Source organism: Kosakonia sp. S42, assembly GCF_016624785.1.
GTDB lineage: Bacteria > Pseudomonadota > Gammaproteobacteria > Enterobacterales > Enterobacteriaceae > Kosakonia > Kosakonia cowanii.
The window spans coordinates 1-41163 of sequence record NZ_JACVTW010000032.1 but is presented as its reverse complement, the minus strand read 5'-3'; the positions used below and the strand labels follow the sequence as shown (position 1 = coordinate 41163).

Annotated in this window: 42 protein-coding genes and 1 riboswitch; of the genes, 21 read left to right on the top strand and 21 right to left on the bottom strand. The window is 58.1% G+C overall.

Features of this window, described 5'->3' with window-relative positions:
* Positions 1–210 precede the first annotated feature (210 nt).
* From IAE50_RS22065 to moaA, 7 genes are all read right to left on the bottom strand, one after another.
* Complete coding sequence (locus IAE50_RS22065; RefSeq protein WP_200581302.1) at positions 211–921, bottom strand: US12 family protein; 711 nt, start codon at positions 919–921, stop codon at positions 211–213.
* 61 nt (positions 922–982) lie between these two features.
* Entirely contained in the window at positions 983–1690 is a 708-nt protein-coding gene (locus tag IAE50_RS22060; RefSeq protein WP_200581301.1) for a Bax inhibitor-1/YccA family protein, read from the bottom strand.
* A gap of 64 nt (positions 1691–1754) precedes the next feature.
* Positions 1755–2207, bottom strand: a complete 453-nt coding sequence (gene moaE, locus IAE50_RS22055) for a molybdopterin synthase catalytic subunit MoaE (RefSeq protein WP_054803702.1) — start codon at positions 2205–2207, stop codon at positions 1755–1757.
* A 1-nt stretch (position 2208) separates the two neighbouring features.
* A complete protein-coding gene (moaD, locus tag IAE50_RS22050; RefSeq protein WP_200581300.1) occupies positions 2209–2454 on the bottom strand; it encodes a molybdopterin synthase sulfur carrier subunit in 246 nt (81 codons plus the stop codon).
* On the bottom strand, positions 2447–2932 hold the full coding sequence (gene moaC, locus IAE50_RS22045; protein ID WP_023479526.1) for a cyclic pyranopterin monophosphate synthase MoaC: 486 nt from the start codon (positions 2930–2932) through the stop codon (positions 2447–2449). The genes moaD and moaC overlap by 8 nt, the downstream gene beginning before the upstream one ends.
* 3 nt (positions 2933–2935) lie before the next feature.
* Complete coding sequence (gene moaB, locus IAE50_RS22040; RefSeq protein ID WP_200581299.1) at positions 2936–3448, bottom strand: molybdenum cofactor biosynthesis protein B; 513 nt, start codon at positions 3446–3448, stop codon at positions 2936–2938.
* Positions 3449–3466: 18 nt separating this feature from the next.
* Positions 3467–4456, bottom strand: coding sequence for a GTP 3',8-cyclase MoaA (moaA, locus tag IAE50_RS22035; protein ID WP_200581298.1), 990 nt, complete (start codon positions 4454–4456; stop codon positions 3467–3469).
* A riboswitch (molybdenum cofactor riboswitch) is annotated at positions 4444–4587 on the bottom strand. It overlaps the preceding gene by 13 nt.
* Positions 4588–5004: 417 nt before the next feature.
* On the opposite strand from moaA, the gene yvcK reads away from it, so the two are divergent.
* The 4 genes from yvcK to pmrB all read left to right on the top strand — a co-directional run bounded on the left by yvcK (position 5005) and on the right by pmrB (position 9448).
* On the top strand, positions 5005–5913 hold the full coding sequence (gene yvcK / locus IAE50_RS22030; protein ID WP_042713843.1) for a uridine diphosphate-N-acetylglucosamine-binding protein YvcK: 909 nt from the start codon (positions 5005–5007) through the stop codon (positions 5911–5913).
* Between the two features lie 108 nt (positions 5914–6021).
* Entirely contained in the window at positions 6022–7665 is a 1644-nt protein-coding gene (gene eptA, locus IAE50_RS22025; RefSeq protein WP_200581297.1) for a phosphoethanolamine transferase EptA, read from the top strand.
* Positions 7662–8336 (top strand): two-component system response regulator PmrA, encoded by a 675-nt coding sequence (gene pmrA, locus IAE50_RS22020; protein ID WP_076769582.1) that lies wholly within the window; start codon positions 7662–7664, stop codon positions 8334–8336. The genes eptA and pmrA overlap by 4 nt, the downstream gene beginning before the upstream one ends.
* Entirely contained in the window at positions 8336–9448 is a 1113-nt protein-coding gene (gene pmrB / locus IAE50_RS22015; protein WP_200581296.1) for a two-component system sensor histidine kinase PmrB, read from the top strand. Before pmrA ends, pmrB begins: the two co-directional genes overlap by 1 nt.
* Before the next feature lie 120 nt (positions 9449–9568).
* Here the strand turns inward: pmrB and uvrB are convergent, their stop codons facing one another.
* Positions 9569–11590, bottom strand: a complete 2022-nt coding sequence (gene uvrB, locus IAE50_RS22010) for an excinuclease ABC subunit UvrB (RefSeq protein ID WP_094420432.1) — start codon at positions 11588–11590, stop codon at positions 9569–9571.
* A gap of 757 nt (positions 11591–12347) precedes the next feature.
* Here uvrB and IAE50_RS22005 point away from each other — a divergent pair.
* On the top strand, positions 12348–13070 hold the full coding sequence (locus IAE50_RS22005) for an ABC transporter ATP-binding protein (RefSeq protein ID WP_023479498.1): 723 nt from the start codon (positions 12348–12350) through the stop codon (positions 13068–13070).
* Here IAE50_RS22005 and bioD read toward each other — a convergent pair.
* Genes bioD through bioB form a run of 4 tightly spaced genes read right to left on the bottom strand, consistent with a single transcriptional unit; the run spans position 13012 to position 16654 of the window.
* The gene (gene bioD, locus IAE50_RS22000) at positions 13012–13734 is read right to left on the bottom strand and encodes a dethiobiotin synthase (protein WP_200581295.1); all 723 of its coding nucleotides are present in this window, start codon (positions 13732–13734) and stop codon (positions 13012–13014) included. The two genes, IAE50_RS22005 and bioD, sit on opposite strands and share 59 nt — an antisense overlap.
* On the bottom strand, positions 13727–14476 hold the full coding sequence (gene bioC, locus IAE50_RS21995; RefSeq protein WP_200581294.1) for a malonyl-ACP O-methyltransferase BioC: 750 nt from the start codon (positions 14474–14476) through the stop codon (positions 13727–13729). Before bioC ends, bioD begins: the two co-directional genes overlap by 8 nt.
* Positions 14463–15617, bottom strand: coding sequence for an 8-amino-7-oxononanoate synthase (gene bioF / locus IAE50_RS21990; RefSeq protein ID WP_200581293.1), 1155 nt, complete (start codon positions 15615–15617; stop codon positions 14463–14465). Before bioF ends, bioC begins: the two co-directional genes overlap by 14 nt.
* Positions 15614–16654, bottom strand: a complete 1041-nt coding sequence (bioB, locus tag IAE50_RS21985; RefSeq protein ID WP_076769577.1) for a biotin synthase BioB — start codon at positions 16652–16654, stop codon at positions 15614–15616. The genes bioF and bioB overlap by 4 nt, the downstream gene beginning before the upstream one ends.
* 85 nt (positions 16655–16739) lie before the next feature.
* Between bioB and bioA the strand changes: the two genes are divergently transcribed.
* From bioA to IAE50_RS21965, 4 genes are all read left to right on the top strand, one after another.
* Positions 16740–18035 (top strand): adenosylmethionine--8-amino-7-oxononanoate transaminase, encoded by a 1296-nt coding sequence (gene bioA, locus IAE50_RS21980; RefSeq protein WP_200581292.1) that lies wholly within the window; start codon positions 16740–16742, stop codon positions 18033–18035.
* 47 nt (positions 18036–18082) lie between these two features.
* Positions 18083–18763, top strand: coding sequence for a type 1 glutamine amidotransferase domain-containing protein (locus IAE50_RS21975; protein WP_187801831.1), 681 nt, complete (start codon positions 18083–18085; stop codon positions 18761–18763).
* Positions 18764–18776: 13 nt separating this feature from the next.
* The gene (locus tag IAE50_RS21970; RefSeq protein ID WP_200581291.1) at positions 18777–19253 is read left to right on the top strand and encodes a kinase inhibitor; all 477 of its coding nucleotides are present in this window, start codon (positions 18777–18779) and stop codon (positions 19251–19253) included.
* Positions 19254–19365: 112 nt separating this feature from the next.
* Entirely contained in the window at positions 19366–20649 is a 1284-nt protein-coding gene (locus IAE50_RS21965) for a putative acyl-CoA thioester hydrolase (protein WP_034812813.1), read from the top strand.
* 69 nt (positions 20650–20718) lie between these two features.
* Here the strand turns inward: IAE50_RS21965 and pgl are convergent, their stop codons facing one another.
* Positions 20719–21714, bottom strand: a complete 996-nt coding sequence (gene pgl / locus IAE50_RS21960) for a 6-phosphogluconolactonase (protein ID WP_200581290.1) — start codon at positions 21712–21714, stop codon at positions 20719–20721.
* Between the two features lie 155 nt (positions 21715–21869).
* Between pgl and IAE50_RS21955 the strand changes: the two genes are divergently transcribed.
* On the top strand, positions 21870–22688 hold the full coding sequence (locus IAE50_RS21955; RefSeq protein WP_128483363.1) for a pyridoxal phosphatase: 819 nt from the start codon (positions 21870–21872) through the stop codon (positions 22686–22688).
* Positions 22689–22753: 65 nt separating this feature from the next.
* Here the strand turns inward: IAE50_RS21955 and IAE50_RS21950 are convergent, their stop codons facing one another.
* From IAE50_RS21950 to IAE50_RS21930, 5 genes are all read right to left on the bottom strand, one after another.
* Positions 22754–23080 (bottom strand): hypothetical protein, encoded by a 327-nt coding sequence (locus IAE50_RS21950; protein WP_200135665.1) that lies wholly within the window; start codon positions 23078–23080, stop codon positions 22754–22756.
* Between the two features lie 168 nt (positions 23081–23248).
* The gene (gene modC, locus IAE50_RS21945; RefSeq protein WP_200581289.1) at positions 23249–24307 is read right to left on the bottom strand and encodes a molybdenum ABC transporter ATP-binding protein ModC; all 1059 of its coding nucleotides are present in this window, start codon (positions 24305–24307) and stop codon (positions 23249–23251) included.
* Positions 24308–24310: 3 nt separating this feature from the next.
* On the bottom strand, positions 24311–25000 hold the full coding sequence (gene modB, locus IAE50_RS21940; RefSeq protein WP_076769574.1) for a molybdate ABC transporter permease subunit: 690 nt from the start codon (positions 24998–25000) through the stop codon (positions 24311–24313).
* On the bottom strand, positions 24997–25773 hold the full coding sequence (modA, locus tag IAE50_RS21935) for a molybdate ABC transporter substrate-binding protein (protein ID WP_200581288.1): 777 nt from the start codon (positions 25771–25773) through the stop codon (positions 24997–24999). Before modA ends, modB begins: the two co-directional genes overlap by 4 nt.
* Positions 25774–25950: 177 nt before the next feature.
* Entirely contained in the window at positions 25951–26112 is a 162-nt protein-coding gene (locus IAE50_RS21930) for an AcrZ family multidrug efflux pump-associated protein (protein ID WP_023479529.1), read from the bottom strand.
* A 136-nt stretch (positions 26113–26248) separates the two neighbouring features.
* On the opposite strand from IAE50_RS21930, the gene modE reads away from it, so the two are divergent.
* The 9 genes from modE (at position 26249) to gpmA (ending at position 35826) form a co-directional block, all read left to right on the top strand.
* The gene (gene modE / locus IAE50_RS21925; RefSeq protein WP_200581287.1) at positions 26249–27037 is read left to right on the top strand and encodes a molybdenum-dependent transcriptional regulator; all 789 of its coding nucleotides are present in this window, start codon (positions 26249–26251) and stop codon (positions 27035–27037) included.
* A 67-nt stretch (positions 27038–27104) separates the two neighbouring features.
* The gene (gene modF, locus IAE50_RS21920) at positions 27105–28574 is read left to right on the top strand and encodes a molybdate ABC transporter ATP-binding protein ModF (RefSeq protein WP_200581286.1); all 1470 of its coding nucleotides are present in this window, start codon (positions 27105–27107) and stop codon (positions 28572–28574) included.
* A gap of 179 nt (positions 28575–28753) precedes the next feature.
* Entirely contained in the window at positions 28754–29692 is a 939-nt protein-coding gene (locus IAE50_RS21915) for a DUF2167 domain-containing protein (protein ID WP_200581285.1), read from the top strand.
* A 2-nt stretch (positions 29693–29694) separates the two neighbouring features.
* Entirely contained in the window at positions 29695–30390 is a 696-nt protein-coding gene (locus IAE50_RS21910) for a site-2 protease family protein (protein WP_042712013.1), read from the top strand.
* Positions 30391–30606: 216 nt separating this feature from the next.
* Positions 30607–31623, top strand: coding sequence for a UDP-glucose 4-epimerase GalE (gene galE / locus IAE50_RS21905; protein WP_042712011.1), 1017 nt, complete (start codon positions 30607–30609; stop codon positions 31621–31623).
* An 11-nt stretch (positions 31624–31634) separates the two neighbouring features.
* Complete coding sequence (galT, locus tag IAE50_RS21900) at positions 31635–32681, top strand: galactose-1-phosphate uridylyltransferase (RefSeq protein WP_200581284.1); 1047 nt, start codon at positions 31635–31637, stop codon at positions 32679–32681.
* 2 nt (positions 32682–32683) lie between these two features.
* A complete protein-coding gene (galK, locus tag IAE50_RS21895; RefSeq protein ID WP_200581283.1) occupies positions 32684–33832 on the top strand; it encodes a galactokinase in 1149 nt (382 codons plus the stop codon).
* Positions 33826–34866 (top strand): galactose-1-epimerase, encoded by a 1041-nt coding sequence (gene galM / locus IAE50_RS21890; protein WP_200581282.1) that lies wholly within the window; start codon positions 33826–33828, stop codon positions 34864–34866. The genes galK and galM overlap by 7 nt, the downstream gene beginning before the upstream one ends.
* Before the next feature lie 207 nt (positions 34867–35073).
* A complete protein-coding gene (gpmA, locus tag IAE50_RS21885; protein ID WP_023479514.1) occupies positions 35074–35826 on the top strand; it encodes a 2,3-diphosphoglycerate-dependent phosphoglycerate mutase in 753 nt (250 codons plus the stop codon).
* A gap of 195 nt (positions 35827–36021) precedes the next feature.
* Here gpmA and aroG read toward each other — a convergent pair whose 3' ends face one another.
* Positions 36022–37074: a 3-deoxy-7-phosphoheptulonate synthase AroG gene (aroG, locus tag IAE50_RS21880; protein WP_200581281.1), complete on the bottom strand. Its 1053-nt coding sequence runs from the start codon at positions 37072–37074 to the stop codon at positions 36022–36024.
* A 318-nt stretch (positions 37075–37392) separates the two neighbouring features.
* Between aroG and IAE50_RS21875 the strand changes: the two genes are divergently transcribed.
* Complete coding sequence (locus IAE50_RS21875) at positions 37393–37776, top strand: YbgS-like family protein (protein ID WP_200581303.1); 384 nt, start codon at positions 37393–37395, stop codon at positions 37774–37776.
* Between the two features lie 115 nt (positions 37777–37891).
* A complete protein-coding gene (zitB, locus tag IAE50_RS21870) occupies positions 37892–38824 on the top strand; it encodes a CDF family zinc transporter ZitB (protein ID WP_128483373.1) in 933 nt (310 codons plus the stop codon).
* Here the strand turns inward: zitB and pnuC are convergent.
* Positions 38821–39540, bottom strand: a complete 720-nt coding sequence (pnuC, locus tag IAE50_RS21865) for a nicotinamide riboside transporter PnuC (protein ID WP_076769566.1) — start codon at positions 39538–39540, stop codon at positions 38821–38823. The two genes, zitB and pnuC, sit on opposite strands and share 4 nt — an antisense overlap.
* Before the next feature lie 45 nt (positions 39541–39585).
* On the bottom strand, positions 39586–40629 hold the full coding sequence (gene nadA, locus IAE50_RS21860) for a quinolinate synthase NadA (RefSeq protein WP_200135653.1): 1044 nt from the start codon (positions 40627–40629) through the stop codon (positions 39586–39588).
* Positions 40630–41163 lie beyond the last annotated feature (534 nt).

Below are 41163 nucleotides of genomic sequence, written 5' to 3'. Positions count from 1 at the left end.
TGACAAGGGGGGAGCGGTCCCCCCCTTGTCCCGTTCACCGCATAAGAGATTAATGAAATTCCCAACGCATAGTGAACGGAATCATTCCACCAATCCCACATGAAAACCCATTGCCGGATGGCGGCTACGCCTTATCCGGCCTGCGTGTATCGAACCACTGAAACCGCGTAGGCCGGATAAGCGTGTAACGCGCCATCCGGCAATCGTGCTTTAGCGCGACGCGCTGGACGATCCTGATGAAACCAGGAATATCAGCGTTTGGAGTATGTCGAGAAACGCGGTCGCCGCGCCGAGCCAGATGCTGAGCGCCCCGCGGGTTGCGCAGTGCTGCACCGTGACAAACTGCTGGCGGTAAAGCCCACGCGCGCTGTCGAGCATCTCTGGGCTTTTGCGCGCACTCACAACGCTAAACAGCACTACCAGAAACAGGCTCGCGCACCACTGCGCCGTGTCGCCCTCCAGCGCCAGATTAATCACCACGGCAAGCACGCCGCCCGCGGCAGCCAGCAGCCAGTAAAAACGCCCGTTGCGCAGCCGCTCACCATAGAGATGTGCAATCAGCGCGCCGAGGGCGAACAGCCCGCCGGTCACGCCGTAGAGCACCAGGCAGAGTTGAAGCGAAAAGAGGCTCGCGGCCAGCAGACCGCCGATGACACTCAGCAGCACCAGCCCGCCGATGGCGTGCAGCGTCTTCATACGGTCAAACAGCATGGTGAGCGCGAAAAGGGTGATAAACCAGAGGATCACCAGCAGCACGATGATCGCGCTGTGTTCAGTGAACTGCGGCAGCGCCAGCAGATCGAGCACCAGCCAGCAAACTGCCGCGCTGAGCGCCATGCCCGCCGCCAGCCACCAACAGGCCTTTACCAGTAACTCAACGGGCGTAACCTGCACCGGGGCTATCCAGCCAAATACTCTCACCGCTCCTCCGTGAAAAAGGCAAAAAAATCCCGGCCGCAGCCGGGATGGGGTATAGCGTTGCTTAACGACGGTTGCCGAAGATACGCAGCAGCATCAGGAACAGGTTGATAAAGTCGAGGTAGAGCGTTAACGCGCCCAGAATCGAATATCTGCGCAGCTCGGCACTGTTGCTGACATCAATCTTCTCACCGATCCCTTTCAGCTTCTGCGTGTCATAAGCGGTCAGGCCGACGAAGACAATCACACCGATATAGGTGATGACCCACATCAGCGCTTCGCTCTTCAGCCAGAAGTTGACCAGCGAGGCGAGCACAATCCCAATCAGCCCCATAAACAGCATATTGCCGAAGCCGCTGAGATCGCGTTTGGTGGTGTAGCCGTAGAGGCTCATCACGCCAAACATCCCGGCGGTGACCACAAAGGTGGCGGCAATCGACTGCGAGGTATAGACCAGCAGAATGCTGGAGAGCGTCAGTCCGGTGAGCGCCGAATAGAGCATAAACAGGCCGGTCGCCAGCGCGGGGCTCAGTTTGTGGATCATGCCGGAGATGACAAACACCAGCGCCAACTGGGCGATAATCAGCCCGAAGAAGGTGATTTGGCTGGAGAAGACGAAGCTCATGATCGCTTCGCTACGCGCGGCGTACCATGCGACAAACGCGGTTAACAGCAGACCGCAGGTCATCCAGCCATAGACCTGCGCCATATAGGTTTGCAGCCCGCTACGGCTGCCCTGCACGATAGAATCAGAACGGGGGAAACGGTCCATAATCACTCCTGATTGATGGGTTAACAATGCAGTAAGGTTAACACATCAATCGGCACCCTGCGTGCTACCAGCGTTTCGCTGCCTGCTGATCGCTGTCGCGCGCTTCCACCCAGCGTTCGCCTTCCGGCGTCGCTTCGCGCTTCCAGAACGGCGCGCGGGTTTTCAGGTAGTCCATAATAAACTGCCCGGCCTCAAAAGCGCTGCTGCGGTGCGCGCTCCCTACGCCAACAAAGACAATCTCATCCCCCGGCCAGAGTTCGCCGATGCGGTGATAAACGCTCACCCGCCCGAGCGGCCAGCGGCTGCGCGCCTCGTCGACAATCGCGGCCAGCGATTTTTCCGTCATCCCCGGATAGTGCTCAAGGGTTAAGGCGCTGACGCTATCGCCCAGATTGTGGTTGCGCACTTTGCCGGTAAAGGTCACCACCGCGCCATCTTCATCGCGCGCGGCCAGCCAGCTGTACTCTTCGCCGACGTTAAACGCCGCGCGGTCGACACAAATTCGCGTTTCGCTCATCTTAGCCTCCGGTCACCGGCGGGAAAAAGGCCACTTCATCGCCGCTTGCCAGCGGATGATCGAAGCTGACCAGCGTCTGATTCACCGCTGCCAGCAGCTTCCCCTCTTCCAGCGCCAGCGCCCAGCGATCGTCCTGCCCGGCAAGATGCTGGCGCAGCGCTTCAACGGAGGGGAAAAGCGTCTCAACGTTGAAGGTGTCACAGCCCACCAGCTCGCGCACCTGCGCGAAAAACAGTACTTTAAGCATCGCTCTCTACCCTGAAATCACCCGATTTGCCGCCGCTTTTCGCCAGCAGGCGCAGCGGGCCAATCACCATATCTTTCTGCACCGCTTTGCACATATCGTAAATCGTCAGCGCGGCGACCGAGGCAGCAGTTAACGCCTCCATCTCGACGCCAGTTTTGCCGCTCAGACGGCAGACAGATTCGATGCGCACGCGGTTATGCTCCGGCTGTGCCTGGAGCAGCACTTCTACTTTGCTCAATAACAGCGGATGGCAGAGCGGGATCAGCTCCCAGGTGCGTTTTGCCGCCTGAATACCGGCGATACGCGCAGTGGCGAAGACATCGCCTTTGTGGTGGCTGCCGTCGACAATCATCGCCAGCGTCTCTGGCAGCATGGTGACAAAGGCTTCGGCGCGCGCTTCGCGCACGGTTTCCGCTTTGGCGGAGACATCCACCATATGCGCTTCGCCGTCGGCGTTAATATGGGTCAGTTGCGACATAACTTACTTCTTCAAATGGGAGTAAAAATTACACGGGCGCGTACGCGCATCGAGCTGCGGTTCAATGACATTTTCCCACGCGGTGCGGCACGCTTTGGTCGAGCCGGGCATGGCGAAAATGAGCGTCTGGTTGGCGAGGCCCGCCAGCGCGCGGGATTGCAGCGTCGAGGTGCCGATCTCTTCAAAGGACAACATGCGAAACAGCTCGCCGAAGCCCTCAATTTCGCGGTCAAACAGCGGCAACAGCGCTTCTGGCGTCTGGTCACCTTCGGTGAAGCCGGTTCCGCCATTGATTAGCACCGCCTGCACCTCATCGCTTGCGATCCACGCCGACACCTGGGCGCGAATGGCGTAGCGGTTCTCCTTAACGATCGCTTTATCAACTACTTGATGACCAGCATCGTGCGCGGCGTCGCGCAGATAGTGACCGGAAGTGTCATCCTCTTCGCCACGACGGCTGGAGACCGTCAAAATAGCAAGCCTGACCGGGATAAACTCAGCGCTGACCTGGCTCATCTCTCTCTCCTTGCGGCGTTACCCGCCGATATATGAAAGGTTTTGCGTAATGCCCGTATTGCCCTGATGCAGGAAGTGGGTCTGCTTTTTCTGGCTGAGCGCCGTGGCGATACGATCTTCAAGCCTGCCCTGCTCCTCGTCCGCCTGCAGAAGATCGCGCAGATCGACGCCGCCATCGCCAAACAGGCAGAGGTGCAGTTTGCCGGTGGAGGAGACGCGCAGGCGGTTGCAGCTGGCGCAGAAATCTTTTTCGTAGGGCATGATAAGCCCGATTTCGCCTTCGTAATCCGGGTGGCAGAAGACCTGCGCCGGGCCGTCGCTGCGCTGGCGCAACTGGTGGATCCAGCCGCGTTTAAGCAGCTCGTCGCGCAGTACCATGCCGGAGAGGTGATGTTTGCGGAACAGATCGCTCCCCTCGCCCGTCTCCATCAGTTCAATAAAGCGTAGCTGGATTGGCCGCGTCTGGATCCAGTCAAGGAAGGTATCGAGCTGGTGATGATTCACGTCGCGCATTAGCACGGTATTGACCTTCACCTTCGAGAAACCGACGCTAAAGGCGGCGTCGATGCCCGCCATCACCTGGCGAAACTTATCCTGCCCGGTAATGGCGTGAAACTGGCGAGCGTCGAGGCTGTCGACGCTGACGTTGATCGCCGTCAGACCGGCGTCGCGCCACTGGGCAACGTCGCGAGCCATGCGGTAGCCGTTAGTGGTGACGGCAATCTGGCGAATGGCGGCATTTTCCCGCACCGCAGCGATGATGTCGGTGAAATCGCGGCGCAGGGAGGGTTCGCCGCCCGTCAGGCGCACTTTTTCTGTGCCCATTGCGCTAAAGGCGCGGGTCACGCGGCGAATTTCATTGAGGCTGAGAAAGCCGTTGTTATTGACGCCGCCGGGCTTGTAGCCATCCGGCAGGCAGTAGGTGCAACGAAAATTGCACACGTCGGTAATCGACAAACGCAAGTAATAGAACTTGCGCGCGAACGCGTCAGTCAGTTGTGAGGCCATGTACACCTTTCCAGATTCGGGAGATGCAGTCATTTCTTCCTGCACCCTGGCAGCGAGAGCGATTGCTCTGCTACGGCCAAAGCACCATATCTTGCGACACAGGTGCAGAGGCTTGAGTGTATCCTCATCGTCTTTCGGGCTGCATCGGTGTTGGCTGCCTTCGCACACCCCGGTCACATAGCAATCTATGCTCCCGGGGATTTGCTCAGTTGCCGCCTTGATGCAACCCGAAATACTTTGAGGAGTGTCCTCTCCGTCTTTCGGGCTGCATCGGTGTTAATCACTTCAACGCCACCCAAAATCCATTGAGGAGGGTTATGTTAGTCACGCTAACATGCTCTGGCGATAGTAGCGCGATCGCCCGGCTTTCGCCATTGTGAATATCGTTATATAAACCACTACATAGCGACATAATCGTGCACAATGGCTACAGAGTACGTGAAAATCGCTTTTTTGCTTTGATATGTGTCATTTTACGCGGTGCGCGGCATCGTCTTTTGGTGGTATTTACGCTAACGTAGCACGATAAAAAATCATAAGGAACAATTATGCGTAATCGCACCCTCGCCGACCTGGATCGCGTTGTCGCACTCGGCGGCGGGCATGGTCTTGGGCGGGTGATGTCTTCGCTTGCCTCACTGGGATCGCGCCTCACCGGCATTGTCACTACTACCGACAACGGCGGATCCACAGGGCGTATTCGTCGCTCCGAAGGCGGCATCGCCTGGGGCGATATGCGCAACTGCCTCAATCAGTTGATTACCGAACCAAGCGTCGCCTCGGCGATGTTTGAGTACCGTTTTAGCGGCAATGGCGAACTTTCCGGCCATAACCTCGGAAACCTGATGTTAAAGGCGCTCGATCACCTCAGCGTGCGCCCGCTGGAAGCAATTAACATCATTCGCAATTTGTTGAAGGTGGACGCCTTTTTAATCCCCATGTCCGAGCAGCCGGTCGATCTGGTGGCGACGGACAGCGAAGGCAACGTGGTGTATGGCGAGGTCAATATCGACCAATTGCACGCACCGGTGCAGGAGCTGATGCTGTCGCCGAAAGTCCACACCACGCGCGAAGCGGTGCAGGCGATTGCCGAAGCGGATCTGATCCTGATTGGCCCCGGCAGTTTTTACACCAGCCTGCTGCCACTGCTTTTGCTTGATGAGTTAGCCCAGGCACTGCGCCGCACGCCCGCGCCAGTGGTCTATATCGGCAACCTGGGCAAAGAGCTCAGCCCCGCCGCCGCCCGCCTGACGCTGGCGGATAAGCTCTCGATCATGGAGCAGTATATCGGCAAGCGCATTATTGATGCCGCCGTGGTGGGGCCAAAAGTGGACGCCAGCACGGTAACTGACCGGCTGATTATTCAGGAAGAGCTGGAGGCGAGCGATATCCCCTATCGCCACGACCGAGTTCTGCTGCGCAATGCGCTGGAGAAAGCGGTGCAGCAGCTTGGCTGACGCGCGGGCGGGGCAGAATCAGCCCCGCCAAACCCTTTGCTTAATTTCTTAAGGTTGTCTTAAAAAACCCCTGTCAGCATAGCGCTATTCACATTATGGAATTTGGCTATGCGCACGCTTTCGCTCTATCGGCCCTCTTTAAGCCGCCTCTCTCTGCTTACCCTTGCGGCGCTCTATATCGCGCTGGTGCTCAATATTGTCTTTTACCGCCAGGCGTTTCATCTGCTTCCGGTCGACTCGCTGCATAATGCGCTGGTGTTCCTCACCATGCCGCTGGTGGCCTTTAGCGTAATCAACATTGTGCTGACGCTGGCGTCGTTTCTGTGCCTCGACCGGCTGCTGCTGAGCCTGTTTATTCTGCTCTGTGCCGCCGCACAATACTTTATCTCCACCTTCGGCGTGATTATTGACCGCTCGATGATCACCAATATTCTCGACACCACCGCGGCGGAGAGCTTCGCCCTGATGTCGGGCAAAATGGTGATGACGCTGGTGCTGACCGCCCTGCTGCCGGTGATTATCGCCTGGTGGATCAAGATCAAACCCACCCGCCCCCTGCTGCGTAGCATTACGCTACGCCTGCTTAGCGTGGCGATCTCCGCGTTGATTATCGTTGCCGTGGCGGTGCCGTTTTATAAAGATTACGCCTCGCTGTTTCGCAACAACAAAGAGCTGGTGAAAACCCTCGGCCCGTCGAACGCCATTGCCGCCTCGCTCTCCTGGTATGTCCATAACCGCATGGATAACCTGCCGCTGGTGCGCATCGGTGAAGATGCTCACCAACTGCCGCAGATGAAGCGCGGCGCGCGTAAAAACCTCACCATTCTGGTGCTGGGCGAAACCTCGCGCGGGGATGACTTCTCGCTTGGGGGATACGATCGCGAGACCAACCCGCTGCTGAAGCAGGATAATGTTATCTACTTCCCCAACACCACCTCGTGCGGCACCGCGACTGCGGTCTCCGTGCCCTGCATGTTCTCCGGCATGGGCCGCGCCCACTATGACGATCAGCTGGCGCATCACCAGGAGGGGCTGCTTGATGTAGTGCAGCGCGCCGGGATTCAGGTGCTGTGGAATGAGAATGATGGCGGCTGTAAAGGGGCCTGCGACCGCGTGCCGCACCAGGATATGACGCAGCTCAATCTGGCGGATTACTGCATCAAGGGCGAGTGCCAGGATGAGATCCTGTTTCGCGATCTGGCCCGCTATATCGATCAACTGCCGGGTGACGGGCTGATTGTGTTGCACACCATTGGCAGCCACGGGCCAACCTACTACAACCGCTATCCGGCGCAGATGCGCAAATTCACCCCCACCTGCGATACCAATGAGATCCAGACCTGCTCGCGCGAGCAGCTAGTGAACACCTATGACAACACCATCGTCTATGTCGACTATATTGTTGATAAAGCGATTAAATTACTGCAATCAAAACAGGAGAGGTTTACCACCAGCCTGGTTTACCTCTCCGATCATGGCGAATCACTGGGTGAAAATGGCGTTTACCTGCACGGGCTGCCCTACTCCATCGCGCCCGCCACGCAGAAACATGTGCCGCTGCTGATCTGGCTGTCGCCCGATTACCAGACGCGTTACGGCATTAACAGTCAGTGTGTCGCGAAAAATGCGCGGGAGAAGGCCTACTCGCAGGACAACCTCTTCCCGACCATGTTGGGTATACTGGGCGTCAGCACCACGGTCTACCATCCTGAAGACGATATCCTTACGCCGTGCCGGGAGCAGGTGAAATGAAAATTCTGGTGATTGAAGATGATACGCTGCTGCAACAGGGGTTAATCCTCGCGATGCAGAGTGAAGGCTACGCCTGCGATGGCGTCTCGACCGCCCATGAAGCGGCGCTCTGCCTGGCGGGTGGCCACTACAGCCTGATTGTGCTCGATCTCGGCCTGCCTGATGAAGATGGCCTGCATCTGCTCAACCGGCTGCGCAAAGAGAAATATACCCTGCCGGTGCTGATCCTCACCGCTCGCGATACCCTCGACGATCGCGTGGCGGGGCTGGATACCGGCGCGGATGATTACCTGGTAAAACCCTTTGCCCTCGACGAGCTTAACGCCCGCATTCGCGCGCTGCTGCGCCGTCACCACAATCAGGGCGATAACGAGATTATCCACGGCAACCTGACGCTGAATGTCACCCGCCGCCAGGCGTGGCTGGAGGGACAACTGCTGGAGCTGACGCCAAAAGAGTACGCGCTCTTATCGCGCCTGATGCTGAAAGCCGAAAGCCCGGTGCACCGCGAAATCCTCTACAACGATATCTACAACTGGGATAACGAGCCGTCGACCAACACGCTGGAGGTGCATATTCACAATCTGCGCGACAAGATTGGCAAGTCGCGCATCCGCACCGTGCGCGGCTTTGGCTATATGCTGGTGGCACCGCAAGAGCGGCCCGAGTGATGGCGATGTTCAACTTTCGTCACTGGAGCCTGCGCCGCCGGCTGCTGCTGACCATTGGCGGCATTCTGCTCTTCTGCCAGCTGGTCAGCGTCTTCTGGCTCTGGCATGAGAGCGAAGAGCAGATCCAGCTGCTGGTGCAGACGGCGATCCACAACCACAATAACCGCAAACATATTGAGCATGAAGTGCGTGAAGCGGTGGCGAGCCTGCTGGTGCCCAGCCTGCTGATTATCGGCCTCGCGCTGCTGCTCTGCATGCAGGCGGTAAAAGCGATCACCCGCCCGCTCTCCGAACTTCAGCAGGAGCTGAATAAGCGCACGCCGAACAATTTGCAGCCGATCACCCTCGATCAGAGCGTCAGCGAAGTGGAGGCCGTCACCTCGGCGATTAACGAGCTGGTCTCGCGCCTGACGTTAACTCTCGATCGCGAACGGCTCTTTACTGCCGATGTCGCCCATGAGCTGCGCACACCGCTCGCCGGGCTGCGTCTGCACCTTGAACTGATGGCAAAAAGCAGCGGTATGCAGGTCGAGCCGCTGGTGCAGCGTCTCGATCAGATGACAGAAAATATCGCCCAACTGCTGCTTTTGGCGCGCGTGGGGCAATCTTTCTCCGCCGGAACCTATCAGCAAGTGACCTTATTAAGTGATGTGGTGCTGCCGATGGAAGAGGAGCTGCGCACCATGCTGGCGGCACGCGATCAGCGCCTGGTAATGCCGGTTGACGGTGAAGGAATGGCAGTAGCAGGCGATGCGACGCTGCTGCGGCTGCTGGTGCGTAACCTGGTAGAGAATGCCCATCGCTATAGCCCGGTCGGCAGCACGATCGCGGTACGGCTGGAGCAGGCGGAAACGCCGGTGCTGGCGGTAGAGGATGAGGGGCAAGGGATTGATGAGAGCCGCAGCGGCGAGCTGAGCAAAGCATTTGTCAGGATGGACAGCCGTTACGGCGGTGCCGGTCTTGGCTTAAGTATCGTTACGCGTATCGCGCAACTGCATGACGCGCAGTTTTTCCTGCACAATCGGCTGACACAAAGTGGGGTGCGGGCGTGGGTCAAATTCAGCGCGCCCGACCGGGGGACGATCAGTAGCTCAGCAGCCAAAAATGGGTAAAACCGAGCACCACTGCCAGCGCGCAGGCGACGGCGAAACACTCACGAACGGTAATTTGTTGCATCACACTCTCCTCCACCAAAACTGAGGAGAGTGTGACAGGGCTATGTTAAGTCAACATTAAGAGGCAACAATAAACAGCTCGCGCAGTTGATGAAGCTGATCGCGCACCTTCGCCGCCTCTTCAAACTCCAGATTCTGCGCATGCTGCATCATCTGCCCTTCCAGTTCATGAATTTTCTGTTGCAGCGCTTTCGGCGTCAGGCCCAGATCAGATGCATCTGCCTCAACCGGCGAGCGGGACTTGCCGCGTCCTTTGGCTTTGGTTTTCGCCAGCCCCTGGCCGAGCGCCAGAATATCCACCACTTTCTTGTTGAGCCCCTGCGGCGTAATGCCGTGCTCTTCGTTGTAGCTCTGCTGCTTCTCGCGGCGGCGTTCCGTTTCGCCAATCGCTTTCGCCATCGACGGCGTGATCTTATCGCCATAGAGAATCGCTTTGCCGTTGACGTTACGCGCCGCACGACCAATGGTCTGGATAAGCGATCGTTCGGAGCGCAGGAAGCCCTCTTTATCCGCGTCGAGAATGGCAACCAGCGACACTTCCGGCATATCCAGCCCCTCACGCAGCAAGTTGATGCCGACCAGCACATCGAACTCACCAAGACGCAGGTCGCGGATAATCTCCATACGCTCGACGGTGTCGATATCGGAGTGCAGGTAGCGCACCTTCGCGCCGTGCTCGACCAGATATTCGGTCAAATCTTCTGCCATACGTTTGGTCAGGGTAGTTACCAGCACGCGCTCGTTGATCTCGACGCGCTTGCGGATCTCGGACAGCAGATCGTCGACCTGGGTGGCCACCGGGCGCACTTCGATGATCGGATCCAGCAGGCCGGTTGGGCGCACTACCTGATCGATCACCTCTTCGCCCGATTTCTCCAGCTCGTAGTTACCCGGCGTCGCGGAGACGTAGATCGTCTGCGGTGCCAGTGCTTCGAACTCTTCAAACTTCATCGGGCGGTTATCGAGCGCCGACGGCAGGCGGAAACCATACTCTACCAGCGTCTCTTTACGCGCCCGGTCGCCGCGATACATGCCGCCGATTTGCGGAATGGTCACGTGGGATTCATCGACCACCAGCAGGCCATCGGCGGGCAGATAGTCAAACAGCGTCGGCGGCGCTTCGCCCGGCCCGCGCCCGGAGAGGTAGCGCGAGTAGTTCTCGATGCCGGAGCAGTAGCCCAGCTCGTTCATCATCTCCAGATCGAACTGGGTGCGCTGGGTAATACGCTGCTCTTCCAGCAGCTTATTGTTCTCCAGCAGAAACTTCCGCCGCTCCGCCAGCTCGACTTTGATCTCTTCCATCGCCTGCACGATGCGCTCGCGCGGCGTGACGTAGTGCGTTTTCGGGTAGATGGTAAAACGCTGGATCACCGATTCAATATGGCCGGTCAGCGGATCGAAGAGCGACAGGCGCTCAACCTCTTCGTCGAACAGCTCAACGCGCAGCGCCAGATCGTCCGACTCCGCCGGGAAGATATCAATCACTTCGCCGCGCACGCGGAAGGTGCCGCGCTGGAACGCCTGGTCATTACGGGTGTACTGCAACTCCGCCAGACGGCGCAGGATCGCGCGCTGATCGATGATCATGCCATTGGTGAGGTGCAGCATCATCTTCAGGTAGAGATCAGGATCGCCCAGACCGTAGATGGCAGAGACTGACGCCACCACCACCACATCTCGCCGCTCCAGCAGCGCTTTGGTGGCGGAGAGACGCATCTGCTCGATATGTTCGTTAACCGACGCATCCTTCTCGATAAAGGTATCCGAGCTGGGTACGTAGGCTTCCGGCTGATAGTAGTCGTAGTAGGAGACGAAATACTCTACCGCGTTATCCGGGAAGAACTCTTTCATCTCGCCATAGAGCTGCGCGGCCAGCGTCTTGTTGGGTGCCAGCACCATGGTTGGGCGCTGCAGATCGGCAATCACATTGGCCACTGTGAACGTCTTCCCTGAACCGGTTACCCCGAGCAACGTCTGGTGCGCGAGCCCGTCTTCCAGCCCTTCCTTGAGGCGACGGATTGCTTCAGGCTGATCGCCGGAGGGGCGAAAAGCGGAATTCAGTTTGAACGGTTTACTCATGAATGGCACCTGATGAGGAGTGGGGCAGGTAAGACAGTTTACTCACCATGCGCATTTTTGCCAACCGAAGATACTGGATGAAAAAACAGTAGCGTGCAAACCGATCTCATCTACCCCAGTGCAAAACATCGCATTGTGGCTGCGATTGGGCAATCGGTAAGCGATTAAACCGCGCGTTAAAGGTTATCCCCAGAATTTTTGCCCTTTTAACATTTGTCAAGGTGATGTTTGACGCTTTTATGGCAGTCGGTGACACTTTTCTTACACCCATTGCTTTTATTTAAACTTTTGATTAAAAAAGAAAATATTAAAAAGACGGGTTTCGCACCAATTCATGCGCAAGCCGCGCCGCCTCTCGCTTGCCGCACGTTTTCTAACTCTAATACACAAGGTTATCCACAGGAATAGTGGATAACTGCCGCCAGCCCGTGCACCCCGCCCCTCGCCAAACTCCCCTTCGGCGTCGAAAAGGGGGAGGGAAAATTTTTTTATCGACTCTTTTCGGCAATTATCAGATAACGATGCGCAAGATCCGCATGGGATCCTTCTCACAATTCCACTATCCGTTGCACCACCACCCGCTGCGGTAAGCACTGGCAAAGTGCAGAATTTTTACCTGGGTTTGCGCGCCATCACGTTTTTTTCGCACGCTTTCTCAGCCGTCTCCGAAAAAAATGCCCTTTTCACGTTCTGGCAAGCCTTTTGCAGTTGACCGTAGTGAAAAGCAGTCATACCTGATGGGAACAAGGAGCGGATCATGTTGAGCTTACATGCGGTGAACCACTATTACGGCGACCAACATACGTTATGGGATATCGATCTGGAGTTAGCCCCCGGCCTCTGCACCTCGCTGGTCGGGCTGCCGGGTATGGGAAAAACCACGCTGGTGAACTGCATTACCGGCTACCTGCCGGTGGAGAGCGGCAGCATGATCTGGCAGGATGCGGGCGCGCCGCCGCGCGATCTGCTGACACTGCAGGCCGAGCACCGCAGCGCGGTCGGTATCGGTTATGTGCCGCAGGACAGGCGCATCTTTTCACAGCTGACGGTGGAGGAGAACCTGCATGTGGCGATGCGTGCCGCCGGTGACGCAGGGCAGAACTTAAGCCGCGAGATCTTCGATCTCTTCCCGGAACTGTATGGGCTGCGCCAGCAGCGTGGTGCGACGCTGTCGGAAGATAACCAGCAGCAGCTGTCGATGGCGCGGGCGCTGGTCACGCGCCCACGGTTGTTGATCCTCGATGAACCGACGCGCGGCCTCGGCCAGGCGTTTATCCATAAGCTGGGGAATTTGATCGTGCGGCTCAATCAGGAGTTTGGTATGTCGATCTTACTGGCGGAGCAGCAGCTGTCGCTGATCCGCCGGGTGGCGGATCGTTTCTGCCTGCTGCACCGTGGGCGGCGCGTGGCCGGGGGCGATATCAGGCAGTTAGATGATCCGCTGCTGGCGCACTGGATGTCGCCGGAGTCAGTACGCTGAGATCGAGATAGTGGCCGGTTGCGGCGGTTTCCGGCGCATCCGCCAGCCACGGGATCTCACCGATCAGCGGCGCGGGCAGCACGCGTTGCAGCGTCGCCATATACTCCTGGTGGCGTTTACCCGGCTTGACCACATCATTAGCGATCCAGCCTGCCAGCCTTAGCCCTGCCTGCTGTACCGCCTGGGCGGTCAACATCGCATGGTTGATGCAGCCAAGCTTGACGCCAACCACCAGAATCACCGGCAGGCGCTCCGAGGTGGCCCAGTCGGCAAAGGTCAGCGTCGGCGAGAGCGGCGTAAACCAGCCCCCTGCCCCTTCCACCAGCAGCCAGTCGGCCTGCTGCTCCAGCTGGCGTAAACCGGTCGACATCACTTCCGCCTCTATCGGCTGATTCAGATCGGCGCTGACAATGTGCGGCGAGGTCGGCTCGGCAAAGGTATACGGGTTAACCGCCTGATAGGTGAGCAGCAAACTGCTGTGGCGCTGCAACGCCAGCGCATCGCTGTTGCGCAGCCCATCGGGCGTCATCTCGCTGCCGGAGGCGACCGGTTTATAGCCCGCACTGCGCAGCCCGCGCAGGTTCGCCGCCTGCAACAAGGCGCAGCTCGCCACGGTTTTACCCACTTCGGTATCGGTACCGGTCACAAAATAGCGTTCAGTCACGGGTTATCACTCCCCAAAAAAGTTGATAGGTCAGCGGGAATTTCCCCTGCTGTTGCGGCCAGGCTTCCTGTAAGCGCTGCAATTTGCCGCGCGTCAGCCCCTGCTGGCGACCAGCATGCAGATGGGTGGCACCAATCCCTTTAAGGGATCGCAGGGCGCTGGCGGCATCGGCAAACCACAGGGTGACGGTGTCAATGCCGCAGCGCAGCGGCCAGCCGTTTAGCGCCTGCTCAATCTCCGTCACGGGCAGGAAGCGGTTAGCGTGGGGCAAGCTGTCCAGCGCGCGCCAGGCCTGGTTCAGCTCCGGTAACGAGCCGTCCGCCAGCGTGGTAAAAGCGATATGCCCACCCGGTTCGGTGACGCGGTGCAGTTCGCCAACGGCCTGGCGCAGATCGTCGCACCACTGCACCGCGAGGTTGCTCCACGCCAGCGAAAAGGTCGCATCCGCCAGCGGCAGCGCTTCGATATCGCCAGTGACGTAACGCGCGGCGCTCTGCTGCTGGCGGGCTTCGGCCAGCATGCCGGGCGAGAGATCGAGCGCCGTGACATCGCAGCCTTGCGCGCGCCAGTAGCGGCTCATCGCGCCTGGTCCGCAACCGGCGTCAATCACCCGCGCAGGATTGATGTCGCCCAGTTGCGCCAGCAAACAGTCGGCGCTGAGCCGCTGTAACTCATCGTGTCGCGCATAGCTTTGCGCCGCGCGACCAAAGGCGGCGGCCACCGCCTGTTTATTCACCGCCATGCAGCGCCTCCAGCAACCTGTCGATATCCTCCGGCTGATGCGCAGCGGTTAAAGTGAGGCGCAAACGCGCCGTGCCCGGCGGCACCGTTGGCGGGCGGATGGCGGTCGCAAACAGCCTCTGCTGGCGCAGAGTGTGGGCGAGACGCAGCGCGCGGCTGTTGTCGCCAACAATCAGGGGCTGAATGGCGCTATGCGAATCCGTCACCGCCAGATCCAGCCCGCGCATGCCGTCACGAAAACGGCTAATCAGCGCTGCCAGCTGCGCACGGCGCGCGTCGCCTTCAGCAGAGCGGATCACATCGAGCGCGGCGCTGAGCGCCACCGCCTGCGCGGGGGGCATCGCAGTGCTGTAGATGAGATGGCGGGCGAACTGCACCAGGTAATCGGCAACCGCTTCGCTGCAAAGTACCGCCGCGCCGCTGACGCCAAAACCTTTGCCGAAGGTGACCACCAGAATGTCGGGCTTCACCTCCTGCAAATGGCAACTGCCGCGCCCCTGCTCGCCGAGCACGCCGATGCCGTGGGCATCATCCACCATCAGCCATGCATTTGCGTGATGCGCGGCATCGGCAATCGCCGCCAGCGGTGCGCTGTCGCCATCCATGCTAAAAATGCCTTCAGTGACCACCAGCTGCTGTCCGCTGAGCGGTTTGCTCAACAGGCTCGCCAACTGGGCGACATCGTTATGGGCAAAACGGCGCAGCTGTGCCGGGCTGAGGGCAGCCGCTTCCACCAGCGAGGCGTGGCTCAGCTTATCGGCAACAATGCGATCCTCTTTGCCGGTGAGCGCCGCGATGGTGGCCTGGTTGGCGGCAAAACCGGAGATAAAGAGCAGCGCGCGGTCGTAACCGAGCCACTGCGCCAGTTCGCGCTCAAGTTGATGATGCGCAGCCGTATGGCCAACAACATGGCCCGAACCGCCGCTGCCGACGCCATACTGCGCGGCGCCCTGCTGCCAGGCGGCAATCACCTGCGGATGCTGGCTTAAACCGAGGTAGTCATTACTGGCGAAGTTGCAAAAATGCTCGCCGTCGAGGGTTAACCAGCGTCCGGCACCCTGCTCTACGGTGATACGACGGCGCAGGGCATCTGCCGAGCGGCGTTCGCTGAGCGCGGCTTCGATTCGCTGCTGCCAGCTCATAGGGTCGCCGCGTTGTAATAGTGCTCCGTGTCGGCGTGAAGCAGTTGCTGCTCAATCTCCTGCTGCTGTTCGTTATCGCCATTCAGCACCTGGGTCTGCTGCGGGTTCAGCCCCAGCTTCTGGAACAGGAGCAGATCTTTATCCTCTTCCGGGTTTGGCGTGGTCAGCAGTTTGCAGCCGTAAAAGATGGAGTTGGCACCCGCCATAAAGCACATCGCCTGGGTCTGCTCGTTCATCTGCTCGCGCCCGGCCGAGAGGCGGACATAGGAGGTGGGCATCATGATGCGCGCCACGGCGATGGTGCGAATAAAATCAAAGGCGTCGACATCGTCGTTATCCGCCAGCGGCGTGCCTTTCACCTTCACCAGCATGTTGATCGGCACGCTTTCTGGCGGCGTCGGCAGATTGGCGAGTTGCATCAGCAGCCCGGCGCGATCGGTGACGGTTTCACCCAGCCCGACAATGCCGCCGGAGCAGACTTTGATCCCGGCATCGCGCACTTTATCCAGCGTGTCGAGACGCTCCTGATAGGTGCGGGTGGTGATGATGTTGCCGTAAAACTCCGGCGAGGTGTCGAGGTTGTGGTTGTAGTAATCAAGCCCGGCGTGGGCCAGACGCTGCGCCTGGCTCTCATTGAGGGTGCCGAGGGTCATGCAGGCTTCCAGCCCCATCGCTTTCACCCCTTCCACCATCTGCTCCAGGTAGGGCATATCGCGATCGTTCGGGTTTTTCCACGCCGCGCCCATGCAGAAGCGCGTTGAACCGGCGAGCTTCGCTTTGCGCGCCGACTCCAGCACTTGCTCCACCTCCATCAAACGCTCCGACTCGAGGCCCGTTTTGTAGCGCGCGCTTTGCGGGCAATATTTGCAATCTTCCGGGCAGGCGCCGGTTTTGATCGACAGCAGCGTGCTGACCTGCACCTGGCGCGGGTCAAAATGCTGGCGGTGGATTTGCTGCGCCTCAAAAAGCAGATCCAGCAGTGGTTTTTCAAATAAAGCAGTAACTTGCGACAGTGTCCAGCGTGTGTGGTGAGCCATCTGGCCTCTCCAAAAGTGTGATTAAATCGTTATTCGGTGTAGACTCGTAAACCTAAAACTTTTTAATTTGGTTTACAAGTCGATTATGACCCAGGACGATTTAGCTTTTGATCGCAGCCATATCTGGCACCCCTACACCTCTATGACCGCCCCCCTCCCCGTCTACCCGGTCGCCTCCGCGCAGGGCTGCGAGCTGCATCTCGCCAGCGGCGAACGGCTGGTGGACGGCATGTCATCCTGGTGGGCGGCGATCCACGGTTACGGCCATCCGGCGCTGAACGCGGCGATGAAAACGCAGATCGATGCCGTCTCTCACGTGATGTTTGGCGGCATTACCCATGCGCCCGCCGTGGCGCTGTGCCGCAAACTGGTGGCGATGACGCCCGAGGCGCTGGAGTGCGTGTTTCTCGCCGACTCCGGTTCGGTGGCGGTAGAAGTGGCGATGAAGATGGCGCTGCAATACTGGCAGGCGAAGGGCGAATCGCGGCAGCGCTTCCTCACCTTCCGTAACGGCTACCATGGCGACACGTTCGGTGCGATGTCGGTGTGCGATCCCGACAACTCGATGCACAGTTTGTGGAAGGGTTATCTGCCGGAAAACCTCTTCGCACCTGCGCCGCAGAGCCGTTTTGATGGTGAATGGGATGAGCATGATATGGTGGCGTTTGCCCGCACGCTGGCGGCCCATCGCCATGAGATCGCCGCCGTTATTCTGGAGCCGATTGTGCAGGGCGCGGGCGGCATGCGCATTTATCATCCCGAGTGGCTGAAGCGCATCCGTAAGATGTGCGATCGCGAAGGGATCCTGCTGATCGCCGATGAGATCGCCACCGGCTTTGGCCGCACCGGTAAACTCTTCGCCTGTGAGCATGCGGGTATCACGCCGGATATTCTCTGCCTTGGCAAAGCGCTGACCGGCGGGACTATGACCCTCTCGGCCACGCTGACCACCCGCGTGGTGGCTGAGACCATCAGCAACGGCGAGGCGGGCTGCTTTATGCATGGTCCAACCTTTATGGGCAACCCGCTGGCCTGCGCGGCGGCAAACGCCAGCCTGGAGATTTTGCAGCGCGGCGAGTGGCAGAGGCAGGTCGCCGCTATCGAAGCGCAGCTGAAGGCGGAGCTGGCTCCCGCCGCGCAGGCCGCAAGCGTCGCGGATGTACGCGTACTCGGGGCGATTGGCGTGGTGGAAACGCGCTCGACGGTGAATATGGCGGCGTTGCAGCGCTTCTTTGTTGAGCAGGGCGTCTGGATCCGCCCGTTTGGTCGCCTGATCTATCTGATGCCGCCCTATATCATCACCCCGGAGCAGCTGTCGCGCCTGACGCAGGCAGTGAATGCCGCCGTGCTGCGTGCGGACCTCTTCACCGACGAGGCGTAAAAGATGCACTACACTTTTGGGTTACTGACCTGAAAAATGGAGGATATATGGCAATTCTGATGGTTCTGACCTCGCATGACACCCTGGGCGACACCGGCAAGAAAACCGGTTTCTGGCTCGAAGAGTTTGCCGCACCCTGGTATATCTTTCAGGATGCAGGCGTAGAGGTGGTGCTCGCCTCTCCGGCGGGGGGACAGCCGCCGCTCGACCCGACCAGCGATGCGCCGGATGCGCAGACGCAGGACACCGAGCGTTTCCGTAAAGATGAAAAAGCGCAGCAGGCGCTGGCAAATACCCTGCCCCTGAGCAGCATCAACATCAGCGATTATGACGCGGTCTTTTTCCCGGGCGGCCACGGCCCGCTGTGGGATCTGGCTGAGCACCCGATCTCCATCGATCTGATTGAAAAATATTGGGCCGAGGGGAAACCGGTCGCGGCGGTCTGCCACGCACCGGGCGTGCTGCGCCATGTGAAAAAACCGGACGGCACGCCGCTGGTGCAGGGTAAACGCGTCACCGGTTTTACCAACAGCGAAGAAGAGGCGGTTGGCCTGACGAAAGTGGTGCCGTTCTTAGTGGAAGATTCACTGAAACAGGCAGGCGGGCAGTTCGAGCGCACCGATGACTGGGGCGTCTATGTGGTGACCGACGGCCATCTGGTCACTGGCCAGAACCCGGCCTCCTCTGCGGCAACCGCCGAAGAGCTACTGAAACTGCTGCACCGCTAAGCAAGGAGGCCATATGAAGTTACTCAGCCATAATTTTCGTGACGGCGAGAAGCTGCCGCTGCGTCACGTGTTTAACGGCATGGGCTATGAGGGCGATAATATTTCGCCCCATCTGACATGGGATGAGGTGCCTGCGGGCACCAAAAGCTTTGTTGTCACCTGCTATGATCCTGACGCCCCCACCGGCTCCGGCTGGTGGCACTGGATTGTGGCGAACCTGCCGACAGAGACTCGTGTACTACCGCAGGGTGCCGGTTCCGGCAGTGCTGCATTGCCTGAAGGAAGCGTGCAGACGCGCACCGACTTCGGCAGCGCCGGGTATGGCGGCGCGGCACCGCCGAAAGGCGAAACTCACCGCTATATCTTCACCGTTCACGCGCTGGACGTGGAGAAACTGGATGTCGACGAGAACGCCAGCGGGGCAATGGTCGGCTTTAATGTCCATTTTCACACCCTCGGCAGCGCCACTCTCACCGCCCTTTTCAGCTAAAAGCCAGGGATTTACAGCCGATTTAACAAATCGGCTTCCCGTTTCGCTCAACTTAGTATAAAAAAGCAGGCATTACGCTATCCCCTTTAACTTGCATAGTCTGGAGCACCCCTTGAACACATCATCGGTTTCCCGTCTGGCGCTGGCGCTCGCTTTTGGCGTGACACTGACCGCCTGTAGCTCGACGCCGCCCTCTGAGCGTCCCTCTGAACAAACTGCGCCAGGCACCTCCTCGCGCCCGATCCTAAGCGTTGATGAAGCGAAAAACTTCACCGCCGATCGCTACTTCACCCCGCTGGCCGCCAACAGCGCCGCGTGGAAACCTTACGCGATCCGCGTGCCGGAAAAAGCAGATTTCGTGGTTGGACCGGCCGGTACGGCGGGTGTGACCCACACCACCATTCAGGCTGCGGTTGACGCTGCCATCAATAAACACGCCAGCGACCGCCAGTACATTGCGGTGATGCCGGGTGAATATGAAGGCACCGTCTATGTGCCTGCGGCTTCGGGCAGCGTGACCATTTACGGTACCGGTGAGAAAGCGGCGGATGTGAAGATCGGCCAGGCGATCGATTCTGAAATGGATCCGACCAGCTGGCGTCGTCTGGTCAACCCATCGGGCAAATATATGCCGGGCAAACCAGCGTGGTATATGTTTGATGCCTGCCAGCGCAGCCGCGCGGCGACCGTCGGCGTGATGTGCTCCGCCGTTGTCTGGTCGCAGAACAACGGCCTGCAACTGCAGAACCTGACCATTCAGAACACGCTCGGCGACAGCGTCGATGCCGGCAACCACCAGGCGGTGGCGCTGCGCAGCGATGGCGATAAAGTGCAGATCAACAACGTCAATATTCTCGGTCGCCAGAACACCTTCTTTGTGACCAACAGCGGCGTGGATAACACTCTGCGCAGCGATCGCCAGACCCGCACGCTGGTGACCAACAGCTACCTCGAAGGCGATGTGGATATCGTCTCCGGGCGCGGCGCGGTGGTATTTGATAACACCGACTTCCGCGTGGTCAACTCGCGTACTCAGCAGGCAGGTTATGTCTTCGCTCCGTCAACCCTGTCGAACCTCTATTACGGCTTCCTCGCCGTCAACAGCCGCTTTACCGCCGCCGGAAACGGTGTCGCGCAGCTGGGCCGCTCGCTGGATATCGACAGCAGCACCAACGGCCAGGCCGTGATCCGCGATAGCGTGATTAACGAAGGCTTTAACGTGGCGAAACCGTGGGGCGATGCCGCCGTATCAGGCCGCGCCTATGCGGGCAACACCGGCACTGCGGATGATAAAGGCAACATCCAGCGCGATTTGAACGATGCGAAGTTCAACCGATTCTGGGAGTTCAACAACCGCGGCCTCGGCAGCAAAGTGGTTGCTGAGCCGAAGAAGTAATTCAACGCTCAAAACAAAAAACCTCGCCGCGGCGAGGTTTTTTTATGCCCGGAAATGGGATCCCGGTTATTACAGGGCGTTAATGACTACCCACATCGGGCCCTGTCCCACGGCGTAACGCGCTTTTTCAGTCAGCAGGCCCTGCGCGCCGCCGATCTCATACAGCGCGATATGATGGGATTTCTGCCCGGCGGCAATCAGGTATTTGCCGCTGTTATCGATATTGAAGCCGCGCGGCTGGGTTTCGGTCGGCTGGAAACCTTCAACGGCGATGACGCTGCCATCTTCCGACACGCTGAAGATGGTCAGGGTGCTGGAGGTTCGGTCGCAGGCATAGAGATGACGGCCATCCGGCGTGATATGGATATCCGCAGCCCAGCGGGTATCACTGAACTCCGGCGGCATCATATCCACGGTCTGCACGCACTCGGTTTTGCCATGCGGATCGCTAAGCTGCCAGACATCGACGCTGCTGTTGAGTTCGTTAACGCAGTAGGCAAAACGCTTATTCGGATGGAAGGCCATATGGCGCGGGCCTGCGCCCTCGACGGTGGTCACTTCCGACGGCTCCTGCGCGGTCAGCGCGCCCGTTTCACCGAGGGTAAAGAGACAGATGCGATCCTGCTTCAGAGCCGGGACAAACAGCGTGCGGTTGTCCGGGGAAATATTGGCCGAGTGGCACCCTTCCAGCCCCTCTGCAAGATGGACGGTCTCGCCCGGAATGCCATCATTAAGGCGCACCACGCTGACGCTGCCCGCATTGTAGGAGGCGCTAAACAGGAAACGACCGCTATGATCGGTGGAGATATGGGTTGGGCTACCGGAGAGCGGCGCTTCTGCGGCGTAGCTCAGGGCGCCATCCTCCGGGGAGATACGGTACGCAAGAACGCGAAATTCAGGGCGAACGCCAACGTAGAGGTAACGTTTATCCGGGCTGACAACCATCGGCTGCACCTGGCCTGGCACATCGACAACCTGCACCAGCGTCAGGCTGCCTTCGGAATTCAAACGCCAGACGTGGATCTGCTGACTTTCGGGGCTGGCGGTATAAACGGTCTGTTTCATGAACACTCCTTTCCTCTAATTCTTCTCTGCGTTAAGTAACCAGGATAGCCGTTTTTGCGGCGTGATGCTGAATTTCGCCCTCAGATTTTGCGCATGCGGCGACGGGGTGTACCATCCCCGGACACGAAATTTCACCCTCAACTACGGGAAACGATATGACCTCGCGCGTAATAGCACTTGATTTAGACGGTACGCTTTTAACCCCGAAGAAGACGCTTCTGCCCTCTTCCCTTGAAGCGTTAGCACGCGCAAAAGCCGCCGGGCATCTGCCCATTATCGTGACCGGTCGGCACCATGTCGCTATCCACCCTTTTTATCAGGCACTGGCGCTGGATACACCTGCAATTTGTTGTAATGGCACCTATTTGTATGATTATCATGCAAAAAAGGTGCTCGCCGCCGATCCGCTACCGGTCAATCAGGCGCAACAACTGATCGCCCTGCTGGAAGAGTACCAGGTGCATGGCCTGATGTATGTCGATAACGCCATGCTGTATGAAAAGCCGACCGGCCATGTGCTGCGCACCACGGCGTGGGCCGAAGCGCTGCCGCCTGAGCAGCGCCCGGTGTTTCAACAGGTTGACTCCCTGCGCGCTGCGGCCGCAGAGGTGGAGGCAATCTGGAAATTTGCTCTCACCGATGAAGATACCGGCAAGCTGAAGAACTTTGCTCACCATGTTGAGCAGACGTTAGGGCTGGAGTGCGAATGGTCATGGCACGATCAGGTGGATATCGCCCGCGCCGGTAACAGCAAAGGCAAACGGCTGGCCGAATGGGTCGCCGCGCAGGGCTTATCAATGCAGGATGTGGTAGCCTTTGGCGATAACTATAACGATATCAGTATGCTACAGGCCGCAGGCACCGGTGTGGCGATGGGCAACGCCGACGACGCGGTGAAAGCCCATGCCAATGTGGTGATTGGCGATAACACCGTCGATAGCATCGCGCAATTTATTGATAAAGAGCTGCTCTAATCAGGCGGTGATCGACACGCTTTTGATTTAGCAAGGCGAGGCACCAGGCCTCGCCTTTGTATGGCTTAACGATATCGACCTGATGGTGCTGCAATATAGGAGAGTAGTGCAAACCCGAAAGCGCCGAAGCGAATGGGCTCAGAATAGTCGATATCGTAATTGATATGCAGAAAGCCTTTAAGGAACGAAGTGCCATGCACTGCAAGGCAAAACTGTATGGCAGCGATGCCAAAAACGAACAGGGTGTAAAAGATATGGAGAAACTGCGAATTTCTTGTATCTACAAATACTTTTCCAATCAGCAGGACGAAAAGCACCAGCAATGACACGACGTAATATATAACTTCAGCAACCCATGTATTGGTATTGAAAATAACAATATCCTCTGCCATCGCCCCTTCTCCTTTGAAATGGTCATATCTTCCGTCTGGCAATAGCTCTTCCTCCCGCTACGCTCGAGCGCCAATTGTGCCATAAGGCATTTCCTGTGTGGAAATCAGAAGATTATGTAATAAAAAAAATGGGGAGATGAAACGGGCGCAACGCCCGTTTTCTGGCTATCAGGCGGTAATCGACACGCTTTTGATTTGCGCATAGAGCCACTGGCCGGGTTTGATACTGAGTTCATCCCGCGCCCAGGGGCTGATGCGCGCCCACAGGGTTCTGCCACCGACATCCAGTTGCACTTCCACCTGCCCGTCGACATCGAAACACTGCACGATTTTGGCGCGCAGAATATTACGGATGCTGGTGTTCATCGGCGGCTGGAGCACCAGCGATACATCGGTGGCCTGAATGCGGATACGCAGCGCGCTTTTCAGCGGCCGGTCGATCTTATTGACCCAGATATGCTGATCGCCCAGCGCCAGCGCGGTCATCGCATAGTGCGGATGGTGTTCCAGCACCAGCACTCTCAGCACGCTGCTCTGCTGCTCCGGCGGCAGCCACGGGTTCATTACGCTGCTGCCCCACACATCTTCGAGGCTGCCAAAGGCTTTCACTTCGCCCGCTTCCAGCACCATCACTTTATCTGCCAGATGCAGGATCTCATCCAGCGAGTGGCTGACATAAAGCATCGGGATATTGATCTCCTGCGCCAGTCGTTGCAGGTAGGGCAGCAGTTCGCGCTTGCGCGGAATATCCAGCGACGCCAGCGGCTCATCCAGCAGCATCAGTTCTGGCGCGGTCAATAACGCGCGGCCAATCGCCACGCGCTGCTTTTCACCGCCGGAGAGGCCACCGGGCAGCCGGTCGAGCAGCGGCTCAATACCGAGCAGCGACACCAGTTTGTCAAACTGCGCGGCCATCGATTTCGCCATGCCGTAGCGCAGATTGCCGCGCACGCTGTAGTGCGGAAAGAGGCGCGCATCCTGAAAGACATAGCCGACGCGGCGCTTTTCGGGCGGCAGACACACCTTGCGTTCGGTATCGAACAGCACGCGATCGTTAAGCACGATGCGCCCCTCTTGCGGCTGCGTCAGGCCGCCAATGGCGTTAATCAGTGAAGTTTTCCCCGCGCCCGAGACGCCAAAAATCGCGGTGATGCCGCTGGCGGGTAGCGTTTCGGCGATACGCAAGCGATGGGTGCCCAGCGTCTGGGTGAAATTGAGCTCCAGCATCGGTTATCTCCCCGTCCGTTCGCGGCTCACGCGCGCCAGCCACTCTGAAATCAGCAGGGAGATCAGCGCCAGAATAATCGAAATAATGCACAGGCGCGCGGCGGCGCTTTCGCCCCCCGGCGTCTGAATTAAGGTGTACATGGCAGAGGGAATGGTGCGGGTTTCGCCTGGAATATTGGAGACGAAAGTAATGGTGGCACCAAACTCGCCGAGAGAGCGGGCAAAGGCCAGCACCGTGCCGACAATAATCCCCGGCAGGGTGAGGGGTAAGGTAATGGTGAAAAAGACGCGCCAGCGACCAGCCCCCAGTGTGCGGGCGGCCTGTTCCAGTTTGGTATCAACGCTCTCCAGCGCGAGGCGAATGGCGCGCACCATCAGCGGGAATGACATCACCGCAGCGGCTAATACCGCACCGCGCCAGCTAAAGGCGAAAGTGATGCCAAACCAGTCATAGAGCCACTGACCGACGACTCCACGGCGGCCCATGGCGATCAGCAGCAGGTAACCCACCACCACCGGCGGCAGCACCAGCGGCAGATGCAGCACGCTGTCGAGCAGCGCTTTGCCCGGAAAGGTGCGGCGCACCAGCAGCCAGGCAAAGAAGATCCCAAAAGGCAAACTAAGTAGTACCGCCAGGGAAGAGACTTTAAGGCTCAGCAGAACAGCCTGCCATTCAGGATCGGTCAATATCATTCGTGCGTTGTAAATCCGTAACGTTTAAAGATTTCAGAAGCCTGCGGGCCTTTCAGATAGTCATAAAACGCGCTCACGGTTGCGTTTTTATGGCCATCGATAATCGCCAGCGGGTATTCCACTTTTTTGTGCGACGCTTCCGGGAAGGTACCCACCACTTTCACCCCTTTGCTGGCCACCGCGTCAGAGCCGTAGACAATGCCTAACGGCGCTTCGCTGCGCTCCACCAGCGCCAGCGCGCCGCGAACATCCTCCGCAGGTGCCAGTTTCGGCGAGAGGGTTTCCCAGGCGCCCAGTTTTTGCAACGCCTCTTTGGCGTAGATACCGGCCGGAACATGATCCGGATCGCCCACCGCCAGACGGCCGCCTTTCAGCAGGCTGTTCCAGTCGGTTTTCGCATCAATCTTGATCTCGCCCTGCGCGCTGCTTTTCGGCGCAACCACCACCAGGCTATTGCCGAGCAGGGTTTCACGGCTCGCACTATCCACCGCTTTTTTCTCGACCGCGTAATCCATCCACTTCTGATCGGCCGAGATAAAGAGATCCGCTGGCGCGCCCGCTTCAATCTGGCGGGCAAGTGTAGAAGAGGAGGCGAATGAGGAGACCACCTCAACCTGCTTCTCTTTTTTGTACGCGGCGGCAATATCCTGCATCGCGTTGGTCAGCGAGGCGGCGGCAAAGACGGTAATTTTACCCTCTTGCGCCACGGCCTGCCCTGCTACGACAAGTGTTAATGCTGCGCCAACCAGCAGACGTCGCCCTGTGTGTGCCATTTTTTACTCCTCTCATTATCGTTATATAAAAAAAAACATAACGATAGTATCAGAGAATGGTAGCGGGCCGGAAATACCCATCAATAATTAAAACCTACCTAACTATATCGGCAGAAAGGGAAAAGATCTTGAATGGCAGAGAGCGAAACGCCCACAAAGTGGGCGTTTGGGAAGGGATTAGCGCGATGGGGTGGTGGTATCGCGGCGCTTTTCGCGGTGTCCAACGGCGGAAAAGACGTTAAACACTTCACCCAGGCCATAAATCAGGCCGAGGATAATCGCCATAACCACCGGCACCATAATCACGGCAAAAACCAGGCTTTTCAACAGCTCTAACATGGTCGTCTCCAGAAAGTGGGAATGCGGCATTCTAGCCTGAACATTGTGTAAAACACTCGCCTTTTGTGCGATTGCCTGGCACTAGGCGCGTCGGCGCTTTTCCTTCACAATAGCCCTTTTGCGAGGGAAGTGCGTCATGCAGGCTGAAATTCTCCTTACTCTTAAACTCCAGCAGCGCCTCTTCGCCGACCCGCGGCGCATCGCTCTGCTTAAGCAGATTGAGCAAACCGGCTCCATCAGCCAGGGCGCGAAGAACGCCGGGATCAGCTACAAAAGCGCGTGGGACGCCATCAATGAGATGAACCAGCTCAGCGAGCAGACGCTGGTTGAGCGCGCCACCGGCGGTAAAGGCGGCGGCGGCGCGGTGGTCACCCGCTACGGGCAGCGTCTGATTCAGCTCTACGATCTGCTGGGGCAGATCCAGCAAAAAGCCTTTGATGTGCTGAGCGATGACGACGCCCTGCCGCTCGACAGCCTGCTGGCGGCAATTTCACGCTTCTCCCTGCAAACCAGCGCCCGTAACCAGTGGTTCGGCACCATTACCGCCCGCGACCACCAGCAGGTGCAGCAGCATGTCGAGGTGTTGCTGGCTGATGGGCAAACCCGCCTTAAGGCGGCGGTCACGGCGCAAAGCGCTGAACGTTTAGGGCTGGAGACGGGCAAAGAGGTGCTGGTGCTGCTAAAAGCGCCGTGGGTCAGCCTGACCTGCGATGCGCAGCTGGCAGCGCAGGCGGATAACCAGATAACCGGCGCGATTACCCATATTGAGCAGGGCGAGGTGCAGAGTGAAGTGCTAATCGCCCTGCCGGATGGCCAGATGCTTTGCGCTACGGTGCCAAATGCGCAGGTGGAGGATATGCAGGAACAGCAGCAGGTGACGGCATATTTTAATGCCGATCGGGTGATTCTCGCCACGTTGTGCTGAGAGCATTGACAAGCCGCGCCATTGCACGTATCCCTGAGTTTCTGTGCTGCAAAACTTGGGATACATCATGTCGTCATTGCAAATTTCGCAAGGTACGTTTCGTCTTAGCGATACCCGCACGCTGCATCTTGAAGATCTCCGCCTGCAGGCCGGAGAGAGCTGGGCCTTTGTCGGTGCCAATGGCAGCGGCAAATCAGCGCTGGCTCGCGCGCTGGCGGGTGAGCTGACGCTGCTTAACGGCGAGCGCCAGTGCCACTTCACCCGCCTTACCCGCCTCTCCTTTGAACAGCTGCAAAAGCTGGTCAGCGAAGAGTGGCAGCGTAATAACACCGATATGCTCTCGCCGGGCGAAGAGGATACCGGACGCACCACCGCCGATATTATCCAGGATGAGGTTAAAGACCCGTCGCGCTGCGCGGCGCTGGCGGCGCAGTTTGGCATTACCCATCTGCTTGAGCGGCGCTTTAAATACCTCTCCACCGGCGAGACTCGCAAAACCCTGCTCTGCCAGGCGCTGATGGCGCAGCCGGAGCTGCTTATTCTTGATGAACCCTTTGACGGGCTGGATGTGGACTCCCGCCAGCAGCTCGCCGAGTTGCTCGCCCGTCTGAATGCCGATGGCTACACGCTGGTGCTGGTGCTCAACCGCTTCGATGAGATCCCGGCGTTTGTGCAGCATGCGGGCGTGCTGGTGGATTGCGCCCTGACGGAGACCGGTGAGAAAGAGGCCCTGCTTCAGCAGGCGCTGATCGCCCAACTGGCGCATAGCGAACAGCTGTCCGGTATGGCGCTGCCGGAGCCGGACGCGGCCCCCGCCCGCGCAACGCTCGATCCCACCGCAGCGCTGATAGTGCTTAACGACGGCGTGGTCTCCTATGATGACCGCCCAATCATTAATCACCTCTGCTGGCAGGTGAATCCGGGCGAGCACTGGCAGATCACCGGCCCGAACGGCGCGGGGAAATCGACGCTGCTGAGCCTGATTACCGGCGATCATCCGCAGGGCTACAGCAACGATTTAACCCTGTTTGGCCGCCGTCGCGGCAGCGGCGAGACCATCTGGGATATCAAAAAACATATTGGCTATGTCAGCAGCAGCCTGCATCTCGATTACCGCGTCAGCACCACGGTGCGCAATGTGATCCTCTCCGGCTATTTCGACTCGATTGGCATTTACCAGGCGGTCTCCGATAAGCAGCATAAGCTGGCGCAGCAGTGGCTCGATATTCTCGGCTTTGATGCCCGTACCGCCGACGCGCCGTTTCACAGCCTCTCCTGGGGGCAGCAGCGGCTGGCGCTGATTGTCCGCGCGCTGGTTAAACACCCGACGCTGCTGATCCTCGATGAGCCATTGCAGGGGCTGGATCCGCTTAACCGCCAGCTGGTGCGCCGCTTTATCGATGTGCTGATCGGTGAAGGGGAAACCCAGTTGCTGTTTGTCTCTCACCACGCCACCGACGCGCCCGCCTGCATTACCCACCAGCTGGCGTTTATTGCCGACGGCGAGGGCTACCGCTACGCCTTAACACCACAATAATTGGGGGGCTGCTTCGCCTCCTGGCTGTGTGCTGTAATAACGCTCGCGCGTTTTCGCGTAAAAAAAATAATGATCGTTTACTGGCTTGCTGATGACGCCCCCGTTATCGGCGGCCAGTTTTTGTTATGGCAAGAAAAAAGCCCGCCGACGGACGACGGGTCAATATAAACGGGACCTTTATGACTCAATATCTCTCCCTCCCCCGCGCCCTTACGCTGGTCGCGGCGCTCTGCTTTGGTTTCAGCACGCTGAGTTTTGCCGAAGAGACGGCACCGGACGCGGCTTCCGCGAACGAAGCAAAAATTAACCAGGCCGTAGAAAACATGCAGCGCGTCAGCGTGTCTGGCCCGCATAAAGTCACGCTGGGTAACCAGGCGGTGCTGAATCTCCCGGAAGGTTTTACCTATATCCCGCCGCGGCAGGCAGCGGAATTTATGCGCGAGCTGGGTAACTACGTCGATGAGAGCGCCTTTTACGGGCTGGTGTTCAATGATGCCATCTCCGGGTTCGTCTCCATTGAGTATGACGATGCGGGTTATATCAAAGATGACGATGCCAAAGACTGGGACGCAGCCGAACTGCTGAGCAATCTGCAGGAGGGGACCAAGGAAGGCAACAAGATGCGCAGCGAGAAAGGCATTCCGCCCATCGAAGTGGTCGGCTGGGTAGAGAAGCCAAGCTATGACGCCGCAACGCATCGCCTGATCTGGTCTGCTGCGATTCGCGATATCGGCAGTAACGTTCCGCTGAAAGAGCAAGGGGTGAACTACAACACCTACCTGCTCGGCCGTGAAGGGTATCTCTCGCTCAACCTGGTGACCGATCGCGGCACCGTGGAGCAGGAGAAGCCGCTGGCGAAAAACCTGCTTAACGCTGTGACCTTTAACGACGGCAAAAAGTACAGCGACTTCAACGCCTCGACTGACAAGATCGCCGAGTATGGCCTGGCAGCGCTGATTGGCGGCCTGGCGGCGAAAAAACTGGGTCTGCTGGCAATTATCGGCGTGACGCTGCTGAAGTTCTGGAAACTGGCGCTGATTGCGCTGGCGGGTGCAGGCATGGGCATCAAAAAGCTGCTGTTTCGCAAAAAAGACGACAAATCTAAAATTGTCGAATAAGCATGAAGCTGTTGTTTTTGCTGTTTAAAGGCGCAACCCTCGGCAAGCTGCTGCTTTCCGGGGGGACAATGCTGCTGTCGGTGGCAACCTATGCGCTGGCCTTCGGTTGGCCCTACGCCACCGGCTTCGTGGTGCTGCTCTTTTGCCATGAGCTGGGTCACTATCTTGCGGCTCGCCAGCGTAACTTGCCGGTGGGTCTGCCGATGTTTATCCCTTTTGTCGGTGCGTGGGTGGCGCTGAAAGAGGAGTTTCCGGATGCGGAAACGGAGGCCTGGGTCGGTATCGCTGGCCCCCTGCTCGGCTCGCTTGCCGCGCTGGGCTGCTACTATCTGGCGGAGTACTTCGACAGTTCGATGTTGATGGCGGTGGCTTATGCCGGCTTTTTCCTCAACCTCTTTAACCTGATCCCGGTTCCGCCGCTGGATGGCGGGCGCATTACCGTCGCCATTTCGCGCAAGATTTGGTATCTCGGCATCCCGCTGCTGCTCGGTTTCTTTTACCTGCACCCCAGCCCGCTGTTGCTGATTGTCTGCCTGCTGGCGGCTTCGCAAATCTGGACCCGGCGCAAAGAAACGCCCAATTTAACCGCACTCAACCCTGGCAAACGTCTGGAATATACCCTTTTGTACTTTGGGCTGATTGCCTGGCTCTCCCTGATGACCTATAACCTCCACGGGGCGCTGGCCAGCTTTCGCTGACTTTCCCTGCGTCGCTGCAGCGCAGTGACGTCATTTTCAGACTAATCACACTCGTCGGCGCAGCCCGGTAAATACGCGGCTGTCCCGGCGTTGATGCGGCATTGCGGGCGGTTGAAAAATCAGTGTAAACGATTCCACTATTTTATCCCATGTCACACTTTTTACCGCTCTGTTATGCTAAGGTTAATTCATATCAAATGCTTGATGGAGTCAAATATGCGAGTTCTGGTTACTGGTGGTAGCGGTTACATAGGAAGCCACACCTGCGTGCAACTGCTGCAAAACGGTCATGACGTTATCATCCTCGACAACCTCTGCAACAGTAAGCGCAGCGTGCTTAACCAGATTGAGCGCTTTGGCGGTAAACGGGCGCTCTTCGTTGAGGGCGATATTCGCGATGAGGCGCTGCTGGCCGAGATCCTGCACGACCACGCCATCGAAGCGGTGATCCACTTTGCCGGGCTGAAGGCCGTCGGCGAATCCGTTGCCAAGCCGCTGGAGTATTACGACAACAACGTTAACGGCACGCTGCGCCTGATTAATGCTATGCGCGCCGCCAACGTGAAGAATTTTATCTTTAGCTCCTCGGCAACCGTTTATGGCGACCAGCCGAAAATCCCTTATGCCGAAAGCTTCCCGACCGGCACCCCGCAAAGCCCGTATGGCAAAAGCAAACTGATGGTTGAGCAGATCCTCACCGACCTGCAGAAAGCGCAGCCAGAGTGGAGCATCGCGCTGCTGCGCTACTTCAACCCGGTAGGCGCGCATCCGTCAGGTGAGATGGGTGAAGATCCGCAGGGGATTCCAAACAACCTGATGCCCTATATCGCGCAAGTGGCGGTGGGCCGCCGCGAATCGCTGGCGGTGTTCGGCAATGACTACCCGACAGAAGATGGCACCGGCGTGCGCGACTATATCCACGTGATGGATCTGGCCGACGGTCACGTTGCCGCCATGCAGCAGTTGGCAGGCAAACCGGGCGTGCATATTTATAACCTCGGCGCTGGCGTCGGCAGCAGCGTGCTTGATGTGATTAACGCCTTCAGCAAAGCCTGCGGCAAACCGATTGCCTGGCACTTCGCGCCGCGTCGCGACGGCGATCTCCCGGCTTACTGGGCGGATGCTACCAAAGCCGATAAAGAGCTGAACTGGCGCGTAACACGCACCCTTGATGAAATGGCAGAAGATACCTGGCGCTGGCAGTCACGCCATCCGCAGGGCTATCCCGATTAACAGGAGTGGTAATGTCGCAATTTAACCCGGTCGATCACCCGCATCGCCGCTACAATCCGCTGACGGATCAGTGGATTCTGGTCTCTCCGCACCGTGCGAAACGCCCCTGGCAAGGGGCGCAGGAGACGCCGTCTAAACAGACGCTGCCTGCGCACGATCCGGACTGTTTCCTCTGTCCGGGCAATACCCGTGTCACCGGGGATAAAAACCCCGACTACACCAGCACCTATGTCTTTACCAACGACTTTGCGGCGCTGATGACCGACACGCCGGATGCGCCAGAGAGTAACGACCCGCTGATGCGCAGCCAGAGCGCGCGCGGCACCAGCCGGGTTATCTGCTTCTCGCCGGATCACAGCAAAACGCTGCCGGAGCTGAGCGTGGCGGCACTGGAAGAGGTGGTAAAAACCTGGCAGCAGCAGATCGCTGAGCTGGGGAAAACCTACCCGTGGATCCAGGTGTTTGAGAACAAAGGCGCGGCGATGGGCTGCTCCAACCCGCATCCGCACGGGCAAGTTTGGGCCAACAGCTTCCTGCCGAATGAGGCCGAGCGCGAAGATCGCCTGCAGAAAGCCTACTTTGCCGAACACCACTCGCCGATGCTGCTCGATTATGTGCAGCGCGAGCTGAAAGATGGCAGCCGCACGGTGGTTGAAACCGAGCACTGGCTGGCGGTGGTGCCCTACTGGGCCGCCTGGCCGTTTGAAACGCTGCTGCTGCCAAAAGCCGCCGTACAGCGCATTACCGAGTTAACCGACGCGCAGCGCAGCGATCTTGCGCTGGCACTGAAAAAACTGACCAGCCGCTACGACAACCTGTTCCAGTGCTCATTCCCCTACTCAATGGGCTGGCACGGCGCGCCGTTTAATGGCGAAGATAACGCCCACTGGCAGCTGCATGCGCACTTCTACCCGCCGCTGCTGCGCTCCGCCACGGTGCGTAAATTTATGGTCGGCTACGAGATGCTCGGCGAAACCCAGCGCGATCTCACGGCAGAACAAGCGGCCGAACGCCTGCGCGCGGTCAGTGATATCCATTTTCGCGAATCCGGAGAATAACAATGAGCCTGAAAGAGACAACAGATGCTCTGTTTGCTGAGACATTCGGCTACCCTGCCACCCACACCATCCAGGCCCCGGGCCGCGTCAACCTGATTGGCGAACATACCGATTACAACGACGGCTTTGTGCTGCCCTGCGCCATCGATTACCAGACGGTAATCAGCTGCAAAGCGCGCGACGACCGCACCGTGCGCGTGATCGCTGCCGACTACGACAACCAGCGCGATGAGTTTTCGCTGGATGCGCCGATTGTGGCGCACGACAGCCAGCAGTGGTCCAACTATGTACGCGGCGTGGTGAAACATCTGCAACAGCGCGATGCCAGCTTTGGCGGCGCGGATCTGGTGATCAGCGGCAATGTGCCGCAGGGCGCGGGCTTAAGCTCGTCGGCCTCGCTGGAAGTGGCGGTCGGTACCGTCTTCCAGCAGCTTTACCATCTGCCGCTGGACGGGGCGCAGATCGCGCTCAACGGCCAGGAAGCGGAGAACCAGTTTGTTGGTTGTAACTGCGGCATTATGGATCAGCTGATCTCTGCGCTTGGCAAGAAAGGCAGTGCGCTGCTGATCGACTGCCGCTCGCTCGGCACCAAAGCGGTTTCCATGCCCGAAGGCGTGGCAATTGTCATTATTAACAGCAACTTCAAACGTACGCTGGTGGGCAGCGAATACAACACCCGCCGCCAGCAGTGCGAAACCGGCGCGCGCTTCTTCCAGCAAAAAGCGCTGCGTGATGTCAGCCTCGATCAGTTCAACGCTGTGGCGAATGAGCTGGATCCGCTGGTCGCGAAACGTGTACGCCATGTGCTGACCGAAAACGCCCGCACCGTGGAAGCAGCCGCCGCGCTGGAGAAAGGCGATCTGCAACGCATGGGCGAGCTGATGGCGGAATCCCACGCCTCTATGCGCGACGATTTCGAGATCACCGTGCCGCAAATCGATACGCTGGTAGAGATCGTCAAAGCGACCATCGGTGATAAAGGCGGCGTGCGCATGACCGGCGGCGGCTTTGGCGGCTGCGTCGTTGCGCTGGTGCCGGAAGCGCTGGTACCGGAAGTGAAACAGGCGGTTGAGAGCCAGTACGAAGCGAAAACCGGCATCAAAGAGACCTTCTACGTGTGTAAACCTTCTCAGGGGGCAGGACAGTGCTAAATGAAACGCCTGCGGTAGCACCCGATGGGCTGCCGGTACGACTGATCACCCTGCGCAACGGCGCGGGGATGGTGGTGAGCTTAATGGACTGGGGCGCGACGCTGCTCTCTGCGCGCGTACCGATGAAAGATGGCAGCGTACGCGAAGCCCTGCTCGGCTGCGCGACGCCGGAGCACTACTGGGAGCAGACCGCCTATCTCGGTGCGTCTATTGGCCGGTATGCGAACCGCATTGCCAAAAGCCGCTTTACCCTTGATGGCGAGACCTGGTCCCTGACCCCAAGCCAGGGCGAAAACCAGTTGCATGGCGGCCCGGAAGGGTTTGATAAACGCCGCTGGCGCATTGAGCGCCAGAACGACAGCGAAGTGCTCTTCTCCCTCACCTCGCCGGATGGCGATCAGGGCTATCCGGGCACGGTCAACGCCACGGCGCACTTCCGTCTTGGTGATGATAACCGCATTACGATTGAGTACCGTGCGACCACCGACAAGCCCTGCCCGGTCAACCTGACCAATCACGCCTATTTAAACCTTGATGGCGCGCAGGGCGATGTCCGCAACCATACGTTGCAGCTGCTGGCCGATGCCTATCTGCCGGTGGATGAGATGGGCATTCCGACCGGCGATCTGAAAAAGGTGGCGCTGACCAGTTTTGATTTCCGTACGCCAAAAACCGTGGCGGAAGAGTTCCTCAGCGATGAGGATCAGCGCGTGGTGAAGGGTTACGATCACGCCTTTTTACTGCAGGCGCAGGGGGATGTGACTACGCCTGCGGCGCACCTGTGGTCGACAGATAAGCAGCTGCAAATGTCGGTCTACACCAGCGCGCCTGCGCTGCAGTTCTACTCCGGTAACTACCTGGAAGGGACGCCTGCGCGCGGCGGGAAAACCTACAGCGCATGGCAGGGCCTGGCGCTGGAGAGCGAGTGTTTACCCGACAGCCCGAACCGCCCGGACTTCCCGCAGCCGGATTGTACGCTGCAGCCTGGCGACGAATATGTCAGCCGGACGGAGTATCACTTTATTCCGCTCTGAGCATGAGCCCTCCTGCGGGAGGGCTTTTTTTTGCCCTTTTTGCTGAAATATGCGCCACTTATCCTCAAAACAATAACCCTCGATTCACAAGCAGCTTACACTCTGCGCCTATTTTCGCTATGGTTAAGGGTAATCGTTGCCGGGCAGTGCGCTTCGGCAATACAATGAGAATCGTTATCATTAAATCAGGCTCACAGGAGTAAGTGTATGGCTGTTACTAAGCTGGTTCTGGTTCGTCATGGCGAAAGCCAGTGGAACAACGAAAACCGCTTCACCGGTTGGTACGATGTTGATCTGTCAGAGAAAGGCGTTGGCGAAGCGAAAGCGGCAGGCAAATTGCTGAAAGCTGAAGGCTACGCGTTTGATTTTGCTTATACCTCTGTGCTGAAACGTGCCATCCACACGCTGTGGAACGTTCTGGACGAACTGGATCAGGCATGGTTGCCGGTTGAGAAGAGCTGGAAACTGAACGAACGTCACTACGGTGCGCTGCAGGGTCTGAACAAAGCAGAAACCGCTGAGAAATATGGCGACGATCAGGTTAAACAGTGGCGTCGCGGCTTCGCCGTTACCCCGCCGGCACTAACCAAAGATGATGAGCGTTTCCCGGGCCACGATCCGCGCTACGCGAAACTGACCGAACAAGAGCTGCCGCTGACCGAAAGCCTGGCGCTGACCATCGATCGCGTGATCCCTTACTGGAACGAAACCATTCTGCCGCGTCTGAAAAGCGGTGAGCGCGTGATCATTGCCGCACACGGTAACTCCCTGCGTGCGCTGGTGAAATATCTCGACAACATGAGCGAAGAAGCGATCCTCGAACTGAACATTCCGACCGGCGTACCGCTGGTGTATGAGTTCGACGAAAACTTCAAACCGATTAAGCACTACTATCTGGGTAACGCGGATGAGATCGCCGCGAAAGCTGCTGCGGTAGCAAACCAGGGTAAAGCGAAATAATAAAAAAAAGCCGGACACGTTGATGCCCGGCTTTTGAGTCTAAGGCCCGGTACGCTTCGCGCTGCCGGGCTTTTTGCTGCGTTAAATTGCCGGATGGCGCGTAAATGCTTATCCGGCCTACGCGGTTTCAGCGGCTTCGTTACCGTAGGCCGGATAAGGCGTAGCCGCCATCCGGCATACAAAATAGAGGACCCGTTAACCGCGGCGCGCTTTAACGGCTTGCGCTAACTGGCGCAGCACCGCGTCGGTATCTTCCCAGCCGATACAGGCATCGGTCACGCTTTTGCCGTAAACCAGCGCATCGCCGCTCTCGAGGCTCTGGTTGCCTTCCACCAGGTGGCTCTCAATCATCACGCCCATGATCGCCTTGTCACCGCCCGCGATCTGCTGGCAAACATCTGCGCTCACTTCCATCTGCTTTTTAAACTGCTTACTGGAGTTCGCATGGCTGAAATCAATCATCACCTGCGCCGGTAAGCCCGCTTTTTCCAGCCCTGCTTTCACCTCGGCGACATGCTTCGCGCTGTAGTTCGGCTCTTTGCCGCCGCGCAGAATAATGTGGCAATCGCCGTTGCCCGCCGTGTTGACGATGGCGGAGTGACCCCATTTGGTCACGGAGAGGAAGCAGTGCGGTGCGCCTGCGGCGTTGATGGCGTCAATCGCCACTTTGATGGTGCCGTCGGTGCCGTTCTTAAAACCAACCGGGCACGAGAGGCCGGAGGCAAGCTCACGATGCACCTGGGATTCGGTGGTGCGTGCGCCAATCGCGCCCCAGCTCATCAAATCCGCCATATATTGCGGGGTGATCATATCGAGGAACTCACCCGCCGCTGGCAGCCCGCTGTCATTAATCTCCAGCAGCAGTTTGCGCGCAATGCGCAGGCCGTCATTGATGCGGAAGCTGTTATCCATGTGCGGATCGTTAATCAGCCCCTTCCAGCCAACGGTGGTGCGCGGTTTTTCGAAATAGACGCGCATCACGATTTCCAGTTCGCCCTTCAGTTCGTCACGCAGTGCCAGCAGGCGCGAAGCATACTCTTTTGCCGCCACGGGATCGTGAATGGAACAGGGTCCGATAACCACTAACAGGCGGTCGTCGTTGCCGCGCAGGATTTGATGAATTGCCCGGCGCGCCTGGGAGACCGTTCTGGCAGCGGTTTCGGTAGCGGGGAATTTTTCAAGCAGCGCGACAGGAGGGAGTAACTCATTGATCTCTTTGATGCGTAAATCGTCGTTCTGATAAGTCATGATCTTTCCAGTGTGAACATGTTTTTTAGAAGAAAAGCAATCTGACCAATCTATCTCGCTCGCGCCGTAGTGTAAACGCGAACTTACACTACGCCCGGATAATTCCTGGAATCCAGCGAAAGTGGTGGGAAAAGTAGCAAGTCGCCACATCCCGACTACACTTTTTAACTGTAAATACCTTTGTTTTACATTTTTTCGTTATTCCATGCTGCTACTTATGGCACGTATGGCATCTTTCACCACTGAGCGTGCGATGGGTTCGCGCATATTCTGCCGGCGTCCCGCGCGGCATTAGACGACCAGCACAGGAGCATCATGATGAAAATGAATAAATTAGCGACGCTTTTACTGACCACCACACTGACTCTGGCAGGCGGCGCAGCGTATGCGGCGGACGCATCCTCTTCCAGCTCCAGCAACGGCGATGCTAACGCAGCAGCGAAGGCTGGCCAGGTTGCCCCTGACGCGAAAGAGAACATTGCGCCAGGCAATGTTGATAACAGCAACATTAATACCGGCAATACCAACACTAATTCCACCTCTACGCAGATGGAGCACAAATCTGGCCATATGAGCAAAGAGGAAGTGCATAAAAACACCATGTGTAAAGATGGTCGTTGCCCGGACGTGAATAAAAAAGTTGAAACCGGTAGCGGTGATAACAGCAAAGTGAACACCAAAACTGATGGCACCACCCAGTAAGGCGTGATGCTGAAGTGAAGAGGGAGAGCTGAGGCTCTCCTTTTTTTATTCCTTAAACCTCAAAATCTGCAATGATGTAGGCGTTTTCTCAACGGTCAAAAGGATAGATCCCATCATGGCGCACGATCACTCGCATGGCTCATCGGATGCCAATGCCCGCCGTCTGCTACTGGCCTTTACGGTCACCGCTGTTTTTATGGTTATTGAGGTGGTGGGCGGGATTATTTCCGGCTCGCTGGCGCTGCTGGCCGACGCCGGACATATGCTCACGGATGCCGCCGCCCTGCTCTTCGCTCTGTTGGCGGTGTGGTTTGCCCGCCAGCCGCCGAGCGCCAAACGCACCTTCGGCTGGCTACGTCTGACGACGCTTGCCGCTTTTATTAACGCCCTCGCGCTGGTGCTGATAACAATCTGGATTGTCTGGGAAGCGATCCTGCGCTTTAGTCACCCACAGCCGATTGCCGGGATGACGATGATGGCTATCGCGATTGCTGGCCTTGTGGCCAACCTGCTCTCCTTCTGGCTGCTGCATCGCGGTAGCGAAGAGAAGAACCTTAACGTGCGCGCCGCTGCGCTGCATGTGCTGGGCGATCTGCTTGGCTCCGTTGGCGCCATTGTCGCGGCGGTGGTGATTATGGTGACCAACTGGACGCCCATCGACCCGATTCTGTCGGTGCTGGTTTCTGCGCTGGTGCTGAAGAGCGCGTGGCGCTTGATGAAGGAGAGCGTCAATGAACTGCTGGAGGGGGTTCCCGCTTCGCTGGATATCGGTGCGTTACAGCGCCATTTGCGCCGAGCGATTCCGGAAATCCGCGATGTGCACCATGTGCACGTCTGGCAGGTGGGTGAAAAACCGCTGATGACGCTGCATGTGCAGGTGATCCCGCCGCGCGATCACGATAAATTGCTCGGCGAGATCCACCACTTCCTGGCGCACCATTATGAGATTGCTCATGCCACAGTGCAGATGGAGTATCAGCCCTGTAGCGGCTCAGACTGCCGTCTGGGCGACGTTACGGCCGATCCCCATCACGGACATCATCATTAATGTGAAAGCGCGCGAGAGCCACGCTCACGCGCGCTGTTAATCCACATCCGGCTGCCGTTCAGGGCAATAAAGGTGAGGATCATATACTCCAGCGACATCGCCCACACGCCCTGACGTGCAAAAATCACCACGCTTATCACGTTGATAATCACCCACAGCAGCCAGTTTTCGACATATTTGCGCGTCATCAGGATCATCGCCACGATAGAAAGAACCATCATGCAGGAGTCCCAGAATGGGAAAGCATCAGGCTGCAGCGTTGGCATCGCCACGTTCAGCCCGACGGCCTGCATGATGTTGACGGCGATACGCGTCAGGAAGGCGAAGACCGGGTTGATAAACAGCGTCATCAGACCAATCGCCACCACGCAGGCGGCAAGCCAGCCGAGGGCTTTGCTGCGCGGCAACCAGCGTATTTGCAGCTCGGCCTCATTCTGCGAGGTCTGGCGCGACCAGGCATACCAGCCATAGATATTGGCGGCGAAGAAGAAGAGTTGCAGCAGCAGGCTGGCGTAGAGCTGGATCTGGAAGAAGATGATGGCGAAGAGCGTGACGTTAATCAGACCAAAGGCGTAATTGCTGATTTTCTCAAGGCTGGCGAGCCAGATACAGAGTAAACCCGCCAGCGTGCCTGCGGCTTCAATCCATGAAAGGTCATATCCCCCGGCACCGATCGGAATGTGCACGAGGATGTTTTGCGTACTAAAAAAGTCCATTCTTTCCCCAGAGCGTAGTGTTACGCATTGATGTCTATGAAAACGTTAAGGTCGAAGTGTAGCCGCAAAATCGAGCATGCGGTTAAGCGGCAGCAGCGCGCGTTCGCGCAGGCTGGCCTCCACTTCTATCTCATGCGCCGTTCCGCCCTGCTCCAGCCCGTCGGCAATGGCTTTCAGACCGTTCATCGCCATCCACGGGCAGTGAGCGCAGCTGCGGCACGTCGCCCCTTCGCCAGCCGTTGGCGCCTCGATCAGCGCTTTATGCGGCACGGCCTGCTGCATTTTATAGAAGATCCCGCGGTCGGTGGCGACAATCAGTTGCGAGTGAGGCAGCGTTTTTGCGGCCTGGATCAACTGGCTGGTCGAACCGACCGCATCGGCTAACTCTACCACCGCTTGTGGCGATTCAGGATGCACCAGTATTGCGGCGTCCGGATAGAGCGCCTTCATGCGCCGCAGCGCCTGGGTTTTGAATTCATCATGGACGATGCACGCCCCCTGCCAGCAAAGTACGTCCGCGCCCGTTTGTTTCTGGACGTAATTGCCGAGATGACGATCCGGTGCCCAGATAATTTTTTCGCCGAGGCTATCGAGGTGCTCAATCAACTCGACCGCAATGCTTGAAGTGACCACCCAGTCGGCGCGGGCTTTTACCGCCGCCGAGGTGTTGGCATAAACCACCACGGTGCGATCCGGATGTGCGTCGCAGAAAGCGTTGAACGGCTCGATGGGGCAACCGAGATCGAGCGAGCATTCGGCCTCAAGCGTCGGCATCACGATCGTTTTTTCCGGGCTGAGGATTTTCGCCGTTTCCCCCATAAAACGCACGCCGGCGACCAGCAGCGTCGAGGCAGGATGACGGGCGCCAAAGCGCGCCATCTCCAGCGAGTCGGAGATGCAGCCGCCGGTCTCTTCCGCCAGTTGCTGGATCTCCGGGTCGGTGTAGTAGTGGGCGACCATCACCGCATCATGCTCTTTCAGCAAGCGTTTGATTTTATCGCGGTAAAAGGCTTTTTCCGCAGGTTTCAGCGGCGCGGGTTTGGCAGGAAAGGGATAGATTGCGGCTTCAGGATCAAACATTACGCTCATGATGCTCACTCGTTTTGCGTGCTTAACATGATAACCCCAACAGCGGCCTGATATGGATTATTAAGCAGCTGGCGTTTTATATACTAAACAAGATACCCGATCGCAGAGATATTGTCGCGGTGAATTTATTCGCAGTGGGAAATGGATAATGTAGATAATTGCCTGCTGGCGCGTAGGCCGGATAAGGCATTTATGCCTCCATCCGGCAATACGTTCAACGCCTGCTGGCGCTGCGCTTAGCAGGCCTACGAAAACCGGATGCGGAGAGGTGTTGTCGGCCGGATAAGGCGTAGCCGCCATCCGGCAGTGGGTTCAGGTTCAAAACAGAACGCCTGCTGGCGCTGCGCTTAGCAGGCCTACGAAAACCAGGTGCGGAGAGGTATTGTAGGCCGGATAAGGCGTAGCCGCCATCCGGCACGAAGAGCGCACGGATTTTTCAAATCGCAGATAGCAAAAAAGCGCCTTTAGGGCGCTTTTTTACATTGGTGGGTCGTGCAGGATTCGAACCTGCGACCAATTGATTAAAAGTCAACT

What these genes read in the sequence shown, in the direction of transcription:
- IAE50_RS22060 (WP_200581301.1), bottom strand. Translation starts at nt 1,690, where the DNA reads ATGGACCGTTTCCCCCGTTCTGATTCTATCGTGCAGGGCAGCCGTAGC.
- moaE (WP_054803702.1), bottom strand. Translation starts at nt 2,207, where the DNA reads ATGAGCGAAACGCGAATTTGTGTCGACCGCGCGGCGTTTAACGTCGGC.
- moaD (WP_200581300.1), bottom strand. Translation starts at nt 2,454, where the DNA reads ATGCTTAAAGTACTGTTTTTCGCGCAGGTGCGCGAGCTGGTGGGCTGT.
- moaC (WP_023479526.1), bottom strand. Translation starts at nt 2,932, where the DNA reads ATGTCGCAACTGACCCATATTAACGCCGACGGCGAAGCGCATATGGTG.
- moaB (WP_200581299.1), bottom strand. Translation starts at nt 3,448, where the DNA reads ATGAGCCAGGTCAGCGCTGAGTTTATCCCGGTCAGGCTTGCTATTTTG.
- moaA (WP_200581298.1), bottom strand. Translation starts at nt 4,456, where the DNA reads ATGGCCTCACAACTGACTGACGCGTTCGCGCGCAAGTTCTATTACTTG.
- yvcK (WP_042713843.1), top strand. Translation starts at nt 5,005, where the DNA reads ATGCGTAATCGCACCCTCGCCGACCTGGATCGCGTTGTCGCACTCGGC.
- eptA (WP_200581297.1), top strand. Translation starts at nt 6,022, where the DNA reads ATGCGCACGCTTTCGCTCTATCGGCCCTCTTTAAGCCGCCTCTCTCTG.
- pmrA (WP_076769582.1), top strand. Translation starts at nt 7,662, where the DNA reads ATGAAAATTCTGGTGATTGAAGATGATACGCTGCTGCAACAGGGGTTA.
- pmrB (WP_200581296.1), top strand. Translation starts at nt 8,336, where the DNA reads ATGGCGATGTTCAACTTTCGTCACTGGAGCCTGCGCCGCCGGCTGCTG.
- uvrB (WP_094420432.1), bottom strand. Translation starts at nt 11,590, where the DNA reads ATGAGTAAACCGTTCAAACTGAATTCCGCTTTTCGCCCCTCCGGCGAT.
- IAE50_RS22005 (WP_023479498.1), top strand. Translation starts at nt 12,348, where the DNA reads ATGTTGAGCTTACATGCGGTGAACCACTATTACGGCGACCAACATACG.
- bioC (WP_200581294.1), bottom strand. Translation starts at nt 14,476, where the DNA reads ATGGCGGTGAATAAACAGGCGGTGGCCGCCGCCTTTGGTCGCGCGGCG.
- bioF (WP_200581293.1), bottom strand. Translation starts at nt 15,617, where the DNA reads ATGAGCTGGCAGCAGCGAATCGAAGCCGCGCTCAGCGAACGCCGCTCG.
- bioB (WP_076769577.1), bottom strand. Translation starts at nt 16,654, where the DNA reads ATGGCTCACCACACACGCTGGACACTGTCGCAAGTTACTGCTTTATTT.
- bioA (WP_200581292.1), top strand. Translation starts at nt 16,740, where the DNA reads ATGACCCAGGACGATTTAGCTTTTGATCGCAGCCATATCTGGCACCCC.
- IAE50_RS21975 (WP_187801831.1), top strand. Translation starts at nt 18,083, where the DNA reads ATGGCAATTCTGATGGTTCTGACCTCGCATGACACCCTGGGCGACACC.
- IAE50_RS21970 (WP_200581291.1), top strand. Translation starts at nt 18,777, where the DNA reads ATGAAGTTACTCAGCCATAATTTTCGTGACGGCGAGAAGCTGCCGCTG.
- pgl (WP_200581290.1), bottom strand. Translation starts at nt 21,714, where the DNA reads ATGAAACAGACCGTTTATACCGCCAGCCCCGAAAGTCAGCAGATCCAC.
- IAE50_RS21955 (WP_128483363.1), top strand. Translation starts at nt 21,870, where the DNA reads ATGACCTCGCGCGTAATAGCACTTGATTTAGACGGTACGCTTTTAACC.
- IAE50_RS21950 (WP_200135665.1), bottom strand. Translation starts at nt 23,080, where the DNA reads ATGGCAGAGGATATTGTTATTTTCAATACCAATACATGGGTTGCTGAA.
- modC (WP_200581289.1), bottom strand. Translation starts at nt 24,307, where the DNA reads ATGCTGGAGCTCAATTTCACCCAGACGCTGGGCACCCATCGCTTGCGT.
- modB (WP_076769574.1), bottom strand. Translation starts at nt 25,000, where the DNA reads ATGATATTGACCGATCCTGAATGGCAGGCTGTTCTGCTGAGCCTTAAA.
- modA (WP_200581288.1), bottom strand. Translation starts at nt 25,773, where the DNA reads ATGGCACACACAGGGCGACGTCTGCTGGTTGGCGCAGCATTAACACTT.
- IAE50_RS21930 (WP_023479529.1), bottom strand. Translation starts at nt 26,112, where the DNA reads ATGTTAGAGCTGTTGAAAAGCCTGGTTTTTGCCGTGATTATGGTGCCG.
- modE (WP_200581287.1), top strand. Translation starts at nt 26,249, where the DNA reads ATGCAGGCTGAAATTCTCCTTACTCTTAAACTCCAGCAGCGCCTCTTC.
- modF (WP_200581286.1), top strand. Translation starts at nt 27,105, where the DNA reads ATGTCGTCATTGCAAATTTCGCAAGGTACGTTTCGTCTTAGCGATACC.
- IAE50_RS21915 (WP_200581285.1), top strand. Translation starts at nt 28,754, where the DNA reads ATGACTCAATATCTCTCCCTCCCCCGCGCCCTTACGCTGGTCGCGGCG.
- IAE50_RS21910 (WP_042712013.1), top strand. Translation starts at nt 29,695, where the DNA reads ATGAAGCTGTTGTTTTTGCTGTTTAAAGGCGCAACCCTCGGCAAGCTG.
- galE (WP_042712011.1), top strand. Translation starts at nt 30,607, where the DNA reads ATGCGAGTTCTGGTTACTGGTGGTAGCGGTTACATAGGAAGCCACACC.
- galT (WP_200581284.1), top strand. Translation starts at nt 31,635, where the DNA reads ATGTCGCAATTTAACCCGGTCGATCACCCGCATCGCCGCTACAATCCG.
- galK (WP_200581283.1), top strand. Translation starts at nt 32,684, where the DNA reads ATGAGCCTGAAAGAGACAACAGATGCTCTGTTTGCTGAGACATTCGGC.
- gpmA (WP_023479514.1), top strand. Translation starts at nt 35,074, where the DNA reads ATGGCTGTTACTAAGCTGGTTCTGGTTCGTCATGGCGAAAGCCAGTGG.
- aroG (WP_200581281.1), bottom strand. Translation starts at nt 37,074, where the DNA reads ATGACTTATCAGAACGACGATTTACGCATCAAAGAGATCAATGAGTTA.
- IAE50_RS21875 (WP_200581303.1), top strand. Translation starts at nt 37,393, where the DNA reads ATGAAAATGAATAAATTAGCGACGCTTTTACTGACCACCACACTGACT.
- zitB (WP_128483373.1), top strand. Translation starts at nt 37,892, where the DNA reads ATGGCGCACGATCACTCGCATGGCTCATCGGATGCCAATGCCCGCCGT.
- pnuC (WP_076769566.1), bottom strand. Translation starts at nt 39,540, where the DNA reads ATGGACTTTTTTAGTACGCAAAACATCCTCGTGCACATTCCGATCGGT.
- nadA (WP_200135653.1), bottom strand. Translation starts at nt 40,629, where the DNA reads ATGAGCGTAATGTTTGATCCTGAAGCCGCAATCTATCCCTTTCCTGCC.